Annotated in this window: 53 protein-coding genes and 1 pseudogene (1 of these 54 running past the window's edge); 31 read left to right on the forward strand and 23 right to left on the reverse strand. The window is 61.5% G+C overall.

Annotated features, from left to right (window positions below):
• Positions 1-230, forward strand: a pseudogene (locus LOX95_RS00005) (S8 family peptidase); the annotation flags it as partial.
• Here LOX95_RS00005 and LOX95_RS00010 read toward each other — a convergent pair.
• Together LOX95_RS00010 and LOX95_RS00015 are read right to left on the reverse strand one after the other, a co-directional pair.
• Positions 231-1,742, reverse strand: a complete 1,512-nt coding sequence (locus tag LOX95_RS00010) for a polysaccharide pyruvyl transferase family protein (RefSeq protein ID WP_242912242.1) — start codon at positions 1,740-1,742, stop codon at positions 231-233. It lies immediately after the preceding pseudogene.
• A 68-nt stretch (positions 1,743-1,810) separates the two neighbouring features.
• Positions 1,811-2,986 (reverse strand): acetyl-CoA C-acetyltransferase, encoded by a 1,176-nt coding sequence (locus tag LOX95_RS00015; RefSeq protein WP_242912243.1) that lies wholly within the window; start codon positions 2,984-2,986, stop codon positions 1,811-1,813.
• Between the two features lie 199 nt (positions 2,987-3,185).
• On the opposite strand from LOX95_RS00015, the gene trhA reads away from it, so the two are divergent.
• The 3 genes from trhA (at position 3,186) to LOX95_RS00030 (ending at position 4,961) form a co-directional block, all read left to right on the forward strand.
• Complete coding sequence (trhA, locus tag LOX95_RS00020; RefSeq protein ID WP_242912244.1) at positions 3,186-3,905, forward strand: PAQR family membrane homeostasis protein TrhA; 720 nt, start codon at positions 3,186-3,188, stop codon at positions 3,903-3,905.
• A gap of 122 nt (positions 3,906-4,027) precedes the next feature.
• Entirely contained in the window at positions 4,028-4,603 is a 576-nt protein-coding gene (gene phaR / locus LOX95_RS00025) for a polyhydroxyalkanoate synthesis repressor PhaR (RefSeq protein ID WP_242912245.1), read from the forward strand.
• Position 4,604: 1 nt separating this feature from the next.
• Complete coding sequence (locus tag LOX95_RS00030) at positions 4,605-4,961, forward strand: hypothetical protein (protein WP_242912246.1); 357 nt, start codon at positions 4,605-4,607, stop codon at positions 4,959-4,961.
• A 126-nt stretch (positions 4,962-5,087) separates the two neighbouring features.
• On the opposite strand, the gene LOX95_RS00035 is transcribed toward LOX95_RS00030, so the two are convergent.
• Positions 5,088-5,855: a glycosyltransferase family 2 protein gene (locus LOX95_RS00035; RefSeq protein WP_242913077.1), complete on the reverse strand. Its 768-nt coding sequence runs from the start codon at positions 5,853-5,855 to the stop codon at positions 5,088-5,090.
• A 113-nt stretch (positions 5,856-5,968) separates the two neighbouring features.
• On the opposite strand from LOX95_RS00035, the gene LOX95_RS00040 reads away from it, so the two are divergent.
• From LOX95_RS00040 to LOX95_RS00070, 7 genes are read left to right on the forward strand one after another with little or no spacing between them, the layout of a single operon-like run.
• Complete coding sequence (locus LOX95_RS00040; RefSeq protein ID WP_242912247.1) at positions 5,969-7,648, forward strand: ArnT family glycosyltransferase; 1,680 nt, start codon at positions 5,969-5,971, stop codon at positions 7,646-7,648.
• Positions 7,645-8,559 (forward strand): hydroxymethylglutaryl-CoA lyase, encoded by a 915-nt coding sequence (locus LOX95_RS00045; RefSeq protein WP_242912248.1) that lies wholly within the window; start codon positions 7,645-7,647, stop codon positions 8,557-8,559. The genes LOX95_RS00040 and LOX95_RS00045 overlap by 4 nt, the downstream gene beginning before the upstream one ends.
• Before the next feature lie 20 nt (positions 8,560-8,579).
• Positions 8,580-9,869 carry a glycosyltransferase family 4 protein gene (locus LOX95_RS00050; protein ID WP_242912249.1) on the forward strand — a complete coding sequence of 430 codons (1,290 nt, stop codon included), beginning with the start codon at positions 8,580-8,582 and terminating at the stop codon, positions 9,867-9,869.
• A gap of 36 nt (positions 9,870-9,905) precedes the next feature.
• Positions 9,906-10,742 carry an ABC transporter permease gene (locus tag LOX95_RS00055; protein WP_427846553.1) on the forward strand — a complete coding sequence of 279 codons (837 nt, stop codon included), beginning with the start codon at positions 9,906-9,908 and terminating at the stop codon, positions 10,740-10,742.
• A gap of 3 nt (positions 10,743-10,745) precedes the next feature.
• Positions 10,746-11,912: a KpsE/RkpR family capsule polysaccharide export protein gene (locus tag LOX95_RS00060; protein ID WP_242912251.1), complete on the forward strand. Its 1,167-nt coding sequence runs from the start codon at positions 10,746-10,748 to the stop codon at positions 11,910-11,912.
• Entirely contained in the window at positions 11,912-12,595 is a 684-nt protein-coding gene (locus LOX95_RS00065) for an ABC transporter ATP-binding protein (RefSeq protein ID WP_242912252.1), read from the forward strand. Before LOX95_RS00060 ends, LOX95_RS00065 begins: the two co-directional genes overlap by 1 nt.
• Entirely contained in the window at positions 12,595-13,449 is an 855-nt protein-coding gene (locus LOX95_RS00070) for a hypothetical protein (protein WP_242912253.1), read from the forward strand. Before LOX95_RS00065 ends, LOX95_RS00070 begins: the two co-directional genes overlap by 1 nt.
• A gap of 12 nt (positions 13,450-13,461) precedes the next feature.
• On the opposite strand, the gene LOX95_RS00075 is transcribed toward LOX95_RS00070, so the two are convergent.
• From LOX95_RS00075 to LOX95_RS00090, 4 genes are read right to left on the reverse strand one after another with little or no spacing between them, the layout of a single operon-like run.
• Positions 13,462-14,148 carry a hypothetical protein gene (locus tag LOX95_RS00075; RefSeq protein ID WP_242912254.1) on the reverse strand — a complete coding sequence of 229 codons (687 nt, stop codon included), beginning with the start codon at positions 14,146-14,148 and terminating at the stop codon, positions 13,462-13,464.
• On the reverse strand, positions 14,138-16,864 hold the full coding sequence (locus LOX95_RS00080; RefSeq protein WP_242912255.1) for a glycosyltransferase family 4 protein: 2,727 nt from the start codon (positions 16,862-16,864) through the stop codon (positions 14,138-14,140). The genes LOX95_RS00075 and LOX95_RS00080 overlap by 11 nt, the downstream gene beginning before the upstream one ends.
• Positions 16,865-16,866: 2 nt before the next feature.
• Positions 16,867-17,688 (reverse strand): hypothetical protein, encoded by an 822-nt coding sequence (locus LOX95_RS00085; RefSeq protein ID WP_242912256.1) that lies wholly within the window; start codon positions 17,686-17,688, stop codon positions 16,867-16,869.
• A complete protein-coding gene (locus tag LOX95_RS00090; RefSeq protein WP_242912257.1) occupies positions 17,685-18,866 on the reverse strand; it encodes a glycosyltransferase in 1,182 nt (393 codons plus the stop codon). Before LOX95_RS00090 ends, LOX95_RS00085 begins: the two co-directional genes overlap by 4 nt.
• Before the next feature lie 221 nt (positions 18,867-19,087).
• Here LOX95_RS00090 and LOX95_RS00095 point away from each other — a divergent pair, with 221 nt between their 5' ends.
• From LOX95_RS00095 to LOX95_RS00125, 7 genes are all read left to right on the forward strand, one after another.
• Positions 19,088-19,699, forward strand: a complete 612-nt coding sequence (locus tag LOX95_RS00095; protein WP_242912258.1) for a class I SAM-dependent methyltransferase — start codon at positions 19,088-19,090, stop codon at positions 19,697-19,699.
• Positions 19,700-19,704: 5 nt separating this feature from the next.
• Entirely contained in the window at positions 19,705-20,601 is an 897-nt protein-coding gene (locus tag LOX95_RS00100; protein WP_242912259.1) for a WcbI family polysaccharide biosynthesis putative acetyltransferase, read from the forward strand.
• A gap of 2 nt (positions 20,602-20,603) precedes the next feature.
• Positions 20,604-21,662, forward strand: coding sequence for a GHMP family kinase ATP-binding protein (locus LOX95_RS00105; protein WP_242912260.1), 1,059 nt, complete (start codon positions 20,604-20,606; stop codon positions 21,660-21,662).
• 13 nt (positions 21,663-21,675) lie between these two features.
• Positions 21,676-22,398 (forward strand): sugar phosphate nucleotidyltransferase, encoded by a 723-nt coding sequence (locus LOX95_RS00110; protein ID WP_242912261.1) that lies wholly within the window; start codon positions 21,676-21,678, stop codon positions 22,396-22,398.
• A 117-nt stretch (positions 22,399-22,515) separates the two neighbouring features.
• Entirely contained in the window at positions 22,516-23,718 is a 1,203-nt protein-coding gene (locus LOX95_RS00115) for an AGE family epimerase/isomerase (RefSeq protein ID WP_242912262.1), read from the forward strand.
• Positions 23,719-23,751: 33 nt separating this feature from the next.
• A complete protein-coding gene (locus LOX95_RS00120; protein WP_242912263.1) occupies positions 23,752-24,873 on the forward strand; it encodes a glycosyltransferase in 1,122 nt (373 codons plus the stop codon).
• 2 nt (positions 24,874-24,875) lie between these two features.
• The gene (locus tag LOX95_RS00125; RefSeq protein WP_242912264.1) at positions 24,876-26,060 is read left to right on the forward strand and encodes a hypothetical protein; all 1,185 of its coding nucleotides are present in this window, start codon (positions 24,876-24,878) and stop codon (positions 26,058-26,060) included.
• On the opposite strand, the gene putA is transcribed toward LOX95_RS00125, so the two are convergent.
• Positions 26,061-29,174 carry a bifunctional proline dehydrogenase/L-glutamate gamma-semialdehyde dehydrogenase PutA gene (gene putA / locus LOX95_RS00130; protein WP_242912265.1) on the reverse strand — a complete coding sequence of 1,038 codons (3,114 nt, stop codon included), beginning with the start codon at positions 29,172-29,174 and terminating at the stop codon, positions 26,061-26,063.
• Between the two features lie 224 nt (positions 29,175-29,398).
• Here putA and LOX95_RS00135 point away from each other — a divergent pair, with 224 nt between their 5' ends.
• Positions 29,399-30,484, forward strand: coding sequence for a glycosyltransferase family 4 protein (locus LOX95_RS00135; RefSeq protein ID WP_242912266.1), 1,086 nt, complete (start codon positions 29,399-29,401; stop codon positions 30,482-30,484).
• 60 nt (positions 30,485-30,544) lie between these two features.
• On the opposite strand, the gene LOX95_RS00140 is transcribed toward LOX95_RS00135, so the two are convergent.
• The 4 genes from LOX95_RS00140 to phnC form a co-directional block, all read right to left on the reverse strand.
• A complete protein-coding gene (locus LOX95_RS00140) occupies positions 30,545-31,615 on the reverse strand; it encodes a substrate-binding domain-containing protein (RefSeq protein WP_242913078.1) in 1,071 nt (356 codons plus the stop codon).
• Positions 31,616-31,712: 97 nt separating this feature from the next.
• Entirely contained in the window at positions 31,713-32,525 is an 813-nt protein-coding gene (gene phnE, locus LOX95_RS00145; protein WP_242912267.1) for a phosphonate ABC transporter, permease protein PhnE, read from the reverse strand.
• Positions 32,522-33,526, reverse strand: coding sequence for a phosphate/phosphite/phosphonate ABC transporter substrate-binding protein (gene phnD, locus LOX95_RS00150; RefSeq protein ID WP_242912268.1), 1,005 nt, complete (start codon positions 33,524-33,526; stop codon positions 32,522-32,524). Before phnD ends, phnE begins: the two co-directional genes overlap by 4 nt.
• Positions 33,523-34,317, reverse strand: coding sequence for a phosphonate ABC transporter ATP-binding protein (gene phnC, locus LOX95_RS00155; RefSeq protein WP_242912269.1), 795 nt, complete (start codon positions 34,315-34,317; stop codon positions 33,523-33,525). Before phnC ends, phnD begins: the two co-directional genes overlap by 4 nt.
• A 295-nt stretch (positions 34,318-34,612) precedes the next feature.
• Here phnC and LOX95_RS00160 point away from each other — a divergent pair, with 295 nt between their 5' ends.
• The 6 genes from LOX95_RS00160 to LOX95_RS00185 all read left to right on the forward strand — a co-directional run bounded on the left by LOX95_RS00160 (position 34,613) and on the right by LOX95_RS00185 (position 39,813).
• Positions 34,613-35,875 carry a type III PLP-dependent enzyme gene (locus LOX95_RS00160; RefSeq protein WP_242912270.1) on the forward strand — a complete coding sequence of 421 codons (1,263 nt, stop codon included), beginning with the start codon at positions 34,613-34,615 and terminating at the stop codon, positions 35,873-35,875.
• Between the two features lie 156 nt (positions 35,876-36,031).
• Positions 36,032-37,078 carry a 1,9-bis(guanidino)-5-aza-nonane synthase gene (locus LOX95_RS00165; RefSeq protein ID WP_242912271.1) on the forward strand — a complete coding sequence of 349 codons (1,047 nt, stop codon included), beginning with the start codon at positions 36,032-36,034 and terminating at the stop codon, positions 37,076-37,078.
• Positions 37,079-37,202: 124 nt separating this feature from the next.
• A complete protein-coding gene (locus LOX95_RS00170; RefSeq protein WP_242912272.1) occupies positions 37,203-37,436 on the forward strand; it encodes a ribonuclease in 234 nt (77 codons plus the stop codon).
• An 81-nt stretch (positions 37,437-37,517) separates the two neighbouring features.
• Positions 37,518-38,006, forward strand: a complete 489-nt coding sequence (locus tag LOX95_RS00175; protein WP_242912273.1) for a hypothetical protein — start codon at positions 37,518-37,520, stop codon at positions 38,004-38,006.
• 23 nt (positions 38,007-38,029) lie between these two features.
• Positions 38,030-38,863: a phosphatase PAP2 family protein gene (locus tag LOX95_RS00180; RefSeq protein WP_242912274.1), complete on the forward strand. Its 834-nt coding sequence runs from the start codon at positions 38,030-38,032 to the stop codon at positions 38,861-38,863.
• Positions 38,863-39,813 (forward strand): right-handed parallel beta-helix repeat-containing protein, encoded by a 951-nt coding sequence (locus tag LOX95_RS00185; RefSeq protein ID WP_242912275.1) that lies wholly within the window; start codon positions 38,863-38,865, stop codon positions 39,811-39,813. Before LOX95_RS00180 ends, LOX95_RS00185 begins: the two co-directional genes overlap by 1 nt.
• Positions 39,814-39,846: 33 nt before the next feature.
• Here the strand turns inward: LOX95_RS00185 and aguB are convergent, their stop codons facing one another.
• The 5 genes from aguB to LOX95_RS00210 all read right to left on the reverse strand — a co-directional run bounded on the left by aguB (position 39,847) and on the right by LOX95_RS00210 (position 47,243).
• Positions 39,847-40,713 (reverse strand): N-carbamoylputrescine amidase, encoded by an 867-nt coding sequence (gene aguB, locus LOX95_RS00190; RefSeq protein ID WP_242912276.1) that lies wholly within the window; start codon positions 40,711-40,713, stop codon positions 39,847-39,849.
• Complete coding sequence (locus tag LOX95_RS00195; RefSeq protein WP_242912277.1) at positions 40,710-41,714, reverse strand: agmatine deiminase family protein; 1,005 nt, start codon at positions 41,712-41,714, stop codon at positions 40,710-40,712. Before LOX95_RS00195 ends, aguB begins: the two co-directional genes overlap by 4 nt.
• 157 nt (positions 41,715-41,871) lie before the next feature.
• Complete coding sequence (locus LOX95_RS00200; RefSeq protein WP_242912278.1) at positions 41,872-44,415, reverse strand: TonB-dependent receptor; 2,544 nt, start codon at positions 44,413-44,415, stop codon at positions 41,872-41,874.
• Positions 44,416-44,595: 180 nt separating this feature from the next.
• A complete protein-coding gene (locus LOX95_RS00205) occupies positions 44,596-45,768 on the reverse strand; it encodes a capsular biosynthesis protein (RefSeq protein ID WP_242912279.1) in 1,173 nt (390 codons plus the stop codon).
• Between the two features lie 320 nt (positions 45,769-46,088).
• The gene (locus tag LOX95_RS00210) at positions 46,089-47,243 is read right to left on the reverse strand and encodes an OmpA family protein (protein WP_242912280.1); all 1,155 of its coding nucleotides are present in this window, start codon (positions 47,241-47,243) and stop codon (positions 46,089-46,091) included.
• Positions 47,244-47,442: 199 nt separating this feature from the next.
• Here LOX95_RS00210 and LOX95_RS00215 point away from each other — a divergent pair, with 199 nt between their 5' ends.
• From LOX95_RS00215 to LOX95_RS00235, 5 genes are all read left to right on the forward strand, one after another.
• Entirely contained in the window at positions 47,443-48,348 is a 906-nt protein-coding gene (locus tag LOX95_RS00215) for an SDR family NAD(P)-dependent oxidoreductase (RefSeq protein ID WP_242912281.1), read from the forward strand.
• A 124-nt stretch (positions 48,349-48,472) separates the two neighbouring features.
• A complete protein-coding gene (locus LOX95_RS00220) occupies positions 48,473-49,480 on the forward strand; it encodes a KpsF/GutQ family sugar-phosphate isomerase (RefSeq protein ID WP_242912282.1) in 1,008 nt (335 codons plus the stop codon).
• On the forward strand, positions 49,480-50,742 hold the full coding sequence (locus LOX95_RS00225; RefSeq protein ID WP_242912283.1) for a glycosyltransferase family 4 protein: 1,263 nt from the start codon (positions 49,480-49,482) through the stop codon (positions 50,740-50,742). The genes LOX95_RS00220 and LOX95_RS00225 overlap by 1 nt, the downstream gene beginning before the upstream one ends.
• 27 nt (positions 50,743-50,769) lie before the next feature.
• On the forward strand, positions 50,770-51,897 hold the full coding sequence (locus LOX95_RS00230) for a polysaccharide biosynthesis/export family protein (protein ID WP_242912284.1): 1,128 nt from the start codon (positions 50,770-50,772) through the stop codon (positions 51,895-51,897).
• A gap of 4 nt (positions 51,898-51,901) precedes the next feature.
• Positions 51,902-52,453: a hypothetical protein gene (locus tag LOX95_RS00235; RefSeq protein WP_242912285.1), complete on the forward strand. Its 552-nt coding sequence runs from the start codon at positions 51,902-51,904 to the stop codon at positions 52,451-52,453.
• Here the strand turns inward: LOX95_RS00235 and LOX95_RS00240 are convergent.
• The 6 genes from LOX95_RS00240 to rpmH form a co-directional block, all read right to left on the reverse strand.
• Positions 52,450-53,442, reverse strand: coding sequence for an LLM class flavin-dependent oxidoreductase (locus tag LOX95_RS00240; protein ID WP_242912286.1), 993 nt, complete (start codon positions 53,440-53,442; stop codon positions 52,450-52,452). The genes LOX95_RS00235 and LOX95_RS00240 overlap by 4 nt on opposite strands.
• Before the next feature lie 60 nt (positions 53,443-53,502).
• Positions 53,503-54,012 carry a DUF3617 domain-containing protein gene (locus LOX95_RS00245; protein WP_242912287.1) on the reverse strand — a complete coding sequence of 170 codons (510 nt, stop codon included), beginning with the start codon at positions 54,010-54,012 and terminating at the stop codon, positions 53,503-53,505.
• Positions 54,013-54,087: 75 nt separating this feature from the next.
• Complete coding sequence (gene yihA, locus LOX95_RS00250; protein WP_427846554.1) at positions 54,088-54,750, reverse strand: ribosome biogenesis GTP-binding protein YihA/YsxC; 663 nt, start codon at positions 54,748-54,750, stop codon at positions 54,088-54,090.
• A 5-nt stretch (positions 54,751-54,755) separates the two neighbouring features.
• On the reverse strand, positions 54,756-56,543 hold the full coding sequence (yidC, locus tag LOX95_RS00255) for a membrane protein insertase YidC (protein WP_242912288.1): 1,788 nt from the start codon (positions 56,541-56,543) through the stop codon (positions 54,756-54,758).
• A gap of 5 nt (positions 56,544-56,548) precedes the next feature.
• The gene (gene rnpA, locus LOX95_RS00260; protein ID WP_242912289.1) at positions 56,549-56,977 is read right to left on the reverse strand and encodes a ribonuclease P protein component; all 429 of its coding nucleotides are present in this window, start codon (positions 56,975-56,977) and stop codon (positions 56,549-56,551) included.
• 35 nt (positions 56,978-57,012) lie between these two features.
• On the reverse strand, positions 57,013-57,147 hold the full coding sequence (gene rpmH / locus LOX95_RS00265) for a 50S ribosomal protein L34 (RefSeq protein ID WP_003164000.1): 135 nt from the start codon (positions 57,145-57,147) through the stop codon (positions 57,013-57,015).
• Positions 57,148-57,324: 177 nt separating this feature from the next.
• On the opposite strand from rpmH, the gene LOX95_RS00270 reads away from it, so the two are divergent.
• On the forward strand, positions 57,325-57,419 hold the beginning of the coding sequence (locus LOX95_RS00270) for a TVP38/TMEM64 family protein (protein WP_242912290.1). It continues 634 nt past the right edge of the window; 95 of the gene's 729 nt are visible here — the first part of the coding sequence; the start codon lies at positions 57,325-57,327; the stop codon falls past the right edge of the window.

A 57,419-nucleotide genomic window follows, 5' to 3' on the forward strand; every position in this document is an offset into this window, starting at 1 on the left:
CCACCTTGGCCGACGTGCCGCTGGATTATTTCGATCCGGTGACCTTCTCGCGCCGTCGCTTCTCGGCCACGCCTACGGGCCGCGAGATCGACATGAGCGTACGCAGCCTTCACGCCCTGCCGGACGGCTCGTCCCTGCAACTACAAGCCACCGCCATCCGTGACGAACAGCACCGCCGCGATGCCAAACCCGGCTACGCCTTCATGGCCGTGTGGCAGCGGAACTTCTGATCAGGACAGCGTAAGCCGAAGTGGGGCCAGTCCGATGGGGCGATTGTCCTCGAACACGCCAAGTGCCGCAGGCGTGGGTACGGGATTGAGGTAGATCCGAACCACCAGATCGCGCGGCATCTTGAGGTGCGGCGCAATCGGCATCGTCAAATCCACGACCATGCTGGGCTGACCCGTCGTATTGGTGAAGGTGTATTCGAAGGCCAGAACCTCGTTGAGCCAGACCCAGATCGTGCGTTCTGCCCGCCCGTCTTCCAGCATCGGAGCATAAAGATATCCGGACAGGGACAGGGTATCCGCCTCTTCCCAACCCGAACCGGCGCGCAGCACGATCTCGCCGAACGGTGGCAAGCTCCAAGGCGCAACGTCGTTGGCCGCCGTCCATCCCGTAGTCAGCAGGGCATGACCGGGGGTCTGGTCCGCGAAGTTGACGGTCGGCGTCTGGCGGAAATCGACATCCAGAGCCTTGGCTCGACGGGCCAGAAACGCGGTAACTTCCGACAGGCGCTCGGTTACCGCAGCCAGTTCACTTCGGACCGTAACCGAGGCGGACTGAACCGGACCACGCTCTTCACGGGCATCGGCATTGCGCTGACGCGCCAGCGCGATCCAGTCATCCCGATCAAACCCCGATGAGGTGACCGGATGTCCGGCGGCGGCATCGGCTGCAAAGGCGCGTTGCCAGATTAACGGTCGCACCGCGAATGGGCATGCAGACAGCATGGGCACCAGCGCCGGTCGCATCAGCGAGGGTTGTTGTTGTTCCCACCAACGCCGTCCATCCTCGAGGGTCTCGTGGAACGCGGCCTTGATGCCCAGAAGAGCTGCCGTATCCTCCCATTTGAACGGGACGTCGATTTCACCATAGGTCCAGAACGCAAATGGCGTGCCCAGCGCGCAGGCGATGATCGCGCCATGCAGCGAGGCGGTCAGCAGAAAGTCGACCGAGGCGATCTGATCGAAGAGCCGTTCCAGTTCCTCCATCGAGGTGACCGCAGGGCTCAGCCCCACATCGGCACCAACCTGTTCTTTCAGGGCATCGCTGCGATCCTTGGCCGAGAAATGCACCATGACCGCGGTCTTGCCCGCCGAGGCTTCATCGCGCTTCGGAGTGTACAGCAGGGGGATCAGAAAACCCGGATCGCCCAGCGGCGTATCCTCGGGCAATCCAAGCGCACGGCGCGTCAAAGGCCCGCGCACACCCCAGAAGTCACAGCGCGCCTGCCTGTCCGCCGACAGCCCTTCTTCTCCCCTCGCACCGCAGCACCAGAAAGCCAGTCGTGATGTTCCGGACAGTCCGCGCAGGTCCTGGTCCACCAGCGCGTCACTAATGGCGCTGCCGACAAGCCGGTACTGGGCCGCATCGACGAATGGCTCCCCCAGCATCCGGTGCACGAAATACTCGCTCAGGTAATCGCCGAAATTAAACGTCGAGGCACCCCGCGTATAATACGGAATACGTTTGTCGATACCTTCGCCCACGCTCAGCTCCCCGCCATGGTCTTCAGGCACTAAAAAGGCCTGAAGACGATCTCTCGCCTTCAGGCCTAGTGACTGTTCAGCCGTCAGTCCAGCTTAGATCAGGCGCGCTCGACGCACAGGGCGACGCCCATGCCACCGCCGACACAGAGGGTGGCCAGACCCTTCTTGGCTCCCGAACGTTTCATTTCGAACAGCAGGGTGGTGAGGATGCGCGCACCCGAAGCACCGACCGGATGGCCGATAGCGATAGCGCCGCCGTTGACGTTCACCTTGGCCGGATCAAGGTTCAGTTCCTTGACCACGCACAGCGACTGGGCAGCGAAGGCTTCGTTCGACTCGATCAGGTCGAGGTCTTCGATTTTCCAGCCAGCCTTTTCCAGAGCGCGGGTCGAGGCCGGGATCGGGCCGGTGCCCATGATCGCCGGATCAACACCTGCAGTCGCCCACGAAGCGATGCGGGCCAGCGGCTCCAGACCGCGCTTGGCAGCTTCTTCGGCCGACATCAGGACCAGAGCGGCGGCACCGTCATTGATGCCCGAAGCGTTGGCGGCCGTAACCGAGCCGTCCTTCACGAAGGCCGGACGCAGCTTTTCCATGGCCTCGATGGTCGCACCGTGACGGATGTATTCGTCCTGATCGACGATCACGTCACCCTTGCGACCCGGAACGGTCACCGGAACGATTTCCTCGGCAAACTTGCCTGCCTTTTGGGCGGCTTCGGCCTTGTTCTGGCTGGCGACGGCGAACTGGTCCTGCTCGGCGCGGCTCAGTTCCCACTTGTTGGCGATGTTCTCGGCGGTTTGACCCATGTGGTAGCCGTGGAAAGCATCCAGCAAACCGTCGCGCAGCATGTGGTCTTCGAGCGTAACAGCGCCCATCTTGTGACCCGTGCGCAGGACTTGCAGGTGCGGGGCCTGCGACATGGATTCCTGACCACCGACGACGACGATATTGGCATCGCCCTGCGCAACCTGCTGATAGCCCAGAGCCACTGCACGCAAGCCCGATCCACACAATTGGTTCAGCGACCAGGCCGCCGCTTCCTTGCGGATACCGGCATTGATGGCAGCCTGACGTGCCGGTCCCTGACCTGCGCCCGCCTGCAGCACCTGACCAAGGATGACCTCATCCACTTCCTCGCCCGAGACGCCTGCGCGCTCCAGAGCGCCCTTGATGGCAATCTCGCCCAGCTTTGACGCCGGGAGCGACGAAAGCGAGCCGAGGAAGGAGCCAACCGGAGTACGGGCGGCAGAAACGATGACGACGTCTTTCACAATATTCACTCCCACAGGATTTTTCCCGTCTTCGCACATGCAGCAATCGCGGTGCAAGTTAGGCTTGGGTGTTATCGTTTTGGAGAGCGGGCCTGTGCCATGTCATCTTCCCGCCTCTATGGTGTTGAACGGTGCCCGCGTTTGCGAGTTCTAAGACAAGTACCCGCGTTGCAAACTGTCCCCCGAACGGATTCCTCGCATGACCGATAAAGTCCCAGTCCTCCGTCGCCTAGGCCGCCACATGATGAAGGCGGACGCTCTGGATATGGAAGAGCATTACGAAAGCCGCGCTGCAAAGCTGGCGGACCTTTGGGTGCACCTCATAGGGCTGATTGCTGCACTGGTCGGTGCCGGGGTTCTGGCGACGCTGGCGGGCATCTACTCGGGCATCGGGGCAATGGCGGCGACCTTGCTCTACAGCCTGTGCCTGATCGGTATGCTGACAGCCTCGACTATCTATAACCAGACACATCCCTGCGCCGCGCGTCCTGTGCTGCGCCGGCTGGACGAGGCCTTCATTTTCCTGATGATCGCAGGCTCCTATACCCCCATCACCACCCAGCGTTTCGAGGGCTCGCTTTCGATCGGGTTCACGGCTCTGGTCTGGGCGATCGGTCTGGGCGGTGCGTTCGCCAAAATGTTCGTCCCGCGCCTCAGCGATGTCTTCTGGTCATGCGTCTATGTGCTGTTCGGGTGGCTGATTGTCTTTGCGATCAAGCCGATGATCGACACCGTATCGCCGGTGGCGCTGGGACTGCTGGTGGCCGGTGGCGTGACCTATACGGTCGGTGTGCTGTTCTTCATCAACCGCGCCCTGAAGTTCCGCCGCGCTATCTGGCACGGCTTTGTCGTCGCGGGCGCGGGCATGCACTGGGCCGCCATTCTGATCGGCGTGGTTCTAGCCCCGAATTTCGGCTGAGTACGCCCATCACCACAGTTTGAAAAACGAGACTCGCCTTAGCGCCCGCAATGCGTGATGGTGTGCTGCACAAAAGCGCGAAAAGCGCCGCAGGACATAGTTCTTCACAGGGTGGAATGCACATGGGTGTGGTCGTCATCAAGAAGTACGCCAACCGCCGGCTCTATAATACGGCGTCCAGCAGCTATGTGACGCTGGACGATCTGGCGCAAATGGTGCGTCAGGGAGTCGAGTTCGTCGTCTATGACGCCAAGTCCAATGACGATCTGACCCGCCAGATCCTGACCCAGATCATCTTCGAACAGGAGAACCGCGGCGAAGCCCTGCTTCCGGTTCAGTTCCTACGACAGTTGATCGGTTTCTACGGCGACAAGATGCAGTCGGTCCTGCCGTCCTATCTGGAAATGTCGCTGGACAGCTTCACCCGCCAGCAAGACGAGCTGCGCCAGCAGTTTACCCGCGCCTTCGCCCAGACGCCGGGCGGCACGATCATGGAAGAAGCCGTACGCCAGAACATGGCCATGTTCGAGCGCGCCATGCGAATGTTCCCGGGTTTCGGTACAGCCACGCCTCCTGCCTCGCAGGCTGAGGCGTCTGAAAAGCCGGAAAAACCCGCCGACGATCTGAGCGAAATGAAACGCCAGATGGCGGCCATGCGCGAACAGCTGGATCGCCTTTCCAAGGCGTCCGGTCAGTAAGATGACGAGGCCTGTCGAACCGGTCTCAGCGGCCGGATCACAAACGGGCGTCGACGCTGTTGGTCCCCGACACGGCGACCGGCGTCAGGGCGACCGCCGTAAACCCGCAGGCTCCCAAACGACAGCTGTTGTCCCTACGGGTGTCGAGGCGAAGCCCTCGGCAAAGCCTGCCTGCGTCCCCGCACCACCACCGGCGGCATTTGCCGCGCAGGTGCTGGGTCAGCCCGGCAAAAAGCGCGGGCTCAAGGGTGGGCCCGAGGTGCTGGATGCTGCCCGCAGCACCTATTTAAGTCGCGAGTTTTCCGGCTCTAAGGACCGTCGCCCTTCACCGGGTGTGCGTCGTAAAGCCGAAATCTGAAAACTGGCATCCGGTTTGCTGGGCATGACGGCATCACCGCGCCGGAGCCCGCATGTCAGCCCTTTACACGCCTGCCGTCCGACTGTTCGAACTAACGCTCGTCAGCCTGATCTTCCTGGCTTTTAGCTAGGCTCCGTATTCCTCGACCTTACCCGGCGAGCGGCTGCGTGACTTGAGCCACATCACGCCCAGAAGATCAGAGAACGAGGCCTTGAGACGCCCCCAGTTCGTATACTTGGAGCGGCCCGTCTCGCGGTGGCGGTGATCGACGTCCATATACAGGTTGCGATAGCCCTCGCGGATCATCAACGCGGGCAGATAGCGGTGCATGTGATCAAAATACGGAAGGCGCAAGAAGGCCTCGCGCCGGAAAACTTTCAGGCCGCAACCGGTATCATCGGCATCGTCCTGCAACAGGCGTTTGCGGATACGGTTGGCCCACAAAGAGGCGCTGCGTTTGGCCGCACTGTCCTGCCGCTTGGCGCGTCGGCCGCCCACCAATCCGACCTCAGCCGGTGCCGCGCGCAAGGCTTGGACCAGACGCGGCGCGTCGTGGGGCGGATTCTGTCCATCGCCGTCCAACGTTACGATAATGGACCCCCGCGCCGCCAGAACACCGCTGCGCACCGCCCGCGATTGTCCCGCATTCTGACCATGCGACAGCACGCGCAGCATCGGCAGTTCATCCTTGGCGGCGCGCAGGCGCTTCAGGGTGTCATCCCGGCTGGCATCGTCGACGAAGATCATTTCAAACGACTGGCCCTCAAACGCTGCCGCAATATCGCGCGCCAGAGTAACGGCTGCCCCCGCCTCGTCATGGACGGGCACGACCACCGATATAAGGATCTCGTCGGTAGGGTCAGGCGACAACGGCGTCGAAGCGATAGAGGTCATAGCGTGGATGTAACCCAACATTCGGCGTTCGGATATGCCCTGTGCCGAACCGATCAATCTATTGCGCGGCAAAAGCTTTCACCCTTTGAGCGACGCGTGATACGACTATGGTCATGACGCGTCCGAACCTGGATCGATTTATCGCCGGATGGCGCGGCCCTGCGCTCGCGGCCTTGCTCACCCTGATTGCCGGGCTTCCGGGGCTTTTGCTGCTCCCGCCGCTGGATCGGGATGAAGCGCGATTCGCCCAAGCCACATCGCAGATGCTGGAAAGCGGCGACTTCGTGGACATCCGCTATCAGGATCAACCGCGTTGGAAAAAGCCGGTCGGCATCCACTGGATGCAGGCCGCTGTGGTCGCGACCGTTTCTGATCCGGCGCACAGGGCCATCCAGCCCTACCGCATTCCCTCCCTGCTCGGGGCGATGCTGGCGGCGTGGGCCGTAGCATGGCTGGGATCGGCCACTCTTGATCGCCGCGCCGGTTTTCTGGCGGGGGCCATATTAGGCACGACCTTCCTGCTATCGACCGAAGCCGGTATCGCCAAAACAGATGCCATGTTGTGCGGCCTCACGACGCTGGCACTGGCCGCTCTGGCTCGGATTTATCTGGCGACGCGGGCGGGCGAGACACCGCAAAGATCCCACAAGCTTCTCTTCTGGCTAGCCATCGGCCTGTCCATCCTGATCAAGGGCCCCATTGGCCCGATGGTCGCCCTGCTGACCATTCTTGCCCTGACACTATGGGACCGGAACGTCCGCTGGCTGGGCAAGCTGGGATGGGGTTGGGGCATACCGGTATTGGCCCTCATCGTCGGGCCGTGGGCCATCGCCATCACTATCGCTACTGACGGCGGTTTCTGGCGTCAGGCACTGGGCGGCGATCTTGCCCCCAAGCTTGTCGGCGCGCACGAAAGCCATGGTGCGCCGTTCGGTACCTATCTGGCCCTGTCGCCCATTTTGCTGTTCCCCGCGACGCTGCTGTTGCCTGCTGCCATCGTCACCGCATGGAAGCGCCGCGCCGAGCCCATCGTCCGTTTCGCCATCTGCTGGATGCTGCCCGCGTGGCTGGTGTTCGAACTGGCACCGACCAAGCTGGTTCACTACACCCTGCCGACCTTCGGTGCGCTGGCGCTCTTGATGGCTGCTGCGCTGACGCAGCCGCTGGGGCGCTTCTCGCGATGGGCGGGGGCCGGACTTAGCCTACTTGTCGCCGTCACCCTCAGCTTTGTCGTGCTCTACGGCCTGACCGAGTTTGGCCGCTCGACGGCACAGACATGGGCCAATGTGACGATTGTCAGTCTGGTGATGGCCGCTGCCATCGGCGGATTCATGCTGATCAACCGCGCGGCGGTGACGGCTATTCTGGCAGCTATGATCTTCGGGGTTATCGGTCACGCTACCTTCAGCGGCACCCTGCGCCAGCTCAAACCTTTGTCTGTTGCTCCGCAACTGGTGCAGACGCTGAATCGCGCCGGTGTCCATCCCGCGCAAGGGCATATCCCCGGCCCAATCGCGATCACCGGCTTCCATGAACCCAGCTTCGTCTTCCTGACGGGACGCGAGACCCAGCTGACCGACGGTGCCGGCGCGGCCAAGGCATTGGCCGAGGGACGCCCCGCTATCGTCGAGGCGCGCGATGACCGCAGCTTCCGCATGGCATTGGCAGAGCTTGGCACCTCGAGCCGGTCGGTCGGCGAAGTGCGCGGCCACAACTATTCCAACGGCGAGGACGTACGACTGACTGTCTATGCTCCAACCGTGACCGAACCTCAGGACGCCCCCCGCCCATGACGCGCCGCTTTATCGAAATCGTCGAGGTCGGCCCTCGCGACGGCCTCCAGAACGAGAAAACAGTCCTCACCCCCGAGGTGCGTCTGGAATTCGTTCACCGCCTCGAGACCGCGGGTGCAAAGCGCATCGAGGCCGTCAGCTTCGTCCATCCCAAATACGTACCCCAGATGGCCGGCGCAGAAGAGGTCATGGCGGGCCTTCCCCACGAGAGTGGGCGCAGCCGCATCGGCCTTGTGCTGAACGGCAAGGGCTATGACCGCGCACTGGGCACCCCCGTGGACGAGGTCAATATCTCCCTGTCGGTCAGCGAGGGTTTCGGCCTCAAAAATCAGGGACTGGCTCCGAAGGAACAGCTCCAGATGCTGTCCGATATCGTTGCCGGCCGCGCCAATGCCGAGGGCGCGGGCGAAAACGTCCCGTCATTGTCGGCAACGCTGTCATGCGTCTGGGGCTGCCCCTTCGACGGCGAGATTTCGGTGGATCAGGTCAGCGACATGGTTGGCGCAATCGCCGAACTCGGGCTCAAGGAAATCGCGCTGGCCGACACCATCGGCGTCGCCGATCCGTGGAGCGTCACGCGCAAGATCGAAGCCGCCCGCAAGGTGGCCCGGGAAGCCAAACTGCGCCTGCATTTCCACGACACGCGCAATACCGGCCTCGCCAACGCCTATGCAGGCGTAGAGGCGGGCGTCGACATTCTGGATGCCTCGGTCGGCGGTATTGGCGGTTGTCCGTTTGCACCGGGTGCTACGGGCAATTTGGCCACCGAAGACCTTGTGTATGCACTTCATCGTGCAGGCTTTGAAACCGGATACGATCTAGACGCGTTGATCGACACCGCCCGTTGGATCGGCATCCATCTTAATCGCCCCGTCCCCAGCGCGCTCAGCCGCGCCGGTGCGTGGGGCTGAAATAACTGACAGCGTCCTAGATGATCACCGCCTGTATTGACGGCTTCAACCTCGCCATGCCGCACGGCACGGGTATCGCCACCTATGGCCATACTCTGCTGGAAGGCATCGCCAATATCGGCGCTCGGGGTCAGGTGCTGTACGGCCCGTCGGTGGGTCGTCAGGAAACCGCGGTGATGGACGAGGTCGCCGTCATTGCCAGCACCAACCGCTCGCGCAAGGGCGGCTTTGCCCGCGCTCTCAGCACCCGCACGGCCCGCTTTGGCCGCAACGCCCATGCTATCACGCCGTCCGATCAGGTCATCTGGCCCACTGACGGCATGCGTCGCCCAAGAGCCGAGGCCTATTGGCTGGCCCATGAAATCTTCTATCTGGCCAACCGCGCCTATCACCAACACGGCACCATTACGCCGGTGCGCTTTGATGCCGGACGCAGTGGCATAGCCACGCCGGACGTCATGCACTGGACTTGCCCCATGCCCCTGCATGCGCCGCAGACGACCAATATCCTGACGGTGCACGACATCATCCCGCTGAAGCTGCCGCACACCACCAAGGAGCAGAAGCCGGCCTACTATCGTCAGCTCAAGGCCAGTTGCGAGCGTGCAGACCACATCATCTGCGTGTCCGAGCACACCAAGCGCGATCTACTCGAAGTCTGCGCCATCGCAGATGACAAGGTGTCGGTGACCTATCAGCCTGTGATCCAGCCGGAAGCCGGTGACCGCGATGCCGATGCCGAATGGCTGGCCAACAATCTCGGTCTCGAGCCGGAAGGCTTCTTCCTGTTCTATGGCGCGATCGAGCCGAAGAAGAATCTTGGCCGGATCGTCGAGGCCTATTTGGAAAGCCGGAGCAAGACCCCTCTCGTTATTGTCGGCGGTCGCTCGTGGCTGGACGAATACGAGACCGGTCTGCTGAACAGCGTGCTGGAGCATGGCAACAGCAAGATCATCAAGCTGGATTATATGCCCCGCTCCGTGCTGGATCGCCTGATCCGCACAGCCAAGGCCACCCTCTTCCCGTCGCTCTACGAAGGCTTTGGCCTACCGGCTCTCGAATCCATGGCCGCGGGTACCCCGATACTGGCGTCGAGTGGTCATGCACTGGAAGAAGTGGTCGGAAATGCCGGTGTGGTCGTGGATCCCTACGACCCTGTCGCCATCCAACGGGCCATTATTCAGTTGGATAGTGACATGGATTTACGCCGCGACCTGAAAGTATTGGGCGCAGAACGTTCCAATATGTTTTCAGCGCAGAATTACCGGCAACGCTTAGAAAGCGTTTATCGTACGGTTGGTTTGCTGTAATCGTGACGCGCTGGAACCGGAGCATCTAGGGGCCGTATGCCACAAGTCCAAAGCCAAGGGGCAAATCGCCTGGGGACGCGCCGTTCGCGTCTTCGTTCGTTCTGCCGCGCACCTGTCGAGCTTGGCCGTACGCTTTACGCATTGATCATGCGTGAGATGATGACGCGCTATGGCCGCGAAGGCATCGGTTTCTTCTGGCTGATTGCCGAGCCGCTGGCCTTCTGTCTGGGCGTGATCATTCTGTGGTCTGCCATCAAGCCCGAATACGAGCACGGCATCCGCGTCGCACCCTTCACCATGAGCGGGTACATGTGCCTGCTGCTGCTGCGTCACCTTGTGACCCACTCCCTGCATGCCCTTCAGGCCAATACGGGCCTGCTGTTCCATCGCAAGGTGCAGCCGCTTCACATCTATCTGGCCCGCGCTATCCTCGAAATTCTCGGCTCCACCCTCGCCTTCTTCATCGTCTATGCCCTGCTTCTGGCATTGGGACAGGTGGACATGCCCAAGGACTGGATCCTGCTCTATTCGGGCTGGTTCATTCTAGCGTGGGTGTCGTTCGGCTTCGCCATGGTCATGGCCGCCTTGTCGATCCGCTATGAAGCGGTGGAACGCCTCAACAACCTGACGCTGTACATCATGATCCCGCTTTCGGGTGCCTTCGTGATGGCCGAGTATGTGCCCGCATCCTATCGCGAGTACTTCCTGTACATCCCCTTCCCGCACGCGATTGAAATGGTCCGCGCCGGTATCTGGGGCGAGTTTATTCCGACGCACTACACGGCCTGGTACCCGATTGCCTTCGGAGGCGTTCTGATGCTTCTTGGCCTGATAATGCTGAAAATCTACGGCAACTACATCGAAACCGAGTGATAAATGTCTGATCAAGCTGAAATCCGCTTCCTAGAGCCGCTGGATCAGACGCGCTCGACCAAGCGCAAGTCGCGCTGGTGGCAGAAACCCGTTGTGGTGGCTGGCATCATTGTGGTCGTGCTGCCGACGCTGGCGTCTGCGGTCTACAATCTCGCCATCGCGTCGCCGCGCTATGTGTCCGAGACCCGTTTCGTTGTGCGCCGCGCTGGCCAGTCCGGACCGAACGCGCTGGGCCTTTCGCTGGCCAGCGTGGGTCTGTCGCCCACCCCGACCGACGCCTTTATCGTCCACGAGTTCACTCGCTCGCGGGCCAGCGTCGACTTCCTGAAAAAGCGCCACAACCTGTCGAACATCTTCATGTCGACACAGGCCGATCCGCTGTCGCGGGCTGTCCGCCCCTGGCAGAAGGGTACGGGCGAAGACCTGTACAAGGGCATCCAGCGCTTCGTGACGGTGGGCTATGATTCCACCACCGGCATCAGCACCCTGCGCGTCGAGGCCTTCACGCCCAAGGACGCGCAAGCGGTCGCCCAAAGCCTGCTGACCGGTGGCGAAGAGATCGTCAACGGCATCAATGCCCGCTCGTCGCAAGCCGCCATTGATGAAGCCGAGCGCACCGTCCGCGAGGCGACCGAACGCGTCAAAGCCACCCAGAACGCTGTGACCAGCTTCCGTAACCGCGAGCAGATCGTCGATCCGGAACACATGGCCAAGGCCAGTGCCGAGCTTCTGGGCGGTCTGATGGGTGAACTGGCGACGCTGGAGGCTGAGCGCCGCCAGATCGCACGCGACACGCCGCAAAGCCCGCTGCTGCAGCCGCTGGACCGTCGCATCGAATCCTACCGCCAGCAGATCGCCGAAGAGCGCGTCAAGATTGCCGGCACCTCGACCTCGTTGGCCCCCAAGATCGCCTCCTATGAGGAACTGGTCTTCCAGCGTGACGTCGCCACCCGCACCCTGACCGCCGCAAATCAGGCGCTGGAGACGGCGCGTGTGGATGCCCGTCGCCAGTTGCTGTTCCTTGACCGCGTCGTCGAGCCGAACCTGCCGGATGCTTCGACCCAGCCGCGTCGTCTGATGAACATCTTGACGGTATTCGCTTCGTGCCTGCTCATCTTCGCCTGTGGCTCCCTGATGTGGGCAGGCGTGCGCGAGCACCGCAACGAATGATGTCGGATACCTTGCAGGAAACCCCGGAACGGCTGGCGCTTGATGTGCGCCAGTTGGCCAAGACCTATCCCAATGGTCACAAGGTTTTCGACGAACTCAGCTTCTCGCTGCGCCCCAAGGACCGCCTCGCTCTTTTGGGCCGCAACGGTCAGGGCAAGTCGACGCTTATCAAAATGCTCGGAGGCGCGCTGATGCCGACCTCCGGCTCCATCAACTGGGGCTGCACAGCGTCATGGCCTATCGGCTTCGGGGGCGGCTTTCAGGGCAGTTTGTCGGGGCACGACAACATTCGCTTCCTCGCCCGCCTGTACAACAAGGACATCGAGGAGACGCTTCACCGCGTCGACTCCTTTGCCGAGCTGGGCGAAAAGCTGAAGCTGCCTGTGCGGCACTATTCGTCGGGTATGCGTGCGCGACTGGCGTTCGGCCTGTCTCTGGCGATCGAGTTCGACTGCTACCTGATCGACGAACTGGTCGCCGTGGGCGACAGCCGTTTCCAGCGTAAATGTCAGGTCGAACTGTTCGAGCGCCGTCAGGAACGCACCTTCATCATTGCATCACACGACATGCACCTGATCACCTCGCTGTGCGATCGCGCGCTGATTATCGAGAGCGGCAAGGCCAAGATGTTCGACGACATCGAGGAAGCCGTAGACGTCTATAGTTGGCTGAGAGCCGCTTAATGCCCCCCCTTGGCCCCCTTGTATTCGTCCCGTTTTCGCTCGAGTCGCATGCGGTTATCGCCCGCCTGCAACAGATGGCGGCCGATCAGGGCAAAACGCTGGAAGTCACCTATGACAAGGTGACCGACGAGCGGATTGCCAATCTGACGTCCGACATCACGGTCTTTCACGACATAGAATTCGGCCAGTTCACTCAGGGTGGAGCCCGTTGGACGGTCGTGCCGGCCTCTTCGCTGGCGAGTTACCTCGGCTTCCACCGCGCCATGCAGCCCGACCAGCCTGAGTACTGGGTGCGCAGCCATGCGTCCGGCGCAGCCATGGGCGTGGCGTGGCTGGAGGCGAGCGGCGCGCAGGTTCTGCGCTTTGCCGACGTCCCCGCGGGGGACACGAGTTCCGTTTCGCCGGAATCGGTAAAGCTGCTGTCGGATATCTTTGCCGAGTGGCCCATTCCGCGCGGCAAGAGTTGGGACTGGCGCGACGCCTTCATCGCAAGCTCGCCGGAATACAAAGCCGATCAGGACGGTTGGGTGGACCTGACCGGACGGGCCCGTCACATCCTTACCGGCCCCTATATCTTCCTGCCCGCAGGCATCTGGAACGTCGTGATGGACTTCGAGGTCGACGTCGAGACAGGTGTACCGCGTTTTGCGTTCCAACTGGGTGGAGCGGCGCTGGAGAAGACGCTGTTCACCACCCTGATCCGCAAGTCGGGCCGCTATCAGGTCAGCCTGGATGCCAAGCTGGATCGTCCCGATGCGGCTCACTGCATGGTGGCGACCGATGCCGCGCAACTGCAGGGCTTCCTGCGCCTTGGTAATCTGAAGCTGACCTACGTTTCGCCGTTGGAAGGCTAACGCCTGCGGAGGCTAGTTACCGGTCAGACGGGCGTAGGGGCGATCCATATCGGTTGCCGGTGACGGGATATTGCCCAGAGGGGACGAAGCGCGTTCGACCAGGAAATGGTCGATATGCATGCGATCTTCGTTCATCAGCCCGTAAAGGGCGGCCTCTGACGCCAGATCGCCCTTCCACGTCCGATATGACGGTCCGTACATGGACTGCAGCATGATGAGCGCCCGCTGCGCTAGGGCCGCAGAATAAATGACAGCTGGGCTTGCAGGCAGCACCGCGGTCGGGGCGGCAAAGCCACTGACAATCGCGGCGCGGGCACGCTGAAGGGCGTCCTCGGCCCCATAGGTGCCAAAGTATGCCGCCCGCCCCTGCCGGAACAACTGATACGGCTTCACGGTCCACGGGAAAACCTGACCGCGCTCCAGCACGATATAGAACCGCTCGCTGGCCAAGGCCCCGAGCGCTAGATGGCCGTCCTTCGCGGCAACCGTTATCTCGGGCCGGACACCGATTTCCAGATCACCGCCAAGGGCCTCGATGCCCTCGGGTGCGGGGAAACCCAGCGTAGCCCTGAGGTTGTGCCCGCCCACTTGCGCGGCGCGCAGAGAAGCAAGGGTGACCTCGAGGCTGACCGACGGGTCTACCCCGTTGTCACCCTCGATGATCAGAACCTCGAGGACGGGGACCGCCTCAGCGGGCATCAGCCTGCCCTGCTGCGGCGTAAACATGTCCGACAATCCGCCGCCATTCTGCGTTGAAGCGCTCCTGGCCCGACACGCTCTCATAAGCCTCAAGGCCGACGGCCTTCATAGCTTCGCGCGCCTTGGTACTGTTGAGCAGGCGGATAATCTCGGCGGCGAACTCCGGACCGCTGTCAAACGTGGGGATGCGCTCAACAGCCTCGCTTTCAAGGCCACGCATCGCCACCGAAGTCGCCACGAATGCGGCACCTTCCTCGAAGGTTTCCAGCGTCTTGATGGAGATACCCGTTCCACGGCGATCCGGCAGGATGGACACCTTGCTCAATGCACGAATGGTCGTCAGGTCATTGACGAAGCCTGCATAGAATACGCCCTCCAAACCGGCGAACGATTCATACAGCTTGTCGCTAAGACGGCCGGTGATGACCAGCCGTTTGCCCAGTCGCTTCAGGTGCGGCTTGTACACCTCGTTCATGAACCAGTGGGCGGACTCGACGTTGGCGGGGTGTGAGTCCCCCGCCAGCAGCAGATCGAAAGTGTCAATGCCCTGATACCACTCGCTCCAGCCTTCGCTGGCCACCATGTCGCTGATGCGTTTCATCGCGGGGTTTGGCTTGCGGGACGGGATGTAGGGCACCAGAAGGGCCGATTCCTTGGCCGACAGGCTGATAATGCGGTGCTCTTCGGGCGCGACGTTGATGACGTAATCGAAGGTACCGATTTCCGCCATCTCGTCTCGTAGCAGTCCGGCAAGACCGGCCGGCATTTCGTCACGGGCATCCACCAGCGGCCATTTGGCCATCTGGTAGGACTGGATGTCGTGGGTCTCGAGGATCTTTGGACCGCCGCAATAGCGTTTGGCCCAGCCGCTGTGGAAGACGTGGTTCACAACAGTGAGGTTAGCGTTCTTGCAGGCCGTCAGCAGGTGCGGTTCAACGATGTCCGCCGCCGCGATGCGTGCCTGCTGCTGGTAGAAAGGCGTCAGCTTCAGGAAGTCGTTGCTGTCTTCCAGCTGCTCCATACGCTCCGGAGAGACGAACATGATGCGCTGGACATTGCCGCGGGTATAGACCGAGTTTTCGCGCAGCAGGGTCCACAGATAATCCATGCTGGCATCGGCGCGGACGGCCTTGTCGAACATGAAGGTCTGGATGACGAAATAGCCCGCATTCACGAAAAAGCGGATCTGCGCCTCCATTGCGAACGAACTGCCGCAACGTCCCCATGCCGGCATGACGACCACAACCACCTTCGGATGATCGTCGCCGACCACCGCAGGCACAGTCTGGCCGGCAATGACGCGCTGGACGACATCGGTCGCAAAGCGGCGACGGGCTTCGGCCATTGTGGCGTTCGTCCGATCGGCGGCCTGTGGCGAGATGCGCGACTTCCAGACGCTGTAGATCATGCCCGGAAGTTCCGAGACATGCTGGAAGATCGTTACGTCGGCATAGTCCTGTGTGCGGGCCATGGTGGTGTCGGCGGGCACCAGGCAAGGCACACCGATAACCGAGCAGTCGTGCAAGACCGCACTCACGCGTTTTGCGTAGTGCTCGGCCACATAGCTCAGCACCACCAGATCGGCATCGGCCAGGGCGCGGATGTAGTCGTCGTTATCGTCGGTATCGACGAAGGTGACCTCGTCACCCAGCACTGCCGCGATATCGCGAAGAGGCCGGATCGCATTCTGGTGATAGATGACCCGCAGGTCCATCTCCACACCCTGCCCTCGCATCAGGGCAATCGACGCCTTCAGGGCCTCGCAAGCTTCGGGCTTGAGGTCCACTGCACGGGCTACGACCTTGAAGGGACGATCTTTAAGAGCCGGACCGGAGCGATTTTCTCGCAGGCGCTGCTCGGCCTCCTCGCCGCCGATGGCCTTCATGACCACCGGCAAGTTGGCCAGACCTTCGAACAGGCCGCACGGCACGCCGAACAGGTCCTCGCATTCCTCGGCCAGCTCGGGGCTGGTCGCGAGAAGATAGTTGTTCTTGAACGGCGAACCCGACTTCAGGCGCTGGGCCATGCTGTCGAAGTGCGAATAGGAGTAGTAGCGATCCAGGAAGGTGCGTGCGTCCGACGCCTCGGCACCGAAGTGGAAAAGGTAGTGGGCCTCGGCCTCTACAACCTTGTCGATACCCAGACGCAGACGGGCTTCGGACAGGCTCTCCATCATGCCGGGCGTGACCGTATGGAAGAACAGGCGGTCGCCTGCACCTAGATCCAGTTCCTGGATCAATCCGGCCAAGGCCTCGGCATAGTCATCGTGGTTGAACGGATCGGCAATGACGCGGCGCTTTTCCGATTCCAGAGCCGCGCGTGCAGCCTCGCGCTTGATCGCCTTCAGACGTCGGTCGCCAAGCTCGACCGAAGCCCGGTCGTTACGATCCCAAGCCAGTTTGATGTCATGCTCTACGCGGTTGATCTTGCGCGTGTAGCGCTGTGCCAGGGCGCGCTCGGCGGCGTTATCGCGGCTCAGGTTATGGCGCGTCACCACCTTGTCGTGCTGGTAGAAACCGTGCGTGAAAATGCGGTGCTCGATGATCTCGGGATGCAGGGCCGAGATGCTGGGGGAGTTGCGAGCAGAAGCCAGATGGAACTCGTAACCATTCGCCCCAGCCGAAGCCGCAAAGGCGACCGCATACTGCCATTTGTCGCCTGTGGTGCCGTCAAAGCTGGGGTCGACCAACACGAAGCGTGGTTTGCGAGCAGCCATAATCAATTGCTATCCTTGGACTGGATGTCGAAGCCAATGATTTTGAAGGGTTTGTGCGAGCGCTGAACCACGCGCAGCTCGACCTGATGTCCGGCCAGTTCCATAGGCCAGTCGAACACCACCGTTGCCGTGTATCGACCATCCGGCGTCAATTGCAGTCGGGCCTCGCCAAAGCTCTTGTCGACGGACGGACAATAGACATCAAAGCCCGCATCCATCTTCGCGCCTGACTTATCAGCAACGTTCTCGGCCAACAGTGTCAAACTGTAACCGCCCGGCAGAAGCTTCTTGTAGGGGCCGTAAAGCGCCGTTTGCTGGCTACCGCGATCCAGCTTGCTGACGATCACGCCGTCGCCCGCCTCCTGCGCGATACCGCGACGGATTTTGAACCCCTGAAGCGTCAGCGGGCCGCGAATGGTACCGGGTTCCAGATAGTCGCTCAGGACGCCCGGCAGCGGGATGTTGGCGTAGCCGCCCTTGACCTGAAGCGCCTTTTTAAACCCGTCCAAAATGACGTCATCGTCAGGACCGTCCTGCGCGATGTGGATACCCAGACCTTCAACGCCCGCCGTTTGCGCCGAAAGGCGCGCATAGATTCGGTCGATACGGGTCTCGTAATAGTCCACCAGCGCTTGCTGGCGCACCGCCGACATCTGCTGCTCGGCCTTTAGGATCGCCAGATCTTGCGCGATGGCGTCATAGCCGGCTTCCAACTGGCGCACGCGGCCATTCAGGTCCTTCGGACGACGGGCTTCCAACTCCTGTTTGATGAAGTTGAGCGTCTTGTTCCGGAACCGTGCGATCTTTCGCTTTGCCGCCTTCATAGGGTCTCCTGGGAGTCGGCGCGAACCAGTCGCGCTAGCAGTGTTTCAATGGGGGCCACCGACGCTACAGCCGTCTCTACAGCCGTCGCGGGTTCGCGCAGGGCGTCCACGACAGCGTCAGCAATGTCCCACGTCTCGTAAGGTTCAGCCACATTGATAAAACGCCAGATGCCGGTGGCCTCGCGGAAGGCCTGATAGCGGCTGGCGACAACGCGGATGTTATGGGTCTGGGCCGAAACCAGCGTGCCGCTGGTCTCGCCACATGACGGATATCTCAGGTTAAAGATCAGATCGGATTCGCGGATATAGCGCTCGAACTCGTCTTGCGGCGGATAGTCGACGAACTCGACATGATCACGCAGCCCCAGACGTTCGGCCATTTCAACCACATCATAGTCCGGCACCGGCGGGCGCTTGCCTACAATGCGCAGCTTCACGCGTGCGCGCTCTTTAGCGTTCATGCGATCCAGAGCCAGTGTGACACCCTTTAGGACGCTCGCCACCCGCTTGGGCGGAGTGACCCAACCGAACACGCCGATGTTGAAGCTGTTGCCGGTGCGCTTGGACGGCGACGTACCGGCAGGATCGTGGTCATGCTTTTCGCGCGGGTGGGCGCAAACGCGGATGGCCTGACAGCGAGCGTTCGAAAAGTCGTTTTCGTAGAGGACACGGTTGGCCCCATAAACACTGTGGGTCCAGATCTCGTCCGCCTTTGCCAAAGCATTGCCCATGCAGTGCACGCCGAACGGTATCGCCTCCGGCAACCAGCCGTTCACATAGCCGCGCACCACCGAAGACGCCGAATGTCCCAATTGCGAGCGCATCACGCCCGAGACCGCTTCCAGCGAAAATTCCGGCTCGCCCGTTCGCAGCATGTGTTCGTGAACCATGAACATCGAGGGGTCGTGCAGGACGCAAATGATTCGCCCCACAGCCTCCGCCGACTGTCTGGCGAGCAGTCGATGGGCGAAAACGTGCTTGTCGTTGTTGGCTAGAAAATAGACGCGGGTCGTATCGGCTGCCGGGTCGTCAGCCACCTCGGACCAGTCGACCACCTTGATGCCGTGCAGTTCGTCAGGGAAGCGCGAAGTGTGCCCGTCGCGTTGCCAAGCCTTTGAATCCGTAACGATACGTATATCAACGATATCCCGAACCGACGTATCCAGATTACGGATCAAGAGGTCAAAATAGGAGGCCGTCCCCGTAATGATCGGGGGTATCGGAGTCACGAATTCGAGGGTCGGCATCCAACATCCATAGGGTAAGGCGTCGTGTCGAGGAAGAACACTTGATCTCCTCGAGTTCATCTATAGACCATGATTAAACTTGGACCATATTGGAAAAATCCGGAGCCCCGTCAGAGCATGGCATGCGGGCTTCCGGCATAGGATTCAGAGATATGTTGCCTACTATCGATAACGTCTTCTCGCCCTTGCAAGAGGATTTCGACGATGCTCGTCTTCTGCGACTGCGATGTGACAGCCAATCGCTGCATTTTTACGGCGACATCTCTTCCTTCATCTCACGCCGCATCAAAGGCTTCCTGACACTGAGCCTGCTAGATGTCGGTGCGCGCACCGGTATTGGCACAGCTTTGCTGCGTCTTTTGCACCACCCGCTGGCGTTCACGTCGCTGAAGCTGGACCCTGTCACGGGGCTGGACCTGGACCCTGACCTGCCGCGTATCGCCGGTCAGGAATTCAAGGACATCCGCGCCGTCCAGATGGATATCTTCGATCTGGAACCGAACAGCTACGACATCGTTGTTTGCAGCCACACCATCGAGCATGTCCCGGACATGAAGAGCTTCATTGCCCAGCTAGAAGTGATTGCCCGTCAGTACGTTGTGCTGGCTTGCCCGATCGACGAGAAGGAACCGCGCAGCGACGGCCATATCCGCACCATCACCCGCGAAGACTTGGCTGCGCTCGGCTACACCGATATCGAAGTCTATGATTCCTTCCACTTCCACAACGGTCAGGCAGGTATTGCCATGAAGGCCGTCGGCTAACGTTTATGAAGATTATTTTTATCGGCAACTGTCAGGCCCAGGCTCTGACACAGATCGCGCATTACCTCCGTCTTGATGCAGAGCTGATTGTCGTCCCCCCTGTGTTCGATCTGGGTGGTTTCAACACCCCCGAAGTCAAGGAAAAGATCTACTCTGCCGACGTCGTCTTCTCGCAGCGCGTGAACGAGGACTATCCGGCAGAGTTCGTGCGTCCGTCAGTCCTGCGCGAGGCGCTGGGCTCGAAGGTGGTGATCTGGCCCAATATCTATTTCGACGGCTATTTCCCGGGCGTCCGCTACGTCTATGCCCACAGCGGCAACAAGGTGACGGGCCCGCTGTCGGACTATCACTTCCTGCAAATCCAGCAGTCTTACAAGGACGGTCTTACGCCGGCGCAGGCATGGGAAGCGTTCACCAGCCCCGAGCCTTCTCCGCTGGTTCCGGCCGATCCCGTCGGGGATTCAATCGCTAATCTGCGCAACCGCGAGCAGGATTCCGACTTCGGTATGTCGGACTACATCGAAGCCAACTTCGCCCGTACGAAGATGTTCTATTCGATGAACCACCCGACCGATGAAGTGTTGCAAGAAGCCCTGCGTCGCATGGTCGAGGTGGCCGGTATCGACCTCAAGGTTCCAGCCTATGATCCGGCCTTGCTGGCAGGGTATCCGTACACCCTGAACGAGATCGATCTGCCGATCCTGCCGTTCGTGCAAAAGCTTTACAACACGCCCTCGTCGCCGCTCGACACCATCGTCGGTCGCGATCTAACATTTGACGGCAATATGCACTCGGCCAGCAGCGAGCTGAAAACCTACACCGGCCCCGAACTCGTCGAGGCCTTCTACAAGGTATACGAGAGCGCCGAAGCTGCGGACGCCGTCTTCATGCAAGGGTACTGACCTTGAACCGGTTCGATCTGACCCACCCCAGCGCCGTCCGCGCACGCGCTCCGCTCCGACTTGGTTTCGCGGGGGGTGGTACGGATCTTTCTCCGTTCTGTGACGAGCACGGTGGCTTCGTGATGAACGCCACTGTGTCTCTGTACGCGTACGCCTATCTGGAGCCACGCAAGGACGACCGCGTCCACTTCGTGGCTCTCGAACATGGCGAGACCTTCGACCACGAGTGTCTGGCAGAACTGCCTCTGGGCAAGGAAGCGCTGCTGCATCGCGGCGTCTACAACCGTATCGTGCGCGATTTTAACGGCGGCCAGCCGTTGCCCGTTACGGTCCGCACGTCGGTCGATGTTCCGTCCGGCTCGGGCATGGGTGGTTCGTCGGCTCTGGTCGTTGCGCTAGTCGAAGCCTATCGCAACCACCTGCGCCTGCCGCTGGGTGAATATGATGTTGCACGCCTCGCCTTCTCGATCGAACGCGAGGACCTGTTGCTCGCAGGCGGCAAGCAGGACCAGTATGCGGCCGCCTTCGGTGGCTTCAACTTCATGGAGTTCGGGGCAGAGGGTCGCGCGATCATTAATCCCCTGCGCGTCCCCGAAGCGATGATCAACGAGCTCGAAGCCTCGTTGGTGCTCTATTACACCGGCCAGGCCCGTGAATCGGCCAACATCATCGAGACACAGCAAAAGAACATCACCGACCAGAACAAATCGTCGATGGACGCAATGATACGCCTCAAAGACGAAGCTGTGGCGATGAAGGAATCTTTGCTGACGTGCAGCATCGACCGCCTAGCAGAGACCCTGCGCCGTGGCTGGGAAGCCAAGAAGGCGACCTCCAGCGCGATCAGCAACTCCGAAATCGAGCGCATCCTCGAGCTCGCCATGGACAACGGTGCCATGGCCGGCAAGGTGTCGGGCGCAGGCGGCGGCGGCTTTTTGATGCTCCTCTGCCCACCCCACAAGCGCCAGAAGCTGGTTCAGGTGCTGGCCCAACAACAGGGTCAGTTGCTGCCCTGCAAATTTACCCCTGAAGGTGCCACCTCGTGGCGCGCCCTGTCCTGAGCCTCGTTACGCGATGACAATGCCCCCTATCCGCCAAGCCGTAATCCTGTGCGGCGGCATCGGTTCGCGACTGGGCGAGTTGACCAAATCGACGCCCAAGCCGCTGCTACCCGTGGCGGGACGTCCGTTTCTGGCCTTCCTGATCGACCGTCTGCGTGAGGAGAAGCTGGACCGGTTCCTGCTGCTCGCCGCCTTCGAGAACGAGCAGATCAAGCGCTTCGCTGCGGAATATATGGCCCAACATCCGCAGGTCACCATCGAGGTCGCGGTTGAGCCCGGTCGCGTTGGAACAGGCGGTGCCATCTGGCATGCCCGCGACGCCCTTGATGCCTATTTCTATCTGCTGAACGGCGACTCGTGGCTGAACGCATCCTTGCGCGACCTCGATACCCTCATGACGGCCGATACCATGGGGGTCCTGTCGCTGCGGCATGTCGAGGACCGCAGCCGTTACGGTGCCGTACAGACGCAGGGCTCGCAGGTCACCGTCTTCGGCGGCTCAGGCAGTGCGTCCGGTCCGGGATATATCAACGGCGGCGTCTATCTGTTCTCGAAAGACATTGTAGAGCATCTGCCCGAAGACGGATCACTAGAACAGGTCACCCTACCTCCGCTTGCCGAACAGGGGAAACTCTCCGGCGTTCCACGTGATTGTTATTTCATCGATATCGGCGTCATCGAAGATTTCGATCGCGCCCAGACCGAGCTCATGGGTCAAATCGCCCATAAAGCTTAGACGTACAGGGACTTTGGGCGTAATAATTTGTAAGTGCGGCCAGTATTCTGGTTCTGTTTCATAGTTTTCAGACTAGGCATCGTTTCCCCCATCCACTCGAAACACCCGACGCCCCCTATGACGCTCACCGTTGCACGCGAACGATTCAACAGCGAACTTGCAACAACCAAACAGTGGTTGTTCGGGTCTGCCCTGCCGCTGTGGAGCACGCGTGGCACTGATTTGGTCAACGGCGGCTTCTTCGAGCGACTGAACCCCGACGACACCATCCCGCTGGACCCGCGCCGTTCGCGACTGGTGGCCCGCCAGATCTACGTCTTTGCCAAAGCGCACGATCTGGGCTGGGACGGCCCCTGCGCCCAGCGCATCCAGCATGGTCTCGATTTCCTGCTGGGCAAATGCATGCAGCCCGATGGCCGTCTGGTCGCCAGTGTGGCGGCAGACGGATCGGTTATCGACGACAGCTTCACGCTCTATGACTACGCCTTCGCCCTGTTCGCGCTGGCCGCTGCCGCTCGCGTCCAGACTGACAGCGCCGCTGCGCTCGAGCAAAAGGCGCTGGCCTTGGTCGAAGCTCTGGACACCCAGCGCCGCTCACCGGACGGTCGGGGCTATCAGGACGATCCGGCCGTCCTGAAATCCAACCCGCACATGCATTTGCTCGAGGCCGCGATCGCGTGGACGCGGTCATCGTCCAACCCGCACTGGTCCGACATGGCGAACCGGTTGGCCGATCTGTGCGTGCAAACCTTCATCGATCCCCGGTGCAAGGCCGTCCGCGAGTATTTCTCGACAGATTGGGCACCGCTGGATAGCGAAGAGCATGTCGGTATCGAACCGGGTCACCAGTTCGAGTGGGCCTGGTTGTTGATGGACTGGGGCCGAATTGCGGGCCGACCGGAGCTGCTAGCCCACGCCCGCGACATCTACGACACCGGCGAGATCTACGGCGTGAGCGCAGAGGGGTTGGCCGTAAATACTATTACTCCGGACAGGTCGGTGCGCGACGCCCGCCATCGTTTGTGGCCACAGACTGAGCGCTTGAAAGCCAAAACCTCCCTCGTGAAACTGGCCGGCGAAGCTGAGCGTGATGCGGCGCTGGATGAGGTCAGCGATGCCCTTGTGGCGCTGCGCCGCTACTTCGATCACCCCATTGAAGGGGCATGGTGGGAGCATCTGGGGCCGGACGGTACGCCCGCCCACGAGCCGACCCGCGCCAGCAGCCTCTACCACATCACCTGTGCACTGGTTGAGGCCGACAGCCTGCGCCCCGTCGCAGAACGCGTCGGGCATGCTAAAGACGCTGCATACGCTTCGTAAGGCCGCCGCAGGCCTCGCCCTAGGGGGGCCGATTTGGCAAAGAATCCACGGATTCTGATCGTTACACCGACCTATACCCATCCGCAGGATCAGGGGAACTCGGCACGCATTCACGCCTTTGCGACCCAGCTTCAGCGACGCGGCATTGAGATCGACGTCCTGTATTTCGTACTTGATGGCCTGCGTGACGAAAGCCTGCACCCAATGCAGGCGCAATGGAACGCCGTGCATCTGCTGCCGCAGATGCCCCACAAGCAACAGTCGTTCGCCTCTCACTGGGGACTGGATGACTGGTGTCCGGACACCCTCATCAGCCGCGTGCGCGCCCTTAACGCTGCCAATCAATATGCCGCGGTCATCGTCAACTATGTCTGGCTTTCCGGCTGCTTCGAGGGCGTGCACGACAGCTTGCGCATTCTGGACACTCACGACCTGTTCGGAGACCGCGCCCGCATCGCCGCCGCGGCCGGACTGGAACCGTCCTGGTTCTTTACCACCGTCGACGAAGAACAACGCGGGCTGGACCGTGCCGATCTGGTGCTGGCTATTCAGGATCAGGAAGAAGCTGCGCTTGCCGCCCGAACCACCTCGCGGGTTATGACTGTCGGGCACTTGATCAACGCCCTGCCCGCCCTAGACCGGCCGCAATCCGATCAGCCTGTATTCGGCTATTTCGGCAGCGCCAATCCGTGGAATGTCGCATCGGTGCGTGCTCTGGATAAGGCTCTGGCCGAGCGTGGCTCTACCGCTCGCTGGGCCATGGCAGGTTCGGTGTCTCGTAAAGTGCCTGACCTCAGGACGTCCCCGATCAATCTTGGGCGGGTCGATCAGGTCAGCGACTTTTACGACATGGTCGACTGTGTTCTGAACCCCATGACCGCAGGCACCGGACTGAAGATCAAAACCATCGAAGCTCTGGCCCACGGTCGTCCTGTGATGGGCACCGATCAGGCTTTTGCAGGCCTGCCTGCCCTCCACGAAGGCCACCGTCTTTCCGATCCCGATGCCATGGTCGCGGCAATGGACGCCTATTGTGAAAGCCGTTCCTATCGCGATGAACTGGCGCTAGCCTCGCGGGCGGTCTGGCGCGAATATACCTCGCTAACCGAAACCCAGTACGACGCTTTGGCCAAAGCAATCAGGGCTTACAAATAAACATGACTTCTTCCCTGTCGTCCTCGCCCCTCGCGTTCGAAATGTTTACCGCTGGTGCCATCCAACTGGTCCAGCAAGGCGCAGGTACGAGCGGACGGTTACAGGCCTTTGTGCGCGGCGTGCCGCTCGGTGCGCCCGTCGAGTTTTCCTCTGAAGACAGCCGCATTCTGGTGCCCGTAGAGCGCTTTCCGCATGTGGAGTTTCCCGCCGAGGTGCGCATCGGTTGGGCGGATGGGCAAGACGCTGTGATCCCGATACGCGTCGATGGTGCCGATGTCGTCGCAGGCCTTGTGGGCCAAGGGACCTTGAGCGAGGTATCGGTCCAGTTCCGTAACGGCCTTATCGTGGGCACAGCACGCAACCGCGCCAATGGGGTAACGGTGCCCATGATGATGGGACGCGTGAACGGTACCCTGCTGCGCGCTGTCGAGACGCGACTGTCTGGCGCAGATGACACTGGCGGGGCCTCGTTCCGCTTTACCCTTCCCGTCGAGGCCAGCGATTTCTCGGACCGCGGTGCGTCATTTGAAATCCTGCACGCGCCGTCTCTGGAATGCATCTGGCGCAGCGTTCTGGCTCCGGCTGACACCTTGATGGGCGGCGGAATCGTTACCGACATCCGTTTGTCCGAAGCCGAACGAAAACTGGCAGATGCCAGCCTCGCGCTTGAAACCAAGCTGAATGCCAAGGTGGCGAGACAGAACCGCCTGATCGAAGACCTGACGGCTCATCTGCTGTCGCTCATCGGCAAGGATGCCGACGCTCGCGAACAAGCGCGCCGCCTCATTTCCGATACCGCGCGTGAAGAGCCCGCCGACACGACCGTCGGCGTGGTGGGCACGCTGTCGCCCTATATGGGATGGGGATGGAGCGATGCGGGGCTGAGCGCAGACCGGATCGAGCAGCGCCGTATGGGAGCGGCTGCCACTGTGCTCAATCCGCATCCGGATCGGCCAGTGAAGGCGATCGCTGTAACCGTGACCGAAGCTTCACCCGAGGCTCTTGCGGCGTTACGCGGCCAAACCGATGGACGTCAGGCCGCAGTCGAACTGCCCAAGGTCGGCGGCGCACCATGCACGGTGACCGTTCGTCCTCAGGATGGCTCCAGCGTGTCGCTGGTGAGCCTGTCCTGCACCGCGCCCCGAGGTGGGATCGCGGTACAGGACATTCGCTTCTTCTACGCTTGATTACAGGTTCAGCAGCGCCGGATCACCGCCTTGGGCGGCGATGTTGATGCTGATGGCCTTTTCCGCAGCGAAGCGGATCAAGCTGTTCGGACCACCGGCTTTCGGGCCGGTGCCCGACAAGCCTTCGCCGCCGAACGGCTGGACGCCGACGACTGCGCCGATGATCGAGCGGTTGACGTAGACGTTGCCCGCCGGAACCAGCGCCATCACCTCTTCGGCGAAGGCGTCGATACGGCTGTGAACGCCCAGCGTCAGGCCAAAGCCACGGGCAGCCAGAGCACCAGCGGTCTTCTTCAGGTCCTTCGGTTCGTAGCGATAGACGTGCAGGATCGGGCCGAACACTTCGCGCTCCAGGAAGTCCGGCGTCGGGATCTCGGCGATGACCGGAGCGAACATGTCGCCCTTGGCCGCATCGGCAGCGAGATTACCGCGCGCGATGATCTTGGCTGCCTTCTCCAGACGCGCGACGTGCTTCTCGAGGTTCTCGCGGCTCTCCGCATCGATCACCGGACCGATGTCGGTCTTGGGATCGGTCGGGTCGCCAAGGACCTGAACGGCCAGCGCGCCTTTCAGACCCTCGATCAGGGCATCAGCCGCATCGTGCGGCACGTAGAGGATACGAAGCGCCGAGCAACGCTGACCGGCAGAACCAAAGGCCGACAGGATGACGTCGTCGATGATCTGTTCCTTCAGCGCCGTGGTGTCCACGAACATGCCATTCAGACCGCCGGTTTCGGCGATGAACGGGATGATGGCACCCTGACGGTTGGCCAGACCACGGTTGATAGCGTTTGCGGTATCGGTGCCTCCGGTGAAGGCCACGCCGTCGATCATCGGGTGCGAGGTCAGGGCAGCGCCCACGGTCTCGCCACGCCCCGGAACCAGAGCCAGAAGGTCGGGGTTCAGACCCGCCTTATAATACAGGCGCACAGCTTCGGCGGCGATCAACGGCGTCTGCTCGGCAGGCTTGGCCACGACCGCGTTGCCGGCAGCCAGAGCGGCTACGATCTGGCCGGTAAAGATGGCCAGGGGGAAGTTCCACGGGCTAATGCACCCAAAGACACCACGGCCATGCAGGACCAGTTGGTTCACTTCACCCGTCGGGCCCTTCAGGGTCTGGCGACCACCAAAGTCCTTCTCGGCCAGCATGGCATAGTAGCGGCAGAAGTCGGCGGCTTCGCGAACTTCGGCGACGCCGTCGTTCAGGGTCTTGCCTGCTTCACGCGACAGCAGGGCCACCAGGCGATCCATGTCCGCTTCTAGGGCATCTGCCATAGCGCGCAGGATCGGCGCACGGCCAGCACCCAGCATCTTGTCCCAAGAGACTTGCGCTTCTGCGGCCTTCATGACCGCTTCGTCGACCTGTTCCGGCGTCGCGTCCGAAGTTTTGCCCACGACCTGTGTGCGGTCATACGGATTGGTCACATCGCGGGCTTCGACACCCGTCAGCAGCTTGCCGCCGATGATCGGACCGGCCACCAGTTGCTCTGCGTCCAGCGCCTTCAGCGCCGCAGCGTGGGCTTCGCGGACCTCTGCCGTCGAATAGTCGCGGCCGAGGGAGTTCTGGCGGTCACCGTAGATGTTCATGGGCACAGGGATCTTCGGATGGCGGTCGGGCTGGGCCTCGACGGCAGTGATTGGATCGGCGGCCACATCAGCAGCCGGAACGCGCTCGTCCAGCAGGGCGTGGACGAAGGAGGAGTTGGCACCGTTTTCGAGCAGACGCCGCACCAGATAGGGCAGCAGCTCTTCATGGCCACCGACCGGCGCATAGGCGCGGACGATGATCTTTTCGTCCGACCACATGTCGCGCGCGGCGTCGTACAGAGCCTCGCCCATGCCGTGCAGGCGCTGGTGCTCGATGACCGTGTTGCGGTCACGGGCCATGCGGCGCACAGCGGCGAGCGTGTGGGCGTTGTGGGTCGCGAACTGGCAATAGATGTGAGGCGCGGCCTCGATCATCATGCGCGCGCAGACCAGATAGTTCAGGTCCGTTGCAGGTTTGGTGGTGAAGACTGGATAATCAAGGCGGCCATTGACCTGCGCCAGCTTGATCTCGGTATCCCAGTAGGCACCTTTGACCAGACGCACCATCAGGCGACGGTTCGTGCACTTGGACAGGTCGATCAGGCGCTGGATCGTCTCCGAGGTGCGCTTCTGATAGGCCTGAACGGCGAGGCCGAGGCCCTTCCAGTCGCCCAGCGAAGGCTCGGTGCTCAGACGCTCCAGCAGCTTCAGCGACAAGGCGAGACGGTCGGCCTCTTCGGCATCAATCGTATAGTTGATGTCGTATTTGGCAGCGATTTCGGCCAGTCGCAGGATGCGCGGGTAGAGCTCTTCCCAGACGCGATCTTCCTGAACCGACTGATAGCGCGGCGACAGGGCCGACAGCTTGACCGAGACACCGTGGCCGGCTTCCGGCCCTTGGCCCGTGGCAGTCTTGCCGACAGCCTCGATGGCGTCGGCGTAGATCTTTTCATAGCGCTCGGCATCAGCTGTCGTGCGGGCGCCTTCACCCAGCATGTCGAAGCTGCACAGCCAGCCTTCCTTGTCGGAACGCTTCAGGGCGGATTCGATGGTGCGGCCGACCACGAACTGCTCGCCCATGATCTTGACGGCGGTGGCCACGGCCTGACGGATGACCGGCTCGCCGATACGCGCCGCGATACCCTTGATGAAGTTCGGCAGGTCGCGCTTCACTTCGTCTTCCGGCTCGACCAGCTTGCCCGCAATCATCAGACCGAAGCTGGAGAAGTTCACCAGCGTGCTGTCCGACTTGCCGACGTGGTTAGCCCACTCGGCCGAGCCGATCTTTTCCGAGATCAGCTTGTCGCGGGTCAGGCTGTCGGGCGTGCGCAGCAGCGCCTCGGCCAGCGTCATCAGCGCCAGACCCTCCTGGGTGCCCAGAGAATACTGCTGCAGGAAGCTTTCGACGACGCCCTGCTTCTTCTGGCTCTTGCGGGCGTGTTCGACCAGCTCGGTCGCTTCGGCCAGAACCCTGGCGCGCTCGCCCGCATCCAGCGGCAGTCGCGACAGCAGATCAGAGACCGTCTCGCGTTCACCGCGATATTTGTGGTTGTCCAGACTGTCCCAGTGGCGAAGGTCACTCGACATATAAGTCCACTCCTGTGAATTTTCGCCTATATCGAGAGCCGATCCGAATGTGCTTCGATATTCAGGCAATCAGGTCGTATACAATTTGGAATCTAAATCCTTACGCCTTGCAGGGATATCGCGCGTGCGTGATCAGCGTTGTTGGTATCTAGTCTCGCTATCGTCGCACTAAACGGATAAAACCACATGACTTTACGAAACGGCTCAAAGGCCTAATCGAATTCATGCGTATTGTTCTGGTCACTGACGCTTGGGAACCCCAGGTCAACGGCGTCGTCCGAACCCTTACCCGCACCGTGGCGGAATGCCGTGCTATGGGGCACGAGGTTGAGGTCATCGAACCCAGCCAGTTCAAGACAATTCCGTGCCCGACCTATCCGGAAATTCGTCTCGCCCTCGGGGCTGAAGAGGAAATCCGCGAGCGTCTGCGCGCCTTCGAGCCCGAAGCCGTGCACATTTCGACCGAGGGTCCGCTCGGCATCGCGACCCGCCGCATCTGCATCGAATGGAAGCTGCCGTTCACGACCAGCTACCACACCAAATTCCCTGAATATGTTTCGGCGCGTTTCCCGATCCCGGTTCAGGTCGGCTACGCCTATATGAAGTGGTTCCACAAGCCTTCAGGCCGTCTGATGGTGGCCACGCCTACCTTGCGTGACGAGCTGACCGAGCATGGCTTCCGCAATGTCTCGCCATGGACGCGAGGTGTGGACACTGAAGTCTTCAATCCGGACCTCAAGCCGATCTTCGAGGAACTGGGCGGCAAGGACTGGCCGCGCCCCTTCTTCCTGAACGTGGGCCGTGTGGCCGTCGAAAAAAACATCGAGGCCTTCCTCGAACAGGACCTGCCCGGTACGAAGATCATCGTCGGCGACGGCCCTGCCCGCGCCGAGCTGGAAGAGAAATATCCGGACGCCAAATTCCTCGGTGCCAAGTTCGGCGACGATCTGGCCCGCTGCTTTGCCGATGCCGATGTCTTCGTCTTCCCGAGCTGGACCGACACCTTTGGTCTGGTAATTTTGGAAGCCATGGCGACCGGCACGCCAGTTGCCGCCTACCCGGCCCATGGCCCCATCGACATTATTCCGAACTCCGGCGCGGGCGTAATCAACGATGATCTGCGCACGGCTTGCCTTGAATGCCTGGAAATCGACCGCAAGGCTGTGCGCGCCTATGCCGAGAAGTTCAGCTGGCGCGCCTCGGCCGAGCAGTTCATCGAGAACCTGCAACCCTATCCAGAGCCCCAGCGCGGCCGCTTCTGGCGGCGGTTGCGCCGCATCGCCCGTCTGCGCCGCAAACAGGCAGCCTGATAAGAGCAACGCCCCGCCGATGGATCGACGGGGCGTTTTTCTTGCTGAACGCGGTGACCTTTAGTTCGGTCGCGTCATCGACGTCAGGGCTGTGGCCTTGGCACGCTCGGCGGCCAGAGCCTCGGCACTCATCGGCACCAGACCGCGGTCTTGCAGATAGCCGCCGCGACCAGCGGCACCTTCGGACATGAACTCCAGCACGAACTCCTTCAGGCCGGGGATCACCCCGATGTGCTGCTTCTTCACATAGATATAGAGCGAGCGGGCCAGCGGATAGGAGCCGTCGGCAATGGCGTCGATCGACGGGGGGACGCCATCGATGGTCTCGGCTTTCACCGTGTCCATGTTCTGCTCAAGGAAGGAGAAGCCGAAGACGCCGAGCGAACCCGGCGTGCGGGTCAGGGTCTGGACGATGGCGTTATCGTTCTCGCCAGAGTCGATCCATTTGCCGTCTTCACGCAGGGTGTGGGTGATGGACTCGAACTTTTCCTTGTCGTCCTTGATGGCAGCCACCGCAGGCAGCTTTGCGCCACCCGGAGCCATACCCAGTTCAAGGAAGGCGTCACGCGTGCCGGAGGTCGGCGGTGGGCCGTAAACCTGAATGCGCTGGGCCGGAAGGGCGGGATTGACCTGGTTCCAGCTGGTCACCGTGTTCTGCGTGAACTTGCCGTCCGCGCCAGGGACGTGTTTGCCGAGGGCCTTGTACAGATCTTCCAGCTTCAGATCGAATGCCGAACCATTACGGGCCGTGGCGACAACAATGCCGTCGTAGCCGATCTTGAGTTCGATAATATCGGTCACGCCATTGGCAGCGCAGCGATCAAACTCGCTCTGCTTCATCTGGCGCGAAGCGTTGGCAATGTCGGGAGTGGACGGCCCGATACCGGCGCAAAAGGCCTGAATACCGCCGCCAGTGCCCAAGGCCTCGACGCGCGGTTGGGCACCGCCCGGATTGGCCCGGCCGAAGTTCTCGGCCACGCGGGTCACAAAGGGGAAAACAGTCGAAGAGCCCGCGGCCCACACACCTGCACGGGCTTTCTGGTTAGGGCCTCCATCGCCGCAGCCTGCGAGCGCCATAAGGGCAGCGGCGCAAACCGAAATCTTGAAAAGGCGATTGGGTAGGACGGACATGGCCGGACCTCTCAGATCATCATCTATGATGCGCATAGAGATGATTTGTGACGGTCCGGCCAGACCTTTTATGACAGTCTGTCTAAACGTTGCGCCGTTACAGAAGGCGCTTACGCATAGCCTGCGACAACATGTCGATCAGGGTCACGGCCACAACGACCACGATAACCACTGCCGAAACGTCGCTGAAGGCGAAGGCATTCATGCGGTCGAACAGCACCTGACCGATACCGCCTGCGCCGATGAGGCCCAGAACGGTGGCCGAACGGGCGTTCGATTCAAAGCGGTAGAGTGCGAACGAGGTCCACAGCGGAGCCACCTGAGGAATAACGCCCCAAATGATCTCGTGCAGCTTCGAGGCACCGGTGGCGCGGACGCCTTCAACCGGACCCTTGTCGATCGACTCGACGGCTTCGGAGAACAGCTTGGCCAAAACGCCGGCCGTGTTCAGCGCAATCGCCAGAACACCGGCGAGCGGGCCAAGGCCCACAGCCACGACGAACAGCAGACCGATGACCAGATCGGGGATCGAACGCAGGGCATTCATGATCCAGCGAACCGGCTGAACGACCCATACCGGAGCGATGTTGCGCGCAGCGGCCAGGCCCATCGGCACGCCGAGGAAGACAGCCAGGAAGGTGCCCCAGAGCGCAATCTGTACCGTTTCCCACATCTTGGAAACGAACAGCTTCCAGTCAGCGAAGTTCGGATCCAGAAGGTCCGCCGCAAAGCTTTTGATGTTCGCCGAATTGGTGAACAGACGCGAGACGTTGCCCAGATCAACAGCATCGAAGCTGATGAGCAGAAGTACGGCCATGCCGCCCCAGATGAGGGCGTCCAGTGCCCAAGCGCCGGCCGACTTTACCGGAGGCTTGGGAATGGCCGTCGAAGTGACGGGTTGTGCGGTCACGGTTGTACCTCGCGCAGGGCACGCAGGCGGTTCAACTCGGCCTCGGCCTTGGCAGCACCGGCGGTGTCACCCTTGGCCTTGGCGTCCGTCAGAGCCTGGTCGGCGATCATTTCGCGAACCGGGTTCAGGTAGGTTTCGTCGGCAGCGTTGAAGCCCGAATAGTTCAGGCCCTTGAGAATTTCGCGCTGACGCTCGGCCTCGGCACCTTCACCACGACCGTAGTTCAGGAAGAAGGTACGCAGCTTTTCTTTGACAGCCGGATCCATGTCCTGACGCACGACGATGCCCGCTTCCGGGATCGGGGGCGAACGCCAGATTTCTTCGAGCTGCGAAGCGATGGTCGGGTTTTCGCGGGCGATGAACACGGTGTTGATCGTGTTCGACGTCGCGACCTGCACCAGACCGTTAGCCACAGCAAACGAGTTTGCCTGGTGATTAGCGGCGCGCACAGTCTTGAAGCACTGCTCCGGAACAACACCCTTGGGGTTGAACAGGAAGGTCAGCGGAGCCAGCGTGCCCGAGGTCGACAGCGCATCACCGATGCCGAAGTCGTACTTCTTGCCGCAAGCCAGCACGTCATCAAGCGTAATGCCCGAACCCTTTTTGACGATCAGGGTCGAGGAATAGCTGTCACGGCCTTCCGGATCGACGATGCGGGCCACCACTTCGCCGTTCGAGCGGTCGATGGCTTCAATCGCCGTCTTGGCCGGGAACCACGCTGCCTGGATCTGGTTGCCACGCATGGCTTCGACCAGAACGGTGTAGTTCGATGCGAAGTACGGCTTCACCGGAACGCCAGTGGCCTTGGACAGATCATCCAGCAGCGGTTGCCACAGAGGGCCCGAAGAGGACTGGCCTTCAGCCGGCAGGATGGCGAACTGGATTTCACCAGCGCCGCCCTTGGCCGCCTTGTCGCCCGAGCCGCACGAAGCGAGGCCCAGAGCCATCACGGCACCGGCCACAAGACCTAGTGCGCGACGTGAAAAACGATATTGGGTCATGCCGTAGCCTCCCAGAACGCGTCCTCGTATTCGGGACCGTAAATTTCAATCAGGCGCTGTGTATCCAGTCCCGTTGCCGGGCCATCGTAAACGACCTTTCCCTTTTGCAGGGCGATAACGCGGTCGCAGTAGCGAATGGCGTAATCAACCTGGTGAAGGGTCACAATCACGCCGAGACCATCGCGCTTGTTCAGCTCGACCAGCAGCTCCATCACCTTGCGGGCGGAAACAGGGTCCAGCGAAGCGACAGGCTCGTCCGCGAGAATGGCTTTGGCACCTTGTAGCAGAACGCGTGCGATCGCGCCGCGCTGCTGCTGGCCACCCGACAGGGTGTTAGCACGCTGGGCGGCGTAGTCGGACACGCCGACGCGGTGCAGCGCAGCCATGGCCCTTTCTTTGTCAGCCTTAGGCCAGACGCCGAAATAGCCACGCCAGGTCGGCAAGCGACCTACCGAACCGATCATAACGTTCGAGAACAGGCTCAAACGACCGACCAGGTTGAACTGCTGGAAGATCATGCCCAAGCGTCGACGCGAACGACGCACGTTTTTAGTGACGCGACCATTTTGCTGGACGACGTCGCCAAAGACAGTGATCGTTCCGCCCGGATCAATCGGGTGAAGACCCGTGATCGAACGGAGCAAGGTGGACTTGCCCGAACCCGAAGGACCAATAAGGGCGACCATTTCACCGGCGCCGACCTCGACGGTCACGCCGTCGAGCGCCTTTCTGGCCCCGTAGGTCTTCGAGACGTCGCGTACCGACGCAACGGCGGATGATGAAGAACTCATGAACCCGTGGATGAGGTTGCAACAAAGGGGGCGCCGCATGACGCGAGAATGGCGCAAGGGCAAGTCTTAATGACACGCCTAGGTCGATTTCGTCCAGCCTGCGGCACTTCCGACATCCGTCGCATACGCAAAAACACACATTAACTGTGCGTAACTCCTGCGGGAGCGCCCCAAAATTACCTCTTTACATTCAGTCCCAATAATCCCATATCGCGCGTTCCGGCGGACCCCGTAGGTCCTCACTTGCGCCGCTAACGCCGGTCTGGGTTTAACAACTAACAGGGGGTTACGTGAATTGCGCACGTACCAACTTCCCCTGGACCTGGTCCGTGAGCGGTCCCCTGAGCGTCCAGTCGCACTCGTGCGACCGGCCTCGGTTTCCGTAGCAGCGCGCTGGTTCCAGAATAATCTAAAAGCCGACGTCTTCTATGCAGTGAAGGCGAACCCTTCGCCATGGGTTATCGAGACTCTCGTCGCGAACGGCGTGAATGCGTTTGATGTCGCCTCTGTGGCTGAAATCGAACTGGTTCGTTCGGTTAGCAAAGACGCGCGTCTGGCTTTCATGCATCCGGTCAAGAGCCGTGGCGCGATCAAGTCGGCCTACTACGATCATAATGTCCGCACCTTCGTGCTGGACAGCCATGACGAGCTGAACAAGATCCTCGACGTCACCAACCATGCTGCCGACCTTAATCTGGTTGTACGTATGGGCGTGTCGGCGGATGGCGCTGCCTATTCGCTGTCGGGCAAGTTCGGTGTGTCGCCGGATCAGGCCCCTGCTCTGCTGTTGGCCACGCGTCAGGCTGTTAAAGACGGCCTGATGGGCGTCAGCTTCCACGTCGGTTCGCAGTGCATGCGTCCGTCCGCCTATGAGGCCGCGATGACCCAGGTCGGTCGCGCCATCAAGAAGGCTGGCGTGTTTGTGGACATCGTCGATGTCGGCGGCGGCTTCCCCTCGGTCTATCCGGGCATGGTCCCGCCGGACCTGAACGAATACGCCGATGCCATCCACCGCGGCTTTGCCGAGATGCCGGTGTCGGAAACCACGGAACTGTGGTGCGAGCCGGGCCGCGCAATCGTGGCCGAAAGCTCGTCGATCCTGTGCCGCGTCGATCTGCGCAAGGGCGATGCCCTGTACCTGAACGACGGTTCGTACGGTTCGCTGTTTGATGCCACCCACTCGCGTTGGCCGTTCCCGACCAAACTGGTTCGTGACGGCGAATCCGCGTCGGAGCTGAAGCCTTTCCGCTTCTATGGTCCGACCTGCGACAGCATCGATCACATGCCGGGTCCGTTCTGGCTCCCGGCCGATATCCGTGAAGGTGACTTCATCGAGATCGGCATGATGGGTGCCTATGGGGTCGCCATGTCGACCGGCTTCAACGGCTATGGCTCGCACGACATCGCTGTCGTCGAGGACGCGCCGATGGCCTCGCTCTATGGTCTGGCCCCGCGCTCGATCCCGACCGTACGCACCACCGCCGAGGAAAACTCGCGCAAAGTGGTTCGCCTGTCGCGCCCCAAGGGCAAGGCTGGCCAGCGCAAACGTCGCAAATAACCTCTTTCCGGACCGGCCCCTTCGGGGCTGGTCCAAAAAACACTCCATGGCGCCAAAAACGTCATAGGGCGTTTGTATAGATAGCGGCCCGTCGCTCCGTCCGGGTCGCTGTTTCAGTTTTTGACGGGCGCTCAAATCTTTAGGGAAACCGCTGAAATGACCGCTCAGTCGAACATGAAGGCTCAGCTGCTCAACAATACCGTCGAGCACGTAGACATCGCATCGTACGACGCCCGTCCGATCATCGACTCGATGCGCAAGATGTCGTTCTCGTCGCGCGACACCGCTCGCGCCGCCGACATCTTCAACATGGCTCTGGAAGACAAGGCCTGCTCGCCGTGGCTGATCCTCGCGGGTTCGACCTCGGCCGGTGGCTGCATGCACGTTTACCGTGACATGGTTCAGAACAACATGATCGACGCCGTCGTCGCCACCGGCGCTTCGATCGTCGACATGGACTTCTTCGAAGCTCTGGGCTTCAAGCACTACCAAGCCGACAGCCAGATCGACGACAACGTCCTGCGCGAAAACTACATCGACCGTATCTACGATACCTACATCGATGAAGAAGAGCTGCAAGCTTGCGACCACACCATCCTCGAGATCGCCAACAGCCTCGAGCCGCGCCCGTATTCGTCGCGCGAATTCATCTGGGAAATGGGCAAGTGGCTGTCGGAAGGCAACGCCAAGAAGCCGGGCTCGCTGATCCAGACCGCCTATGAAAAGGGCGTGCCGATCTTCTGCCCGGCCTTCGTCGACTCGTCGGCTGGCTTCGGTCTGGTCAAGCACCAGAAGGAACGTGCTGCTGCTGGTAAGCCGTACATGTGCATCGACGCGGTTGCCGACTTCCGCGAACTGACCGACATCAAGATCGAAGCTGGCACCACCGGCCTGTTCATGGTTGGCGGCGGTGTTCCGAAGAATTTCGCTCAAGACACCGTCGTCTGCGCTGAAATCCTCGGCGTCGAAGCCGACATGCACAAGTACGCCATCCAGATCACCGTGGCTGACGTCCGTGACGGCGCTTGCTCGTCCTCGACCCTGAAGGAAGCCGCTTCGTGGGGTAAGGTTTCGACCACCTACGAACAAATGGTCTTCGCTGAAGCCACCACGGTTGTTCCGCTGATCGCTTCGGACGCTTACCACCGCGGTGCCTGGAAGACCCGCGACGCTCGCCAGTTCGCCAAGCTGTTCGGCAAATAAGCCCAGCCATAGCGCATGAAATGAAAGCCCCGGCAGAGCGATCTGCCGGGGCTTTTTCGTGCGCGCGCAACGCTCGCCGTGCAGGAGCGTTGTTTTCCAACGACCCTTGAGATGAGGATAAGCTATGGGCGAAGACGAAAAGACCCGCGAAGAGCGCTTGAAACGCGCATTGGAAGGTACGGATTCCGGCTCCGATACCCGCGCCGGTTCGCTTCGGGGGGGATCGGCATCCGGCTCGGACAATGATCCGGATACGGATGCTGTTAACGCCGATCTCGCCGAAAAAGGTCGCCAGCTGGCCAAAGACAAAACCCGGGCAGAGGACGAGAAGTCACAGCCCGACAAGGATGTGTCGTGAATGACCCAAACGCGCCTTGCTGATGACGCCTCGATGGTTCAGTGATGGACTCTAATCTAAGGCTTGGGACCTGATAGGTAGATGAAGCCCTTTGGAAATTTACTGCTGACCGCCGTAGCCGGCATTGGTCTGGTGGCCTGTGACGGGTCGTCCGGAACGGTCGCTGCACCTGCCGACGAAGTGGTCGCTGGCGAAGCGGTTGATATCGCTCCTGCCGGTTCTCAGGGCGGCGCGTCTTCGACTTCCGGTACGCCGCTGGCGAGCGGCGCTCCGAAGTTTGCAACCCTGTATCCCGAAGCCGAACTGAGCCAGCCTGTGGTTCAAGCCAATGGCGCTGATGGCCCCGGTGGTCTGGCAGAGTTTGTTACTCCGGCGACGCCGGACGAAGTGGTCGCCCATTATCGCAAACTTGCCGGGGATGCCGGGCTGAAGCCTGTGATGTCGATGAATCAGGGCAATGCCCGCGCTTTTGCTGCCCTGAATAACGAGGGTGCCGAGGTGCAGGTCGTGGCCTCGCCGGATGAAGCCGGTGCCACCTCCGTTCAGTTGACGTGGAAGTCGGGCCGCTAAGGGCCGCCCCAAAGATAGGTGCCATGATGAAATCGCCCGCTCTTCTGGCCCTTTTCCTGTCCGCGACCGCGCTGGGTGCATGCGTCGGCACTCCCGCCGCTTACGAAGCCCGGGCCGTCAAGGCGGACGATCACGCCAAGGGTTATTTGGGCCGCGACGCGCTGCAAGCTCTTGCCGACGCCGTACCGGCCCCGCCTTCGGCAGGCAGTCCCGAAGAGTCTGCCGACCACGCGGTATCTGCGTCGTATAAAGTCTTCGAGAATACCGACCGTTGGCTATTGGCGACCAGCCATGCCGAAGTGCGCATGCCGTTCGCGCTGCAGCATTTCGACTGCGTCCTGGGTGTCCGGTTCAATCCGGCAGAAAACGCTGCCCCTGCCACCGCTCGCCTGATGCAGCGTCTGTTCGAGGACGCCGAGGGCGCTTCGACGATTGTTAAACTGCGCGCCTATCGCGCTCGACCCGTCGAGGATGATGCGGACCGCCTCGCTTGCCAGACGGTGTCGGCGGCAGGGCGGGCATCGGCATCCTATCCATCGGGAACCGCAACAGTGGCTGGCGCCTACGGCGCGGCTATGGCTGCCATTGCGCCGGACAGCGCTGTCGTGGCGCAGGAAATCGGTCGTCAGATTGCGCTCAGCCGGGCGGTGTGCGGCATGCACTACCCGACCGACGTCCGTGTCGGCTATGGGCTGGGCCAAAAGGTTTTCGAACAGGCGGCCCGTTCCCCCGCCTTTGCCGATGACCTGGCTGCCGCGCGGGCCGAACTGGCTGTGTTGCGCGCGCAGAATGTCACCAACCCCGGCTGTGCCGCTGAGCGCGGCGCACTGGCCATGACGGCCGACCTGCAGCTCTGATGCTGTCCTGGTTGGTCTCCAGCCTGATCACCTACCCTCCGGCACCCGCTTGTAGTGCCGAGAAACACCAGCAAGCGATGCAGGTATCAGACGAGCCCTTTCGTCTGGATTGTTCCCTCGTTCTTGTGGAAGGCCAAACTATCCCCCGCCCCATCCTGATCGAAGGGCCTCCGGGCAGAGGCGTGGGGCTGAACTGCCAGGGCGGTACGGTTGGACGTCGGGACCTGAGCGTATCCATCGCGCGGCCCACGATCGCCATCCGATCCCGCAAGACCGCAGAGGGCGTTTGGGAGCGTCCTCACTCTCTCGCCGTCAGGAACTGTACTGTTCTGGGCAATATCCGCATCTTCGGCATGGGGGCGGATGGCGGATATGACGATCTGCGTCAGTCCTCTCGCCTGCCTGGCCACACCATACGGGCGCAGGCTGCTGCACCGACGCAGGTCTGGCTCGATAACCTCGTACTCACCGGACGTGGTTCTATCCCCCTATACATCGGCACAGGCGTGACCGCGGTCAGCCTTACCAACTCCACCCTGAACGGCAGTTCTACGGCCACGGCCATCTATCTGGACGCCGAGAGCCGTGGAAACACCATACGCGATAACCGCATCCTGACCCGCACTGCGCGTGAAATGATCGCCATTGATGGATCGGCCCATAACCTGATCACCGGCAATCGCTTCGACCTTCACGGCAAGCCGGGCATCTTCCTTTATCGCAACTGCGGAGAGCGCGGCGTGGTGCGGCACCAGACGCCATCGAACAACACCATCACCGGCAACAGCTTTACCGGGGCATCCTGGTTGCGTCCGCGCCTTGTCGTCGAGAACGCCCGCAACGGCAGCCGGTCCTATTGTCGCGATGATGCGGGCTATCCGTTCGGCAGCAGCGTGGATGACCGCGACAACGCCAGCGGCAACCGCATCCAGAACAACAGCCGGAACTGAAAAGGGCGGAGCCATTGGCTCCGCCCTCTCGTGTTAACGCTTCGGACCGGTCAACGGACTGTAGAGGTCCGTGCGACGGTCGCGGAAAAAGCCCCAAGCCGCGCGGTGGCGGTCGAGGAAGTCGAGGTCGAAGGTCGCGACCAGCACGCCCTCTTCGTCATGGCCAAAGCTTTGAACCAGATCACCGCGATGGTTGGCGATGAAGCTGTGGCCATAGAAGGTCTGGCCGGCCTCGGTCACCTGCTCGTGGCCGATGCGGTTTGCACCGACGATAGGCACGACGTTCGAGACGGCATGGCCCTGCATCGCACGCTGCCACGGAGCGGCGGTGTCGAGGCTGTCGTCATGGGGCTCGGTGCCGATGGCGGTCGGGTACATCAGCACCTCTGCGCCTTGCAGCATCATGGCGCGGGCGGTCTCGGGGTACCATTGGTCCCAGCAGATGCCGACGCCAACCTTGCCGAAGCGGGTGTTCCAAACCTTGAAGCCGGTATCGCCCGGACGGAAGTAATACTTCTCCTGATAGCCGGGGCCGTCAGGGATGTGGCTCTTGCGATAAACGCCCATAGCCTCGCCGTCCGCATCCAGCATGACCAGCGAGTTGTAGTACTGCGGGCCTTCGCGCTCGAAGATCGAGACGGGGATGGCCACGCCCAGTTCCTTGGCAATCGGCTGCAGCTGGGTCACGCACGGGTGCTTGTCCCACTCACAGGCATGCTCGAACCAGTGCTCTTCCTGCGAAACGCAGAAGTACGGGCCTTGGAACAGTTCCGACGGCAGGATCACCTGCGCGCCCTGCTGGGCCGCCTCACGGATGAAGCCGATGGTCTTGTCGATATTGTCCTGCAGGTCGGTGCCGTAGGACGTCTGGATACCGGCGACGGTGATGTTGCGGGTCATGCGGGCTCCTGCTGGCTGATGCAGTGGAAGGAACCGCCACCGGTCAGGATGGCGATGGACGGCGACGGGATGATCTTGTGGTCCGGATAGACCGTGGCCAGAGCTTCGCACGCCATACGCGCGGCGATGTCATTGCCATAGGTCGGCACAACCACAGAGCCATTGCCAATGAGGAAGTTCATATGGCTGGCCGGAATGGCTTCACCATCCTCGTCCTTGACCAGACCCGGCGACGGAATGCGCAGGACCTTGATCTGACGGCCAGCTGCATCGGTCGATTCCGACAGGATACGAGCGGTTTCGTCGTAAACGTCCGCGTTCGGATCATCTTCCCCGAAAGCAATGGGGCAAGCCACGACGCCCGGCGCGACAAAGCGGGCCAGATTGTCGACGTGACCGTCGGTATGGTCGTTGAGCAGGCCATCGCCCAGCCAGATGACCTTCTTGGCCCCCAGAGCCTCGGCAAACGCCGCCTCGGCCTTTTCTTCGGTCCAACTTTCGTTGCGGTTGGTGTTCAGCACGCACTGACGGGTGGTCAGCACGGTACCTTCGCCATCGTGATCGACTGCGCCGCCTTCAAGGATGAAGTCGTGACGGGTGATGGCCACCCCCGTTTGCTCGCCGATCTGGTCGGCCACGGTGTCATCGTACGGCAGGTCGTACTTGCCGCCCCAACCGTTGAAGGTGAAGGCATTGGCGCTGCTCGAGCCCGCACCGAAGATCGGTCCGGTATCACGCAGCCAGATGTCGCCAAAGCGACCGGCGATGACTTCGACACCTTCGACGCCAGCGAAGCGAGCACGTGCAGGCTCTAGGGCCTCGTCGTTGCCAACCATCAGCTTGACCTTCTCGCGGCCAGCCTCGGCCAGCGCCAAGACGAGGGCTTCGACCTCGTTCTGTGCTTCTTCCAGATCTTCCTGCCAAAGTTCGGCGTGGCTGGGCCAGCCAACCCACATGGCGCGGTGCGGCGTCCATTCGGCAGGGATAGGAGCGGTGGTCATCGGGGCGTCCTCGAGAGGCCGTGGAAACAAATAAACGAAGCGCGGCAGATAGGGCTTTTGCCCCCCTACTTCAATGGTAGGCGACCAAAGCCCCAAAGAGAAAGGGCGGCCCGTTTCCGGACCGCCCTTCCCTTAGTCAGTTCTGACTTACGCTAGATTAGAAAGCGTAACGCAGGGTTGCCATGACGGTGCGCGGCGAACCGATGCCAGCGAACGGACGGCTGTAGCCCAGAGCGCCCGGGGTCGCCGAAGCGCGGGTGCCGAGGGTCGAGTAGTATTGCTCGTCAAACAGGTTGGTTGCGTTGACTTGCAAGTAGGTGCCCTTGAAGCCCAGCGGCTCGAAGTCGAAGCGCATGTCCAGGTCGACAACGGTGTAACCGTCGACGGCCAGGTCGTTCACGTCGGTGACCCAACGCTCGCCGGTGTACTTACCTTGGATACCAGCCGAGAAGACTTCGTTGAACTGGTACGAAGCGCGCAGCGAGAACATCTCTTCCGGCGTCTCGACTTGCTTCTTGCCCTTGGTGAGCAGGATGTTCGGGACGCGCTCGCCGTTAACGGTCGAGTAGCTGTAGATGTAGTCGTCTTGCAGTTCCGAGTTCGTCAGGGTCATCGAAGCGTACAGGCTCAGAGCTTCGATCGGCGACCAGCCGAGCGAGGCTTCGAAGCCGGTCGTTTCAACGCCACCGACGTTACGGTCAACGTACTGGCCCAGGTCTTCGTCCCAGGTCGAGACGATGCGGTTCTGGAACTCGTTGTAGAAGACCGAGGCGTTAGCAACCACGGTACCCGAAGCGTAACGGTAACCGAAGTCAACGTTCTTCGAGGTTTCCGGCTGAACGGTCGGGTTCAGGATCTCGGTACCAACGCGGGTCACTGCGTACAGCGAGTCCGTGCGCGGAGCCGACAGCGATTCCGAGTACGAACCGTAGATCGCGTGACCGTTGCCGAAGCGGTAGGTCGCGCCAACGTTCGGCAGGATGTCGTCGAACTTAACGGTGCGCGAGTACGGAGCGATGTACTGGGTGGTGCCGCGACCAGCGAAGGTCACGTTGCCATTTGCCAGGGTCGCAGTCGGCTTCTCCGAGGTGCACAGCACGTTCGACGAAGCGTTTTGCGTGTAGCAGTACTGGTTCAGTTCACGCTCGAAGAACGGAGCGCGGACGCCGACGTTCAGGGTCAGAGCGTCGTCGAAGAACTTACCGCGGTATTCCAGCGAGAACTGGTTCAGCGATGCGATCGACTTACGGTCACGAGCCTGCAGAGCGAAACCGTCTTGGTTCAGCACGCGGATCGAGTCGTCGTTACGACCACCGAAGACGTCCATCCACTGCGGAGCCGACGGGTTCGAGAAGTCGATGAAGGCGTAGTCGCCGGTCTGACGGTGACGGCCCCAGTCCAGAGCGTATGCGAAGCGCAGACGGTGCTGGTCGTTCATGTCCCAGATCAGCGAGCTGTTCAGGCCATAACGGTGGGTGTTTGTGTTCGACGGGGTGTGAACGCGAACGCGGTCGAGCATGTCGCCGTCGCCGTTCAGGTCAACGCCGCCGGTGGCTTGCGAGCCGCGCAGCAGCAGCCAGGTCAGGTCGCTGTTGCCGCTACGAGCCACTTCCGACTCTGCCATCACGGTCTGGCCCGAGCCACCGTTTGCCAGGGTGTACTGGAACGACGGGTCGACGGTCAGGATCAGGCCTTCGGCCAGGGTGAAGCGCGAGTTACCGCGGATGTTGCCGGTGTTCGACGGGTTGGTGCGCAGACCCCAGTAGTTCGAACTGTTGGTGTCGTAGTCGGCGACGCCAGCGCGAACGGTCGGAGCGGTGTAGGTGCGGTCGAAGTCGACGCCCCAGCCGAACGGGCTGGTTTCAACGTCGCTCGGCAGCGAACCGGTGGCCGTCATCAGGTTCGGGCCGTTGTAGTTGTAGTTGCGGTTCTCGTTGTAGTGACCCGAGAGAGCAACGAAGTCGCCGTTATCGCCCAGCGGCTGATAGATGCGGGCGTTGTACTGGATCTTCTCGATGTCGCCGAGACCCTTGAACTTGTCGTAGTTGGTGTACGACACGGCAGCCCAAGCCGAGGTGCCCCACGGACCGATTTCGCCGGTGTCGACGAGGCCCATGATGCGGCGGTAGTTGAAGTCACCCAGCGAGCCCTGGATCCAGCCACCGAACTCTTGGCCCGGACGACGCGACACGTAGTTGATGGTACCACCGGTGGCCGAAGCGGTCGGGGAGTCAACGTCGGTCGAACCGGTGTTGACCGAGGCACGCTCGATCAGTTCCGGGTCCATTTGTTGGTTGGTGTAGGCCGAGTAGTTGCCGGTGTCGTTCAGCGGTATACCGTCGAAGGTCAGCGAGACGCGAGCGCCATCGAAGCCGCGCAGACGGATGTTACCGCCCGACGAACCGTAGGGGTCAGCGTTGGTGAAGCTCAGGCCCGGGGTCAGGTTCAGGGTCGCCAGGATGGTTTGACCAGCGGCTTGCGACGAGATGAACTCTTGGGTGACCGTGTTGCGGGTCTTGGCAATGTTTTCCGAAACAGCCAGGCCGTCGATGTTACGCGGGCCGCGAACGCCCGTAACGACGACTTGTTCGACTTCTACGGCTTCGGTGCCGGTCGACTGGGCCGACGCGGTGGTGGCCATGCCGAGCGCAATGGCGAGAGCCGATGCGCCGAAGGTCAGGCTGCGAGCAAAATTAGACAACGGTGATCCCCTTTGTCGTGCCGCCGAGGTGAGAGGGGCGACACTTGTGTCATTGGATGGCCGGGGATTTAGGCGATCCAACAGAAAGTTGGGCGACAATCATGTGACAGTAAGATGACAGCGACCGAGGGTTGCTATCATGACACAGGTCTGTGGACTAAGGCCCGGAAGGCCCATTTATCAGGACGATACGCGCCCCATGGCGGCCGCTACGGCCCACGCCGTACGCTTAATCGCGCGAGGCTCGTGATAGTTCCCGTTAATTTGTGTCTTTGAAAGGACATGTGCGCGGAAACGTTTGAACAGCGCGGTATCAACCTTGGCCGGAGCGCTCCAGAACTGGTCTAGGGACTTCTGGTCGGTCAGCCCCTCGAAATCGAAGAAGGCTTGCCCCAGAACCTTTACCGGCGTTCCAAAGCCCAGCGCCGACAGAGCCGCACTGGAATTGTTCACGACCATGCCGCTTGAGGCGCGGCACATGTCGGCCAGGTTGCCACCGTCCACAAAATCCACACGCGAGCCGATGCTGCGTGCACCGGCCAAGCTTCGCACCACCGCGCGCAGATCCACCAGCCCCGGATCGAGCGGGTGGTTTTTGAACACCAGCCGCGCATCTTTGGGCGCATGCTGGGCAAAGCTGGAGATTACCTTGGCTATGAAGGCGGTGTTATCGGCAAACTTAGAGTAGCGCAGGAGCTGGTTGTCGCCCTCGCGCTGCAGGCAGGCGATGAAGAACGGGCCGCGCGCGGCCAGAACATTCGCGTCGACTTCCTTCTTGGAGCGCATCGCCAGTTTGAAATAGCGCTGTACGTGGCTGACGCACTGAAGCCATGCCGGAACGGTGTAAGGATTGCGGTAGTTCGGATACAGCCAGCCACCCACCAACTGGATCAGGTGATAGGTGCTGATGTTCATCACGTGGTACGGCAGAATGCGCCCCACGCTGTGGCTGACTTCCAGCTCCGGCACCGGAGGATCATAGCCTTCCGGCACACGGGGCAGTTGGCTGCCCGCATTCACGCCGTTGCGCTCAAGCGTAATCCAGTCGGGACGGAAATAGCCGTTCTCGAGCACCCAGAGGCGCGCAGGAACCGATTTCGCCAGCGTCGAGACCGTCTGATTATATGGACCGCTCTCGCCGAAAATGACGATGTCTGTGTATTCGGATGCGATCTCGGGGAATTTGCGGTGCCATTCGGTCGCAGATCCCAAGAAGCGGCGCAAGCCTTTGGCTCGCCACGTCAACGCATCACCGGCATTGAAAGCAACACGGTCAACCGTCTCTGCACCCAGCGCGTACAACGACTTGCGCAGATGTCGCCCGAACGGGCCGAACGGTAATGTTACCAGCAAAAATCGCCGACCGTGCAACGTCCTAATGTCTCCGTCAGCGAGCTTGTTCTGATCAGGATCGTAAGGGGCGAGCAAAGCGGGGGGTTCTCTTTGGCAATCGATCGTTTGTTTTAATGGTCGGACGAAGGACGACTGACTGTGGACGCGAACATCACACTGCCATTCGTAGTCACGTTCGACCGAATGACCAACCGAAAAGTCAAGCTTAAGGCAGTATTTGAAGCAAGAACCGCAGGCCACCACGAAGGGCAACCTGCGGTTCACGCAACTCAGACTTCGTTGACTGTCGAGGCGGAGGCCGGAGCCTCCTCCCCTTCAGATTAGAAGTTGATGTCGATGGTCGCGCGGCGGTTCAGCGGCTCGCGAACGCCATCGGCAGTTGCCTTGGCCAGCGAGGTTTCACCACGGCCGTCCAGCGACACGACGCCACCGTTCACGCCTTGAGCCACCAGGGCATCCGCGACGGTACGGGCACGACGGTTCGACAGACCCAGGTTGTAGGCTGCGTTACCCGAGGTGTCGGTGTGACCAACGACCAGGATACGGGTCGGAGCGCCCGACTTGGCGTAGTTGGCAGCTTGCGACACAACCGAGCGAGCTTCTGCGGTCAGGTCCGAACGGTCGAAGTCGAAGTAGACAACGAACTGACGGGCTGCCGGCTTAGCCGGTTGGACCGGCGGCGGCGGCGGCGGCGGCGGGGTCACCGGCGGCGGCGGCGGAGGCGGCGGCGGCGGCGGCGGCGGCGGTGCATCTTCAGCGCCGAAGGCGTAACGCAGACCCAGGGTCACGGTGTGCGACTGATCATAGTCGCCCGACCATTCACCGAATGCCGGCGAAACAGCAGCCGGAACAACCGAATCCCAGTTCGCGTCACCGGTCAGGTAACGGTAGGTCAGGTCAACGTGTGCACGGTCCGAAACGGCCCAGGCCAGACCAGCGATTGCTTGAGCAGCAAACTTGGTCGACGAGTCGTCAGCAGCGAAAGCGCCGCCCGGAGCTTGGCGCAGACGGCCGACAGTGTCGACGTTCACGCGGTTAGCACCGACACCCAGACCCACGAACGGACGCAGGTTCCAGTCTTCGTTGCCGAAGTCATAGATGACGTTGGCCATCAGGGTGGTGGAGGTGATGTCACCTTCCGGCGAGTGGCACGGGCCGGTTGCCGGGGTCAGGTTGCACAGGCCTTGTTCGCCCGAAACAGCGCGAACGCGACCAATGTCACCCGAGCGGTAGCCGCCTTCGAGTTCCATACGCCAGTTCGGGTTGAAACGGTAACCGAGGCGGGCGAAAGCAGCCCAACCATCGTTCACTTCCCAGTTCCAGTTTGCACCGGTGGTGGACGATTCGGCATTGATGTCGTCGATGATGTGGTAACCCGCATCAATCGCGCCGTACCAGCCGTTCGGCTCGGCCGAAGCGGCGCCTGCCGCAAACAGCCCAGCAGCGGCGACACTGGCAAGAAGTTTCAGCTTCATGGTGTCTCTCTCTCACTGAAGTTATGAGTCCGATGCCGATGCGTCTCCGCAAAAGCACTCCAGCAACGAACGGCATTGCAGCAAGCCGGTTCCTTGGAATAGCGTCGAATGTGACGACTGTGGCGCCATTCCAACACATAATCGGTGGAACGGGGCCCGATGGGGCCAAATTTGGACGGATATCTGAAAGGTGGGCTGAATGACTGACGGTTTCAAAGGCCAGGTGGCCATTGTCACGGGCGCAGGGGGTGGACTGGGTCGCGAGCACGCGTTGGCGCTGGCCGCGCGCGGCGTAAAGGTTGTCGTTAACGATCTTGGCGGGGCCCGCGATGGCTCGGGGGCGTCGCAATCTGCGGCGGAGGCCGTTGTGGCGGAAATCGTGTCCGCCGGTGGCGAGGCCATGACCAGCGGCGCGTCGGTCACCGACTTCGAGGCTGTATCGCGTATGGTTGCCGAAACCATGGAGCGTTGGGGCCGGATCGATATTCTGGTGAACAACGCCGGGATCCTTCGTGACAAGAGCTTTGCCAAGATGGAGCTGGATGACTTCCGTCTGGTCGTCGACGTGCACCTGATGGGCGCAGTTAACTGTACCAAGGCCGTTTGGGAAATCATGCGCAGCCAGAACTATGGCCGCATTGTCATGACCACGTCGTCCTCGGGCCTGTTCGGTAATTTCGGTCAGTCCAACTATGGCGCTGCCAAAATGGCACTGGTCGGCCTGATGCAGACCCTCTCCATCGAGGGTGCCAAGAACGACATCCGCGTTAACTGTCTTGCTCCCACTGCCTACACGCGCATGACCGAAGATCTCGGTCTGCCGCTGGATGCGCTGGAAGCCCGGCTTGTGACCCCGGGTCTGGTTCACCTCGTCAGCCCTGATGCTCCGACGCGCTGTATCCTGACCGCAGGCGGCGGGGGCTTCGAGCGGGCTTATGTCACGCTGACGCAAGGCGACTTCATCGTCGGCGACGACGCAGCCGAACAGGTCGCGGCGCGCTTCGACAAGATTTCGGACCGCGAGGAAGAAATCATCCCCGAGATGGGGGCTGCACAGGCCATGATCGAACTGGGCAAGGCCCAGAAAGCTCACGGCGGCTCCTAATTATATAGAGGCGGGAGGGGGCAGATTTGCGCCCCCTCCCCTTCAATAGGATGAGCGAACGATTGTATGTCGCCGCCAAATCCGGCTAATCGGAACGAATGTTAGCTCGCCCCCCGAGCTAAGGATGTTCGAAGATATGACCCAGACGCCGCCTCCCTCCAGCGAACAATCGGTAGTTGCCATGACGTCGCGCGCCCGCCACGTCATCCAACTTAATATCGAAGCCCTCCAGGCTCTGGAGCGCTCTCTGGATGAGTCGATCGCACGGGCCAGCCAGATCATCCTGTCGCGTCCGGGCTATGTCGTCGTGACGGGCATGGGCAAGTCGGGCCACATTGGCGGCAAGATCGCCGCGACGCTGGCCTCGACCGGCACCAACGCCTTCTTCGTGCACCCCGCTGAAATGAGCCATGGCGATCTGGGCATGTTGCGCCCTGACGTCACGGTACTGGCCATTTCGAATTCCGGCGAAAGCCGTGAGCTGCGTGACCCCCTGATCTTCTGCCAGCGCAACAATATTCCGGTCATCGGCATCACCCAGCGTCCGTCCAGCTTCCTCGGGCGTCACTCCGAGGTCGTACTGACCATGCCCAAGGTGGCCGAGGCCTGCCCGGAAGGTCTGGCCCCGACGACATCCACACTGATGACGTTGGCTCTGGGCGATGCTCTGGCCATGGTGCTCATGGAACAGCGCGGGTTTACCCGCGAAGATTTCGGCATGCACCATCCGGGCGGCGCACTGGGCATGAGCCTGCAGAGCGTGCGCGAATGGATGATGGACCACGCCGCCTCGCCGACCTGTGTCGCAGCCGAAACGCCGTTCAAGGACGTCGTGTCAGCCATTACCGAGGGTCGCAAAGGCACCGTGGCAGTGGTCAATGACGACGGCACCCTTGCGGGCATGGTGACGGACGGTGACGTCCGCCGCGCCTTCGCCAACGACATCCAGAACATTACCGCCGCCGACATCATGAGCCGCTCGCCCATTACGGTGGATCCCAGCCAGCGTATGCGCGACGTGGTCGATCTGTTGACCGCCAACAAGATCAGCAGCCTTCTGGTGGTCGAAGCTGACAAGCCGGTGGCCGTCATCCACATCGCCGAGCTGATGCAGGCGGGCTACGTCTCCTGATGGTGCAAACCGTCCTGCTGGATGCCAGTCGGCTCCTGAGCCGGACCGAACGCTCGGCACCGACCGGTATCGACCGCGTGTGTCTGGCCTATGCTGAATGGCTGATCGCCCATCCCCACTACCGTATGGTCCCCGTGCGGACCCGCAAGGGGCAACTGGCGCTGGTCGATGATGTCTGGTTCCGCAAGCGAATGGCCGACTTGCGTCATCGCTGGAACGGTCTGGCGCTCGCCGAAGAGCGCCCGCAAGACCGTGCACTGATCGACGCGTTGTGCGCACCACAGGTGCCAGCACATTCGGTCATGACGCCCTTGCCGGACGAAGTTCCGACCGGAAAGAAGCGCCGGGTCACGCACCAGTTCTTCCGCGCGCGCCGCGCGGCCGTTCCAGATGCCATGGCCTATCTCAATGTGGGTCACACAGGACTGGATGAGCCGGAACTGCTGACGTCACTTGCTGAGCGCAACATTGCCCGCATCCTGCTGGTGCACGACCTTATTCCGGTGACCCATCCCGAATATTGCCGGGCGGGTGATGACGCCAAACACGCGCGTCGAATGAACCATACCCTGTCGCTGGGCACCCACATCATCGCCAACAGCGCCTACACCGCTCACGAACTGTCAAAATTTGCCAAGGCGCAGGGGCTGCCGTTGCCGCCCGTCGATGTGGCGCATCTGGGTCTGGAGAGCCATCTCAGCGCGGTCGCGCCGCTCAAGACCGCCCGCCCCTATTTTGTGCATGTCGGGACCATCGAGGGGCGCAAGAATCTGGCCTTTCTGCTTACGGTCTGGCGCACGCTGGCCGAAAGGCATGGGGCCAATACACCAAGCCTCGTCCTGATCGGTCGATATGGTTGGGAAAACGAGACTGTTCTGGACCTTTTGCATCGCAGCCCTGCTCTTCGTGGGCATGTGCACCAGGCCGAAGGCATGGCCGATGCCACGCTTTCACGTCTTATGCTCGGCGCACAGGCTGTGTTGGCTCCCTCAAGCGTCGAGGGTTTCGACCTGCCTGCCGTCGAGGCCAGCGCTATGGGCATCCCGCTGATTGCATCCGACATCCCGCCACACCGCGAGTTGACGCCGCAAGCGCGACTGATTGATCCGATAGACGGCAACGGTTGGCTGAAGGCGATAGAAGACTACACAACAGCAAAGCCTGTTGTTGGCCAATATAATGCCCCGACTTGGGACGCACACTTCTCCATAGTAGAGCAACGGATACTCAACCCTCTGGCGGCACGACGCCAAGAGGGGTAAGTCTCGGGAAACGGAACAGAGCCGACTATGACCAGAACTGCCGCAAGCCTGATGCTTCTCGCCATCCTCGCCGGTTGCCAAACCCTGCCGCGGGACGGGCCTTCGGGCGCGGGCGTCGTCAAGGGCGCTTCGGACGCGGAGGCTACGCGCAGCTACGCTATCGTCGACCTGTCCTTCGAAATGAGCGAGCGCCTGCGTCTGGCACCGCCGCGCTCGTTTGCCGGTCTCGCCTTGGCCGATAGCAACGAGCCGACCGACATCATCGGCATCGGTGACGGTCTGGCTATCAGCATCCTGTCGCCGGGTTCGACCCTGTTCGCCTCGGGCGACAGTAACGGTGCCCTGCCGCCGATGACGGTGGATCGCAACGGCGCTGTCTCGATCCCCTATGCCGGTTCGGTCAATGTCCGTGGCATGACCCCTGGCCAAGCCGCGACGGCCATCCGCCGCGCACTTGCCGGTAAGGTCGGCAATCCGCAGGTGTTGGTCAGCCTCGCTTCGTCGTCGTCCAATGCGGTGACCGTTCTGGGAGATGTGCGCAATCCCGGCCGTCAGACCCTGACCGCCAACCACGGCCATCTTCTGGATGTTATCGCCGCAGCAGGCGGGTCTTCGCGTTCGCCCTATGACGTCGACGTTGTCATCATGCGCGGCGGCCAGACCTATTCGGCCCCGCTGTCGGTGGTCACCACCAAGTTTGATGAAAACATCCGCCTGCAACGCGGCGACCAGGTGAACCTGACCTATCGCCCGCGCCGCTTCTCGTCGTTCGGTGCGTTTAATGCCGTTGCGCGCAGCGAACTGCCGCCGGGCCCGATGACCCTGACCGAAGCCCTGAGCGGCGTCGGCGGTCTGGATTCCAATCAGGCCAATGCCCGTTCGGTTCTGGTCTTCCGCTTTGAGCGCCCCGAAGTCGCGCAGGCTCTGGGAATGACCCAGCCGGTAACCTCGCGCGGCGTGCCGGTGGTGTACCGCCTCAACCTCAACGAAGGTCAGGGCTTCTTCATCGCCAGCAACTTCCAGATCGAGCCTGACGACATCATTTACGCCCCGCGCGCAGGTGCTGCCGAAGCACGCAAATTCTTCGAAGTTGTCCAGAGCCTGACCCGCGTCGTCTACGACGTGTCGGTAACCAACACCGCCCTGACCAACTAATCTAATGTCGATCGTCGAGCGTCTGCGCAGAGTGTGGGGTTTGAAACCCGACCCTGCGCCTGCGCTTGGCGAGGTCGAACCGGACGACGAGCTGGAACTGCCCGAAGGGCTTCCCGAGCAAATCCGTACGGTCGAACAGGCCGCTTTGGCCATCTATCAACGCCACGGCCTGCCCACCGCTCCCGTCAGTTACCTGCGCAAGGGTGCGGACATGCCTTGGGAGCCCCTGCCCGAGAAACTGACGCCGCCGGAAAAGTGGGCTCTGTTAAACAGCGCTCCGCGCGATGCAAGTTGGCGCTATGGCGACCGTGCCGTGGTCGGGCGGCATCACGAGATCGCGGAGGTGCGCAATGCCTCGACCCTGCTGGCCACCTGCGACAGCCTGAGGCGTCGGCTGGAGGGCCACGAGCCCGTGTCCGCCCAGGACATCTCTGACGCCATGCTATTGGGCACGGCTGCCGGCGTATTGATGACAACGGCCCATACGCCGCTGAGCGAACACGTCGAACCCATCCACGTGCCGCTCACGTTTATAGCGGTGGATGACGAGGACTAGGCTTTCAGGCCGACTGCCTCTGCCAGAAGCTGAAGCGAGCGCACCCGCGCCGCAGGGTCCCAGATCTGGCTGGTGATCATCAACTCGTCCGCCCCCGTGCGGGCGACAAAGTCCGCGATCGTACTACGCACAGTCTCTACCGAGCCCACAGCCGCACACGACAGGGCGGAATCGACAACCGCCTTGGCGGTACCGTCGAGCCGTTCGTAGTAACCCACCTGCGGTGCAGGAAGCTTGCCCGCCTTGTTCAGGCGCAGGTTCACGAAGGCTTGCTGAACCGAGGTGAACAGCAGACGAGCCTCTTCGTCCGTGTCGGCGACGAAGGCGTTATAGCCCAGCATGAGGTGCGGCTTTTCGAGATGCTCCGAAGGCCGGAAGGTCTGGCGGTAGATGTCCGCCGCCCGCATCATCTCGCCCGGCGCGAAATGGCTGGCAAACGCGTACGGCAGCCCCATATGGGCGGCCAGTTGAGCACCATAGGTGGACGATCCCAGAATCCAGACCTTCACGTCCTGACCCTCACCGGGATAGGCCGCGATCCGCTGGCCTTCCTGAGCCGGCTGGAACCAGTGCATCAGCTCCATAACGTCTTGCGGGAAGCCGTCGACATCGCCCTGAAGGGTACGGCGCAGAGCGCGTGCCGTTAATTGGTCGGTACCCGGCGCACGGCCAAGGCCAAGATCGATACGACCGGGATAAAGTGCCGAGAGGGTGCCGAACTGTTCCGCAATCACCAGCGGCGCATGGTTGGGCAACATGACCCCGCCAGCACCAACCCGAATGGTCTTGGTCGCCGCTGCGACCGCGCCGATCACGACCGAAGTGGCGGCGCTGGCGATACCGGGCATGTTGTGGTGTTCAGCCAGCCAATAGCGGGTAAAGCCCGCGGCCTCGGCATGTACGGCCAGATCGACCGTGTTCCTCAATGCCTGACCAACGTCAGAGCCAGCGGGAACGGGGGCGAGATCGAGTATGGAATAGGCGGTCATCCTACCGATATGGGGATGCCTTACGGCAACGCCATACCGGCAGGAGAACCATTTTAGGCTTTAGCTACCGGCCGGGCAGTCGCCCAGACGCTCGGCAGTCATGGTGATCTTGGTTTCGGCCATGGCCGGCGTCGGCGCCGGATCCATCTTGGTCGTCACTTCGGTCACATATCGGGTGTTGAAGTCGCCGGTGATCTTGACGGTCGAGTCAGACTTCATATTGCCCGGCAGCTTGCAGCTGGCAGTCGATACCATGGCGTCACCCTGACGGGCGAACGGAGTGCTGGTGCAGTCCGCGCCCGCTTGCTGGGCGGCGGCAGGGGCTTCAAGCTTGGCTTCCTTGATGCACATTTCCTGCGGCGGTACCGACGCGCCACCCGGCATACCGGTCATGGCGGTGGTCACACGCCACAGACCCGGCTTAGGGGCCTCGAGCGTAGCCAGAGCCGCTGCAGGTGCAGCCGCGCCGCCGGCTGCGGCATCGCCATCAGCCTTATTTGCCGACGGATTACATGCAGCCAACGTCAGGGCCGCAACCGAAGTCAGGCCGAGCAAAGCAAATTTGTTCATTGTTGTTCCCTCTCTCCCTCTGGGGAGAAACGAACAACTCTTCGAAGGGCCTAGCGTTCGAGCTTGGCCGCAAATTTAATCCAGACTTACGCCTGTGGTACGCATGATCTCGGCACGAAGTTCCGGCAAGCCCGCACCTTTTTCAGAGGAAGTGATGGCTACATAGGGATAGGCCGCCGGACGCTTGGCGATGGCTTTCAGGGTCGCAGCCTGAACCTTTTCGGCCTCGCCCTTTTTGAGCTTGTCCGCCTTGGTCAGAACGATCTGGTAGGACACTGCTGCCAGATCCAGTGCATCGAGCGCCTCGTCATCGACCTTCTTCAGGCCGTGACGGGCGTCGATCAGCAGATAGACGCGCTTGAGGGTCACACGACCGCGAAGATAGTCGCGGCCGAGGTCCTGAAAGCGCCGGACTTCCTTCTTGGAGGCCTTGGCCCAGCCATAGCCGGGCAAGTCCACCAGACGCAGCTTGTCGTCGAGGTTGAAGAAGTTCACCTCGCGCGTCCGGCCCGGCTCGTTGGAGGCGCGGGCCAGCTTGTGCATACCGACAAGCCCGTTGATCAGGCTGGACTTGCCCACGTTCGAGCGTCCCGCGAACGCGATCTCGGGGAGATCGGGCTCTGGCAGTTGCTCGATTTTGGCGCAGCCGAGCATGAAAGTGGCCTGACGCGAAAACAGGACGCGCGCGGCCTCAATCTCTTCGGCGGAATACTCGCCAACCTTGGGTTCATCCAGCACTAGGATCAGGCCTTTTTGAAGCGGGCAAAGAAGGTGTCGATGGGGTTCTCAGCCTTGTATTTGTGCATGATCACATACTGCTGGAGGATCGACAGGATGTTGTTCCACGCCCAGTAGATCAGCAGGCCAGCCGCGAACGGAGCCATGATGAAGGTGAACACCAGCGGCATCAGAGCGAAGATCTGCCGCTGCATCGGGTCTTGCGCCGGCGGGTTCATCGACATCTGCAGCCACATGGTCAGGCCGTAGATGATCGGCAGAACGCCAAGGTGCAGCGGGCCGCCCAGAATGCCACCGATCAGCGGCGCAGCAGACGGGTCGAATGGCAGGGCACCAAACAGATTCCACAGGCTCGTCGGGTCTTTGGCCGACAGATCCTTGATCCAGCCGAAGAACGGTGCCTGGCGCATTTCGATGGTGACGAACAGAACCTTATACAGCGCAAAGAAGACCGGAATCTGCACCAGGATCGGAAGGCAACCCGCCAGCGGATTGATCTTCTCGCGCTGATACAGGGCCATCATTTCCTGCTGCTGCTTCTGCGGGTCCTTGCCGTGCTTCTTCTTCAGCTCTTCCAGCTTGGGCTGCAGCATGCGCATCTTCGACATCGAAGCGTACGACTTGTTAGCCAGCGGGAAGAGGACCAGCTTGACAACAACCGTCAGCGCCAGAATGGCCAGACCGAAGTTGCCGAGCAGGCCGAAGAAGAACTCCATAACCTGGAAGATCGGGCGGGTCAGGAACCACAGGATGCCCCAGTCGATCGCATAGACGAAGCGCGGCAGAGCCAGCTGCTCTTCATACTGCTTGAGGATCTCGTTGCGCTTCACGCCAGCGAACAGGCGCTGGGTTTCGGTGATCTGCTTGCCCGGTGCAATCGTATGCGCCGCGCCCAGCAGATTTGCTTCGTGGATGTCCACGCCCCCAACCTGACGCACGGTGAAGCGTGCCTGAACCTGCTCGTCCTGAGCGGGGATCAGGGCTGCCAGCCAGTATTTGTCGGTGATGCCCATCCAACCGCCGGTCGAGTTTTCCTCGACCTTGGTCTTCTTGGCCCAGTCTTTGTATTTGATCTGTTCGGTCGAATAGGACTTGCCGTCGCCGAAGGTACCGATGGCGCCCTCGTGCGAGATCATTTCGCGACGCTTGTCAGGGATGCCCTGACGCTCGACGCGCGAATACGGCGCAATGGTGATCGGCTGGGTGCCGAGGTTGGCGACCGTGTCCGTGACGGTGAACAGGTATTTGTCGTCGACCGAGATCACGCGGCTGAAGCGCAGGCCGCTGCCGTTGTCCCAGGCCAATTCCACCGGCGTGGTCGGGGTCAGCTTGTCACCCTTGACCAGCGTCCAGACCGTATTGGGGCCAGGTACGCCGCCCGGAACGTTGGCACCGCGCCAGCCGAACTGGGCGAAATAGGCGTGCTCTGTGCCTTGCGGACGGAACAGCTCGACCGGAGCCGGATTGCCCAGCTCTTCGCGGTACTGGGTCAGGTAGAGGTCGTCGATACGACCGCCCAGCAGCGAGAGCGAGCCCTTGACCGTGCCGCTCTCGATCGCCACGCGACCCGAGCCGGTCAGGGCCGCAGCGCGGTCCTTGAATACATTCACAGCACCCGTGACTGTCGGATCGGCAGGATCAGCCGCCGCTTCCTTGGTCATCTCGGCCGCGGCGATACGCGCGGCACGTTGCTGCTCGGCCTGAGGCCGCATCACGGTGAAATAGTAGATGCCCATGATCAGGGCCGCGCACACAAAGAAGATGATTGTGTTGCGCGAGTTCTCGTTTTGCATCGGGATCAGCGGTCCTGGCCGGAGAGGCGCGGTTGATCGGTATGGAACGCACCGGAGCGCCCATCTTTATCTAAGGATGGATCGGTACGCATCTTTGTCAGCCTTGTAAGGGCCGATTTCACGTCGTCAAGCAATCGGTCCCAGTCGCGGTCTGCCGTACCCATGCGCGCAATCAGCACATAGTCGCATCCGGACTGGCCGTATTCAGGCAAAAGCAGGCGCGCAGCCTCACGCAGGCGGCGCTTGGCGCGGTTGCGCACCACCGCCCCGCCCACTTTTTTCGTGGCGGTAAAACCTGCGCGAATGGCGTCGTCACCATCCGCACGGTCCAACTGTTGTATGACCACGGCGCCTCTCGCCTGAGAAACGCCTTTGGCGGCCGCCAGAAACTGGGGCCGCCGCAACAGGCGATCGATTTTCATCGGATCGGTCATGCGCCCTCCCATATAGGGTTGTTGGGCGCTTGACTTTAGGCCGTCAGGCGCTTGCGGCCCTTAGCGCGGCGACGCGCTACGATCTTTTGACCGTTCTTGGTGGCCATCCGCGAACGGAAGCCGTGACGGCGCTTGCGCACGAGACGCGACGGCTGATAGGTCCGTTTCACGGTCGGCTCCTGAAATAAAGAAGTTAAGCGGTAGATACGATCATCCACCGCGGAAGAGAGGCGGGCGTATAAATCGGCCCCGCGCCGGAGTCAACGGCGCCTTGGCGTTTGAAGCGCGTTATGAAGCCAGAATCGATAAGGTTTTTTCGTAACGCTGGAATATGGAGCCCTTGCGATTTGCATCGCCTGACCCGCTTTATCCCCCTTGTTTTGGTCATCGCTGCGGCAGCTTTGATCTTTGGCATGGGATGGAACCGCTACCTGTCGCTGGA

This window comes from Brevundimonas pishanensis (genome assembly GCF_022750635.1).
GTDB classification, from domain to species: Bacteria; Pseudomonadota; Alphaproteobacteria; order Caulobacterales; family Caulobacteraceae; genus Brevundimonas; species Brevundimonas pishanensis.

What these genes read in the sequence shown, in the direction of transcription:
- trhA (WP_242912244.1), top strand. Translation starts at nt 3,186, where the DNA reads ATGACCGATAAAGTCCCAGTCCTCCGTCGCCTAGGCCGCCACATGATG.
- phaR (WP_242912245.1), top strand. Translation starts at nt 4,028, where the DNA reads ATGGGTGTGGTCGTCATCAAGAAGTACGCCAACCGCCGGCTCTATAAT.
- LOX95_RS00030 (WP_242912246.1), top strand. Translation starts at nt 4,605, where the DNA reads ATGACGAGGCCTGTCGAACCGGTCTCAGCGGCCGGATCACAAACGGGC.
- LOX95_RS00035 (WP_242913077.1), bottom strand. Translation starts at nt 5,855, where the DNA reads ATGACCTCTATCGCTTCGACGCCGTTGTCGCCTGACCCTACCGACGAG.
- LOX95_RS00040 (WP_242912247.1), top strand. Translation starts at nt 5,969, where the DNA reads ATGACGCGTCCGAACCTGGATCGATTTATCGCCGGATGGCGCGGCCCT.
- LOX95_RS00045 (WP_242912248.1), top strand. Translation starts at nt 7,645, where the DNA reads ATGACGCGCCGCTTTATCGAAATCGTCGAGGTCGGCCCTCGCGACGGC.
- LOX95_RS00050 (WP_242912249.1), top strand. Translation starts at nt 8,580, where the DNA reads ATGATCACCGCCTGTATTGACGGCTTCAACCTCGCCATGCCGCACGGC.
- LOX95_RS00055 (WP_427846553.1), top strand. Translation starts at nt 9,906, where the DNA reads ATGCCACAAGTCCAAAGCCAAGGGGCAAATCGCCTGGGGACGCGCCGT.
- LOX95_RS00060 (WP_242912251.1), top strand. Translation starts at nt 10,746, where the DNA reads ATGTCTGATCAAGCTGAAATCCGCTTCCTAGAGCCGCTGGATCAGACG.
- LOX95_RS00065 (WP_242912252.1), top strand. Translation starts at nt 11,912, where the DNA reads ATGTCGGATACCTTGCAGGAAACCCCGGAACGGCTGGCGCTTGATGTG.
- LOX95_RS00070 (WP_242912253.1), top strand. Translation starts at nt 12,595, where the DNA reads ATGCCCCCCCTTGGCCCCCTTGTATTCGTCCCGTTTTCGCTCGAGTCG.
- LOX95_RS00075 (WP_242912254.1), bottom strand. Translation starts at nt 14,148, where the DNA reads ATGCCCGCTGAGGCGGTCCCCGTCCTCGAGGTTCTGATCATCGAGGGT.
- LOX95_RS00080 (WP_242912255.1), bottom strand. Translation starts at nt 16,864, where the DNA reads ATGGCTGCTCGCAAACCACGCTTCGTGTTGGTCGACCCCAGCTTTGAC.
- LOX95_RS00085 (WP_242912256.1), bottom strand. Translation starts at nt 17,688, where the DNA reads ATGAAGGCGGCAAAGCGAAAGATCGCACGGTTCCGGAACAAGACGCTC.
- LOX95_RS00095 (WP_242912258.1), top strand. Translation starts at nt 19,088, where the DNA reads ATGTTGCCTACTATCGATAACGTCTTCTCGCCCTTGCAAGAGGATTTC.
- LOX95_RS00100 (WP_242912259.1), top strand. Translation starts at nt 19,705, where the DNA reads ATGAAGATTATTTTTATCGGCAACTGTCAGGCCCAGGCTCTGACACAG.
- LOX95_RS00110 (WP_242912261.1), top strand. Translation starts at nt 21,676, where the DNA reads ATGACAATGCCCCCTATCCGCCAAGCCGTAATCCTGTGCGGCGGCATC.
- LOX95_RS00115 (WP_242912262.1), top strand. Translation starts at nt 22,516, where the DNA reads ATGACGCTCACCGTTGCACGCGAACGATTCAACAGCGAACTTGCAACA.
- LOX95_RS00125 (WP_242912264.1), top strand. Translation starts at nt 24,876, where the DNA reads ATGACTTCTTCCCTGTCGTCCTCGCCCCTCGCGTTCGAAATGTTTACC.
- putA (WP_242912265.1), bottom strand. Translation starts at nt 29,174, where the DNA reads ATGTCGAGTGACCTTCGCCACTGGGACAGTCTGGACAACCACAAATAT.
- LOX95_RS00135 (WP_242912266.1), top strand. Translation starts at nt 29,399, where the DNA reads ATGCGTATTGTTCTGGTCACTGACGCTTGGGAACCCCAGGTCAACGGC.
- LOX95_RS00140 (WP_242913078.1), bottom strand. Translation starts at nt 31,615, where the DNA reads ATGTCCGTCCTACCCAATCGCCTTTTCAAGATTTCGGTTTGCGCCGCT.
- phnD (WP_242912268.1), bottom strand. Translation starts at nt 33,526, where the DNA reads ATGACCCAATATCGTTTTTCACGTCGCGCACTAGGTCTTGTGGCCGGT.
- phnC (WP_242912269.1), bottom strand. Translation starts at nt 34,317, where the DNA reads ATGAGTTCTTCATCATCCGCCGTTGCGTCGGTACGCGACGTCTCGAAG.
- LOX95_RS00165 (WP_242912271.1), top strand. Translation starts at nt 36,032, where the DNA reads ATGACCGCTCAGTCGAACATGAAGGCTCAGCTGCTCAACAATACCGTC.
- LOX95_RS00170 (WP_242912272.1), top strand. Translation starts at nt 37,203, where the DNA reads ATGGGCGAAGACGAAAAGACCCGCGAAGAGCGCTTGAAACGCGCATTG.
- LOX95_RS00175 (WP_242912273.1), top strand. Translation starts at nt 37,518, where the DNA reads ATGAAGCCCTTTGGAAATTTACTGCTGACCGCCGTAGCCGGCATTGGT.
- LOX95_RS00180 (WP_242912274.1), top strand. Translation starts at nt 38,030, where the DNA reads ATGATGAAATCGCCCGCTCTTCTGGCCCTTTTCCTGTCCGCGACCGCG.
- LOX95_RS00185 (WP_242912275.1), top strand. Translation starts at nt 38,863, where the DNA reads ATGCTGTCCTGGTTGGTCTCCAGCCTGATCACCTACCCTCCGGCACCC.
- aguB (WP_242912276.1), bottom strand. Translation starts at nt 40,713, where the DNA reads ATGACCCGCAACATCACCGTCGCCGGTATCCAGACGTCCTACGGCACC.
- LOX95_RS00195 (WP_242912277.1), bottom strand. Translation starts at nt 41,714, where the DNA reads ATGACCACCGCTCCTATCCCTGCCGAATGGACGCCGCACCGCGCCATG.
- LOX95_RS00210 (WP_242912280.1), bottom strand. Translation starts at nt 47,243, where the DNA reads ATGAAGCTGAAACTTCTTGCCAGTGTCGCCGCTGCTGGGCTGTTTGCG.
- LOX95_RS00215 (WP_242912281.1), top strand. Translation starts at nt 47,443, where the DNA reads ATGACTGACGGTTTCAAAGGCCAGGTGGCCATTGTCACGGGCGCAGGG.
- LOX95_RS00220 (WP_242912282.1), top strand. Translation starts at nt 48,473, where the DNA reads ATGTTCGAAGATATGACCCAGACGCCGCCTCCCTCCAGCGAACAATCG.
- LOX95_RS00225 (WP_242912283.1), top strand. Translation starts at nt 49,480, where the DNA reads ATGGTGCAAACCGTCCTGCTGGATGCCAGTCGGCTCCTGAGCCGGACC.
- LOX95_RS00230 (WP_242912284.1), top strand. Translation starts at nt 50,770, where the DNA reads ATGACCAGAACTGCCGCAAGCCTGATGCTTCTCGCCATCCTCGCCGGT.
- LOX95_RS00235 (WP_242912285.1), top strand. Translation starts at nt 51,902, where the DNA reads ATGTCGATCGTCGAGCGTCTGCGCAGAGTGTGGGGTTTGAAACCCGAC.
- LOX95_RS00240 (WP_242912286.1), bottom strand. Translation starts at nt 53,442, where the DNA reads ATGACCGCCTATTCCATACTCGATCTCGCCCCCGTTCCCGCTGGCTCT.
- LOX95_RS00245 (WP_242912287.1), bottom strand. Translation starts at nt 54,012, where the DNA reads ATGAACAAATTTGCTTTGCTCGGCCTGACTTCGGTTGCGGCCCTGACG.
- yidC (WP_242912288.1), bottom strand. Translation starts at nt 56,543, where the DNA reads ATGCAAAACGAGAACTCGCGCAACACAATCATCTTCTTTGTGTGCGCG.
- rnpA (WP_242912289.1), bottom strand. Translation starts at nt 56,977, where the DNA reads ATGACCGATCCGATGAAAATCGATCGCCTGTTGCGGCGGCCCCAGTTT.